Below are 56,123 nucleotides of genomic sequence, written 5' to 3' on the forward strand. Positions count from 1 at the left end.
GCCCCGGATTGTCGAAACCCTCCTCGAAACTGTCCCTCACCGTACTCGAGACCGACGCGTACGGGTCGATCACGTTCGACCCTGTCGAGGCGAACTATCCACGTCGCCGAATGAAACGCTGCCAAACGCGCTGTCGAGACGAAACGTAGGGCGGATGTGAACCGTCTTTTCTCGAATACCCTGAATTGAAGGGAAGAATTTATTATCCATGTGTTCCTCTGGTTCGTTTGCATCAACTGGATCCGAGCTCGGTCACCACTCTCGTAGATCGGCTGTGTTTCCCCGTCTACGCCCATCTAATCGCGACTTCGAGTTCGGATCTCCACACGAAACAAGGGGGTGCGTGTACGACGAATGTCAGACGACAATACGAACAATAGGTCGAACGAAATCGACGGGACGCGTGGATTTGCCACAGATCTCGGCGGAACGGAGGTCGACGACGAGGAGTCGAATCAGGGTCTGTTCGACGATCTCCTCAGCGGCGAGCCGATCTTCGAGAACAAGGAGGTGCTTCGCCCGTCCTACACTCCCCACGAACTCCCCCATCGAAGCGACCAGATCAACAAGATGGCGACGATCCTGGTGGCAGCACTCCGCGGCGAGACCCCGTCGAATATCCTCATCTACGGAAAGACGGGAACTGGAAAGACCGCAAGTGCGAAATTCGTCAGCAAGGAACTCGAGAGTACCTCCCAGAAGTACAGCGTTCCGTGTGACGTCGAGTACATCAACTGCGAGGTCACCGATACGCAGTATCGCGTACTCGCACAGCTGGCGAACAAGTTTATCGAGAAGAACGAACAACGTATCGACGACCGAATCGACGAATTGGAGTCGCTTCTCGCTGGCGTCGACGAGTACGATCGATCCCAGCCACCCGATTCACTCCCCAACTCGTCCGAGGGGGAGTCCGAACTGTTCGAGTTCCCGATCGAGGACGCGGAGGCGCGTCCAACCGAAGCCGACACTGGATCCGGAGATCCGACTGTCACCTCTTCCGGTGGTTCGACTGATTCACCTGGAGATACAAACCAGACTACTGATGGCGATTCTGCAGTGGAAATGGGGGGGTTGGGAACGGGTGAATCACCGACTCGAAACGAGGGGAATGATCGATCGACCGACGATCCCACCGGAACCGACGCATCCGACAGTAGCGAGCGATCGGACGAGACCGACGACGCCGACCGGTTCATCACCACGGTCGACGACGAGTCCGCCTCGAGCCACGAGGAACATGGAGCCGAGTTCCCGCCGGATCATCCACTCGAGTCGACGCCGTTCGACTCGAAATCAGCCGTCGAGGCTCGAATCGAGTCACTCGAGGAGGACCGGGAGTCGTTCGAGGAGGTGCCGATGACGGGGTGGCCGACTGACCGGGTGTACAGCGTCTTCTTCGATGCGGTCGACTACGACGAGCGGGTCGTCGTCATCATGTTAGACGAGATCGACAAACTCGTCGAGAAAAGCGGCGACGACACCCTCTACAATCTCTCGCGGATGAACTCCGAACTTGAGAACTCCAGGGTGTCGATCATCGGCATCTCGAACGATCTGAAGTTCACCGACTTCCTCGACCCGCGCGTCAAATCCTCGCTCGGTGAGGAGGAAATCGTCTTCCCGCCGTACGACGCGAACCAGTTGCGCGATATCCTCCAGCACCGATCCGAAGTGGCGTTCAAAGGCGGGGCGCTCTCGGACGACGTGATCCCACTCTGTGCGGCCTTTGCCGCCCAGGAACACGGTGACGCGCGACGCGCACTCGACTTGCTTCGAACTGCGGGCGAACTCGCCGAACGGGCCCAGTCCGAGACGATCGTCGAAGAACACGTTAGACAGGCTCAGGACAAGATCGAACTCGATCGCGTCGTCGAAGTCGTCCGTACCCTGCCGACCCAGAGCAAACTCGTCCTGTTCTCGATCATCCTGCTGGAGAAAAACGGCGTCCACAGCATCAACACCGGCGAGGTGTTCAACATTTACAAGCGCCTCTGCGAAGAAATCGACGCCGACGTGCTCACCCAGCGTCGGGTGACCGACCTCATCAGCGAACTCGACATGCTCGGCATCGTCAACGCGGTCGTCGTCTCGAAGGGACGGTACGGCCGGACCAAGGAGATCAGTCTCTCGGTTCCCCTCGAGGAGACCGAAGCCGTCTTGCTCTCTGACTCCCGGCTCTCCGATATCGACGACGTCCAGCCGTTCGTCCAGGCCCGGTTCGAGAACTGATCGCTCGGAACTGTCGTCTGACCGCGCCCCTCCTCGTTTCTCGTCGGTTTCGGTGTCGATTTCCCTGCGTGAGCGTCGCCACCGCCCGTTCCAGCGCTGCTGGAATCATCGACGGGCCGATACTGATGGAGTGAGTTCACTCGAGTATGAGACGACGGACGGTCATCGTCGGGGTCGCCGGTATCACTGGACTCTCCGGCTGTCTGTTCGCCGACGATCGACACGACGAGCCGCCGGAACTGCTCGGATTCGGCGAGATCGAGATCGTCATCGACGGATCGCCGGTCGATCTCTCCGAAGATCGGTTTCAGGCCGAACACGCAGACAACTACTCGTTGGCGTTTCACCTCCACGAAGGGGACGACTTCTGGTACATGGAGGGCGAGGAACGGGTAACGTTCGCCGAGGGAATCAACGCGCTCCCCTACTTCGCCTACGAACAGGTGGACGGCGATCACGTCGTCACCTACGACGGGACGGTTTACGACGGGCGTGATCCAGGGACCGAACTGACGTTTCTCGTCGACGACGAGGCGGTCGATCCGACGACGTACGTCCTCTCGGACGGCGACGATTTGCTCCTCGAGATCACTACCGGGGAGTGATTTCGAGATCACGATCGGACGCTGACCTCGAGTTATCGACGGCGAGCGAGTCCGTATCCGCTGGCGACGACAGCGCCGACGCCGACGTGTGCCGCGGTGGACCCGTCGAGGAGGCTCGAGACGAGTCCGGACCCTGCGCCGTGGGGGACGGGACCGACCATCGCGCCGAACAGCGAGTCGAAAAACAGCCGGACGTGACCGAGCCACGGGACGCGAATCATCGCCTTGCCGGTCACCCAGTCGGGGGAAACGACGTCCGTCTGGGCGCCGCCGCGGTACTGGTCGTAGCCGCTGTTGGCGTCGCCTTTCGTGACGAACCCGTCGTGTGGGGCGGGGCAGGTCGGTACCTCGGCACAGGTGGCGTCGCCGACGTACTCGTTTTCTGCTTTGGTGTCGACCCAGTTTTCGCCTTCGTCCACCCAGAAGTGAGCCCGGTGGATGATCGGCGTGCGATGGTCGCTTCCGTCGGGTTTGAAGACGACTACGTCTCCGGCCTGGCCGAACTTCTCGTGATCACCGTTCTCGCCGTTCTCGAGCGTGACGACGCCGGTTCCGTCGACGGCCTCGTCGCCGACGAACCGGTCGTCGTCGACGACGAACACGAGGTCACCACGTTCCATGTTCGGCTCCATACTTCCGCTCTCGACGGCGACCAGCGGTGGCCAGATACCGCTGATGCCGAACAGTATCAGCGCGATGACGGCGACGATAGCGACGCTACTCAGAATGTCCCGGACGAAGACGACCGTTCCGTCTTCGGTGCCGAGAAACCAGCGGACGATTCCGTCGTCTTCGATCGTCACGTCACTCGTGGCGTTTTCGGTCGACGCGTCGGCGACAGCGGATTCGTTCGCTACGGCGTCGTCGTCGGATTCTTCCGGACGATCGTCGTTCCGCGTCGAATCGCGGGAATTCCAACCGGAATCTCCGTCGTCCGAGTCACCGCCTGGATCGCCGGAGTGGGGACCGCTCATCGTCCCGCATTTTACCGGGGCATGCAATCAAGGTTCCCCTCGTCGAACAGTACTGAGAGTGGGTAGCGTTCCGGTCGGTTCGACACGCGTTGCAGTGAGCCACGAACTATCGCGTCGGCCGTCGTTTCGCTACCCTTTTTTCGTCCGGTCGCAGACGTGTGATCGTGCCACTCGAGGGTGCGGCCCGGATCGTCGACGAACTCACGAGCCGCGGCTACAACGCCGAACGTGAGGCCGTCACGCTGATCGCCTCCGCCGAGAATCCGGCGGCGGTCTTAGAGCGCGTCGTCGAGGACGTGGCCGAGGACGCGCTGGTGGTTCGAACCGACCACGTCGAGACGGCGCTTTCGACGGAATCGTCGTCGAACGATTCGGTCCCGCAGTCAGCTGATCCCGTTGGAGAACACCCCCCTGTTTCAACTGGAGATAACTCCCCCAGTGTGAACGAATCGGGTACCCAATCTCCAGGTGAAACGAAGGGGTCTCTGCCCCCCGACGACCGATCCCGGCCAGCCACCGATCAGGCGTCGACTACCGTCGATTCGCCGCGGTCGACGTCCGACGTCGACCGGTCGTCCACCGGAAACCGATCGGTCGATCCCGAGTTACGGTCGCTCGAGATCGACGGCGATATGACCGGCGAGAGCACGGGGACGGGGGAGTACGACGACTTCGTCGCGGTGTTTCGCGATCGACTCGAGCGACTCGGCTCGAAGCTGAAAGGGCGGGTCAACCACCGGCCGGCGACGGCGATCCAGAGTATGCCTGGGGGGAGCGAGGCGGGCATGGTCGGGCTGGTCAACGACGTTCGGTCGACGGCGAGCGGGCACTGGCTGATCGAACTCGAGGACGCCACGGGGACGTTTCCGTGGTTGGTGATGAAAGACCGGGAGTACGCCGACCTGGTCGAGGAACTGCTGTGTGACGAGGTGCTGGCGATGGAGGGGACGCTCTCGGACGATGCGGGGATCGCGTTCGTCGACTCGATGTACTTCCCCGACGTTCCTCGAACGCGCGAGCCGTCGACCGCGGATCGTCACGTGCAGGCGGCGCTGATCAGCGACGTCCACGTCGGGAGCGAGGAGTTCATGGAAGACGCCTGGAACGCCTTCGCGGACTGGCTCTACACCGAGGAGGCCGACCACGTCGAGTACCTGTTGATCGCCGGGGACATGGTCGAGGGCGTCGGCGTCTATCCGAACCAGGACGAGGAACTCGAGATCGTCGACATCTACGAACAGTACGAGACGTTCAACGAACACCTCAAATCGGTCCCCGGGGACATCGAGATCGTCATGATTCCGGGGAATCACGACGCGGTACGACTCGCGGAACCTCAGCCTGGCTTCGACGAAAATCTCCGCAACATTATGTCGGCTCACGACGCCCGGATCGTGAGCAACCCATCGACGGTGACACTCGAGGGGGTCTCCGTGTTGATGTACCATGGCGTTTCCCTCGACGAGGTGATCGCCGAACTCCCCGAGGAGAAAGCGAGCTACGACGACCCCCACAAGGCGATGTACCATCTCCTCAAGAAACGACACGTCGCGCCGCAGTTCGGCGGTCACACACGTCTCGCACCCGAGGAACGCGATTACCTCGTCATCGAGGACGTTCCCGATATCTTCCATACCGGACACGTCCACAAACTCGGCTTCGGCAAGTATCACAACGTGCTCGCGATCAACTCGGGCTGTTGGCAGGCCCAGACCGACTTCCAGAAGTCCGTCAACATCGATCCCGATGCGGGGTACGCGCCCATCGTCGATCTGGACACGCTCGACGTTACCGTCCAGAAGTTCAGCTGACCACGTCGGTCTCGAGTCGAAATCGAACGGGCACGAGACGTGGTGACGTGTCGTCGGTTCGGTCTGCTTCGATCTCGTGGGAGCCGAACACCAACCGGATCAGGCGACTCGACTCGAGGTACGCAGAGGTAATGGCATCGCGTTCGTCGTCGCCGACGACCTCCCCAGTGGCGGGGAGTTCCCTCCCGCGAAGGTGGAGCACACACTCGTGAGGGTCGCGGAAGTTCTTCCACCAGTTCGTCGCCGACCGCGGCGTGAGGACGGTCGGGTGGCCGTCGACCGAACGGTAGGAGACCGGGAACGTGTAACGTTTCCCGCTACGGGTGGCGACGTACGAGAGGACCAGGAGACGACGACTCACGAGCCAGTGACATCGCGATCGTAACAACCGACGAAAGACGGGGTTCGCGACACGTCGCTCGAGGGCGCGCCAGATCGACGAGATGGCCCGTCTCGACGATCCAACGGCGTCGAGTGTCGCCATTCACTCGGACTCCAGTCGAAACCGTTCCGTTCGAGCGCCGTCGAACCGTGGTCCCCGTCCCGTTCGTTCGAACCCGAGCGCGTCGGCAGCCTCTCGAACGGAATCGCGGTTTGGCGACATCAGCAGTTCGACGGCCATCGACTCGCGTTCGGCGAACCGGACCGGTTCGGCCAGCAGCCGCTTGCAGGCGTCAGTGGTTCCACCGATCTGGGTGACGTGAACGGTGTCTTCGCGCGCGTCGAAGCTGATGAACCCGAGCAGATCCTCCGGATCCGAGCCGCCGTACTGCGAACTCGAGACGTCCGCGTTCGGATCGTGCGTGCCGTCTTCGGCGACGCGGACCGTCCGATCGTGAACGAGATTTCGCATCACGTCGGTCGGCGAGTCGGCGATCGCCGCGAGTGCGTCGGCGTCGGCCTCGAGTGCGTCCCGTACGTTCATCGTCGTGTGTTAATGCCACGCGTGAATATAAATCCCGGCTGCGGTGTCGACGTGTCGTTTCCGACCGCGACAGAACGTGTCACTTTCGGCGATGGTCGTCTCGTCTGCCACCTTGAGGTGTCGATACGGAGGTCTTTGCCGGTCCAATGGGACACAGTTATCTGCTCGCTCTGGTAACGAACCGAGTATGAGTTCGGACATCGGTACACGATCACAGCCACGCTGTGAGGTGTCAGTATGCGCGTTGTAGCTAAGTTTGGCGGAACGAGTCTCGGGAGCGGTGACCGAATCGACCGTGCAGCCGACTCCGTCGCGGCGGCGGTCGAGGACGGCCACGAGATCGCGGTCGTCGCGAGTGCGATGGGGTCGACGACCGACGACTTGCTCGACGATATCACCTTCGAGACTGACGAGGCCGACCGCGCACAGATCGTCAGCATGGGCGAGCGAACGTCGGTTCGGATGCTCAAGGCTGCCCTCGCTTCCCGGGGCATCGACTCTCGATTCCTCGAACCGGGCAAAGACGGATGGCCGGTCATCACCGACGAGTACGGCGAGGTCGACGTTGAGGAAACCCAGAAACGCGCCATCGAGATCGCCGAGACGATGGACGAGGAGGTTCCAGTGCTCACCGGCTTCCTCGCGGAGGGGCCGGACGGTTCGATCACGACGCTCGGTCGTGGCGGCAGCGACACGACCGCAGTCATGATGGGCAAGTACATGGAGGCCGACGAGGTCGTCATCGTGACCGACGTCGAGGGCGTTATGACCGGTGATCCCCGAGTCGTCGAGGGAGCGCGAAACGTCGGCGAAATTTCCGTCGACGAACTCAGAAACCTCTCGTTCCGTGGCGCAGAGGTCGTCGCCCCATCGGCGCTTTCGTACAAAGACGGCAGGCTCAACGTCCGGGTCGTCCACTACCAACACGGCGACTTACTCTCGGGCGGAACGAGCATCGAAGGCGAGTTCAAGAACCTCGTCGACCTTCGCGAACGACCGCTGGCCTGTCTAACCGTCGCCGGTCGCGCGATTCGCAACCAACCCGGCGTCTTCTACGACCTCTCGAAGGCGCTGAGCGAGAGCGACGTTAACGTCGATGCAGTCGCGAGCGGAATGGATACGATCACGTTCTACATCGACGATGAGGAGGCCGAACGCGCCGAAAACATCCTCCATCGCGAGGTTATCGCCCACGACGCGCTCTCGAGTGTCACCGTCGACTCGCCGATCGCCGTGGTTCGGGTTACCGGCGGCGAACTCCCCAACCAACCGGGAATCGTCAACGAGATCATCAGCCCACTCGCGGCGGAACGAATCCACCTGCTAGATGTCGTCACGAGTGCGACCAGCGTGGCCCTGTTCGTCGAGTGGGACGACCGCGAGAAGACTCTCGAGTTGACACAGGACCTCTTCTAGTTACTTCGACAACCGTCGACCTCCCCGACCGACGTTCGCAGTCGCCGAGGGTCGCGTCGAGGCTGATCGCATTCGATATCGACTTTCCGTCACTAATTCGGTCCTTCGGATCGAAATCCCGTCGTTTGCTGACTGTTTCGGTCTTCCCCGAATCTGTAATTAATTCGGTGGTAACCGAACCCTTGTCCGACGGAAACGGGTTCGTAACGAAGGAGATCGACCTGGGACTCGAGGGCATGAGCCCGAACCCCGTGGTAACCGAAGTGTTCGAAGACGTCGAGCCGGATCCCGACGCAATCCTCGCGTCGTCTGGAGCCGAATCAGCCGACGAACTCCTCGAGGCCGGTGGTGACCACGATCCGACGACAGACGACGAGATCGATGCGACCGCCGACGACCTCGAAGGGCTGTTCGACGGTCTCGATCGACTCGATGCAGCGCCCGATCCCCTGGATGGGACAGCCGACAGCGAACCCGTCGAGTTCGGCAGGGAGACGGACGCCGTGCTCGTCGGCGAGCCGACGGTAACGGTTCGATCGAGCGACGACGCTGGGGATCTGTTCTCCGAATCGAACGCGAAGTCAGTATCGGAGTGCGACGACGACCGTTCGAGGTCGGGATTCGAACTGGTCGGGCCCGAGCCGACGGCCGAACGAATCGGCGACGAGGCGTTCGGTGACGGGCTGGCGAGTGAGTTTTGCTGGTTCGGTGCGGGACTCGAGTTGACGCTGTAGTATGACGATCAGCCGTCTCGTCTACCACGGGAAGCCTCGGGGTCGTTCGGAAGATCTTCGATCTTCCGTGATGACGAGACGCCTCGGCGTCTCGAACCACTTGACCCCAAGGCGGTTCACGTGCCTGATATCCCTCCTGTGGGACTCCACCAGCTGATGTCGGTACCGATGGACGCTCCACCCACGTAGCCGATCGCGACGGCGGCGTCCAGGCGGTTACAGGCTCGAGACGATTCCGCGGGCGCGATCCGTGATCGTGGGCTCGGACTCGGATCGTTGACCGAACTGTCGTTTCGCGAACGACTGGAGCGTCGGTTCGCTCGAGTCGGCTCTCGGTCCAGCGAGCCAGTCCGGTACCTGTGACTCGAGTTCGGCGCGTTTCTGGGCTTTGAGCTGGCTGTACTTTCGAAGGGCGATCCCGACGCCGATGAACAGTCCCGCGTCGAGTAGCTCACGTCTGAATCGCTCCCGGTCGTTGCGTACCGCGATTGCCTTTACGAGCGAGAGGAGGCCGATCGCGAGGTAGAGCTTCGAACTCCTCGATGGGTCGCCGCTGAGTAATCGTCCAAACTCCATGCGCCGCGACGTACCACGTTCCCTTCCTTAAATCTGCACTGCAATATCACCGCTGTCGCGAGCGAAAGGACGCATTTCTCCCGCAAAAGCGGGCCGTCCGTATCATACGGGCCGCAATCTCTGTCCCGGTCGATCACAGACCGTATCATACGGTCTGCTGTAAGTCATTTCCGGTGCGACCGTGACCCGTCCTGCGGTCGCACCGGTAAATCGTTACAGCAAACCGTATCAGTCGGTGTCCCTATCGGTCTCGTCGTCGGTCGTTTCGTTTTCCGCTGGGACGTCGTCCGATTCGCCACCGTTTTCTTCGACGCCCGATACGTCGTCGGTTTCTCCGATTGGAGTATCCTCCAACTGGTCGCCAAACTCGTTGTCCCAGGCCTTGAGCCAGCCATCCAGCCGTTCTCGAAGTTCGTCGTAGGTAAACCGGACCGATTCCGATGGCCGGCGTGTAAACGCCGTAAACTCGGTTCCGAGCGTGAGGTATTCGTCTTCGATTGCGGGAAACTGAGCGTTTCTGACTGCGATCTCGGCTTGCGCTTCGCTCGAGAGGACGAAGTCGACGAACTCGTAGGCGAGTTCACGCCGTTCCGTCTCGGCGAAGACGGCGACCCCCTCGACGGTCTCGTAGCCCGCGTCGTCGAGCGTTGCGACCTGGTGACGATCGAGGTTTCGGTCGGCCAGGTTCGCGCCGATTCGATCGGTCGTATAGGAGACGACCATCGGCCGGGCCTCCTCGAGGTAGCCGTCTACGTACGCGTCGGTCCAGCGAGGACGGACGTCGATGCCGTTTTCCCACAGTCGCTCCCAGTACGCGAGGTACTCGTCCCCGAACGTCGCGACCGTCCACAACAGAAACGCCCGCCCGGGTGCCGACCGTCGGGGGTTCTGTACCAGCAGGGTGTCCTCGTACTCGGGCTCGAGGAGGTCCTCGAACGTCTCCGGCGGTTCGAGCACTGTCTCGTCGTAGACGAGGCTCACGTACCCGACGTCGTACGGGAGCACCCGCCCGTCGGGATCCCCGAACTCGAGGTCGGCGCTGATCCGGTCGTCGTTCTCGAGACGACTACGTTCGAGCGGTTCGAACAGCGGCTCCGACAGGGACTCGTCGACGCGAACGAGTTCGGGGAGGGTCAACCCGAGGTAGACGTCCGCGTCCATCTCGGCCTCGAGTTGTGCTCGTTGGACGTAGTTCTCGATCCCCGCTTCGGGAACGACCCAGTCGATCTCGGCGTCGGGAAACTCGGCTTCGAACGCCTCGGCGAGCCAGCGACCGGCCGACGTCTCCTCGGCGACCATGGAACTGTACGTCGCCACGCGGAGGCTACCGTCGTCCTCGAGTTCGTCCTCTGGGAGTTCCGCTGCAGAGTCATCATCCTCGTCTTCGTCCCCGTTTTCGCGGGTCGCACACCCGGAGAGGGCGATCACCGATCCCGCGCCGACGCCGCGGACGAAGCTCCGTCGTCTCATCGTTCGAATGTCGCGACGAACCGGCTTAAGGATCGTGCCGTTTCGCCGCCGAGAGGTTCGGACGCTCGTTCGGACCGGGATGCGTCGGTCCCGTTCGATCACAGACCGTCCCCGTCGTGCCTGGTCGTTTGGAGTCCGATTCGTGGCTTCGTTCTGGAGGAAAGACTTTCCCCGTTCGGTGTGAGTCACGACCGTGGAATCGAACGGAACGCGGTCGCGTCGACACGTACTTGCAGCCATCGTTGCCGCCCTGGGGGTTCTAACGGCCGGAATACTGCTCGAGGTGCTCGGAACGATTCTTTTCGCGCTGACGGTCGCGTACGTGTTGATGCCGGTCCAGCGTTGGTTCGTCAGACGCGGATTCACCGAGTGGACAGGTGCCCTCGCGGCGACCGGCGTCGGTTTCGTCGTCGCCGTCGCCGTCTTCTCGCCGATTGTCCTGACGCTGTACGTCAACGTCGACGAGATCGTCGACATCGTGGAGGGTCTCCCACCGGAGATTCCGATCGCCGCCTTCGACGTCACGTACACGATCGACGTCGCGGAAGTACAGACGTTCGCAATCGACTTGCTTACGAGCACCGCCTTCTCGCTGGTCTCGGCGCTTCCCGTCCTCGCGATCAAGTTCGCACTGTTCGTCATCCTGCTGTTCGCGCTCGTCCTCAAGGGTGACGAGGCCGCTCGAGCCGCCATCGCACCGGTCCCTCACGACTACCGGGACATCGTCGACGCGCTGGCGACGCGGGCTCGGGAGACGCTGTACGCGATTTACGTGTTACAACTCGCCACGTCGGCCGCGACGCTGTTCATCGCCTACCCGCTGTTCTGGGGGCTCGGCTACGAGATTCCGTTTACGCTCGCGATCATCGCGGCGATCTTGCAGTTCGTCCCGATCATCGGTCCGAGTCTTCTCATCTTACCGATCGCAGGCTATCACGTCGTTGCGGGCGAACTGGCCGCCGCCGTTCTGGTGGGGGTTCTCGGTATCGCACTGGTCGCCTGGCTTCCGGATATCGCCGTTCGTCCGCGTCTAGCGCGTCGATCGGCAGGTCTTCCCGGAAGCCTCTACTTCGTCGGATTCACCGGCGGTCTGTTTACGCTCGGTGCGATCGGCATCGTCGTCGGCCCGCTGATCGTCGCGGTGTTCGTCGAGGCCGTCGATCTGCTCGCCGACGAGGTCAACGGCGACGCCGACGTCGCCGATCTGCTTGATGTGGACGCCACTGACGATTCCGGCGCACAGTCATCCGAACCCGAATCGGACACCGAAGCGACGTTCGACGAGTCCCGTTCGCGACCGGCGGACCACTGACCTCCTCTCGATCGAGGTTGACCCCCATCCGTCGTCGAGTTGCTGTCAACTCGCGTCGGTCTCGAGTCACCGTTCGCGCTCTGGTGATCCCAACCTCTCGGTGTTTCGGCACACAGACATTTTTCTCCCTGCTCGTCGTTCGTTCGGTATGGTCAGTAGTCGGACACTCATTCACGCGGTCATCGGTGCCATCGTCGGGATCGTCCTCTCGTTTATCCCGTTTTCGACCGTTCTCGGCGGCGCCGTCGCGGGATTTCTCGAGGGGCCGGACACGCGCGAGGGCGCGATCGTGGGGGCGCTGGCGGGTGCGATCACGTTTCTGCCCGTCGCCGCGTTCGCACTCCTCGCGTTCGTCCTCGTCGGCTTCGGGTTCGGGGTCTCGGGCGCGCCGGCCGGCGGGTTCGCGTTCGTCCTGTTTTTGATCCTCGTCGGAACGACGGCGTTGCTCCTCTACACCGTCGGCGTGGCGCTACTGGGTGGCTATCTTGGTGCCTATCTCGCAAACGAGTATCCAGAGAAGCGAACCAACGCCCGCCGAACGATCGGTATGAGCGAGGACGAGCGGATCGGTCGACGTCCGACTAGTCGGGGGGACCGAACCCGATCACGGGCTGGAACGGACCTCGAATCGAACGACACCGGCTGGTCAGCGCCTGGCGAACCGGGCGGATCGCCGTCGACCGATCCGACGGAGCCGACGCGGTGGCGCGAAGAGGGGGAGGACGACCGAGACGACCATCGGCGAGGCGAGTGAAGCGGTAACCAGTGACGACAGTGCGTCTCACTCGTATCGGAGCGCGTCGATCGGATCCGTGCGGGCCGCCCGCCAGGCTGGATACAGTCCCGAGAGGACGCCAACGAGAATTCCAACCAGGATGGCAAGGGCGACGTACTCGAGGGGGTAGACGAGCGGAAGGTCGACGTACAGCGCACCCAGATAACCCGCGAGCAGACCGAGTGCGGTCCCGAGGACGGCACCGGCGACGCCAAGGATCACTGCTTCGGCGAGGAACAGTCCGAGTACTTCCCGATTCTGCGCGCCGACGGCTTTCATGATCCCGATCTCACGGGTTCGCTCGGTGACGCTCACCAGCATGATGTTCGCGATGCCGATCGAGCCGACGAGCAGGGAGATCGCCGCGATGCCGACGATGAAGTTCTGTAAGAGTTCGAGGATATCCTGTAGCTGCTGGAGCAACTCGGTGCTGGTCTGGAACGTCACCTCGAGATCCTCGCCACCGCCGACGAACTCGCTCGCGTCGGCGTCCTCGCTCTCGAGGTACTCGACCGCCCGATCGCGAGCGGCGTCGACGTCTGCCTCGTCGGCGGACTGGGCCTCGACGACGACGGCGAGATACCGGAGATCGTCGGTCGGTTCGGCTTCGGAACCGCTGCCCGGATCGCCACCGAGTCCGTCCCCGAACCCGATGCCGGCCGCCCCTTCGGCGTAGTACGGATCGGTCGGGACGTAGATCCGCGGCGACGCCTCGAACCCTTCGAACGGACTCAACCCCTCGGAGGTCGCCGTGATCCCGACGACGTCGACGGTCGTCTGGCCGCCGCCGACGGTCGTGACTACCAGTTCGTCACCGACGGAGACGTTCTCCTCGAACTGTTCGGCGGCGGCCGAGTTGAGTACGGCTTCGCGCTCGCCCGCCTCGAAGCTTCGTCCCTCGGCGAGATCCCCCTCCCGGACGTACGACTCTCCCGTTGCGACGAGGCCGTCGCCCAGCGCGATCTGTTCGTCGCCGTCCGAGACAGCCTGCGTCGGAACCGTCGCGTAGCCGTAGGCTGCCGCGACGTCGTCGAACTCCTCGATTTCCTCGAGGTCGTCCTGGCTGACGACGGGTTGAGCGCCCGCCAGCGGCCCGCCTTCGGTCTCCGGTTCGGCGGCCCAGCCGTAGAGGTTTCGCTGATCGTCGGGGCTGATGTCGCCGACGATCCCTGCCTGCAAGCTCGCCCCGAGCGTGACGAACGCGATCACGGCGGCGATACCGATGATCACGCCGAGCGTCGTCAGCGCCGACCGGAGTTTGTGTCCACGGATCGACCGCCACGCGAGGCGGGCGTGCTCGAGCGGTCTCATTCGTGCTCGTCCCCGGCTCTCGTTTTGTCGTCGCTGTCCGCGCCTTTCGGTTCGACGGCCGAACCGGGCCGGGAACCCGACACGGGATCCGGCCTGGCTGGCTCGCCGACACCCTCGAGTTCCTCGATCCGCTCGATTCTCCCGTCCAACAGGTGGACGATCCGTTCGGCGCGCTCGGCGACGTGGCGCTCGTGGGTGACGACCACCATCGTCGTCCCGGCGTCGTGGAACTCGGCGAAGAGATCGAGGACGTCGGCTTCCGTCTCGGTGTCGAGGTTCCCGGAGGGTTCGTCGGCCAGGACGAGTGCGGGATCGTTCACCAGCGCCCGCGCGAGCGCGACTCGTTGGCGCTGACCGCCCGAGAGCTCGTTCGGCAGGTGGTCCGTCCGATCGCCGAGACCGACCCGCTCGAGGAGCTCCCGCGCTCGCTCCCGTCGTTCGGCCCGGCCGACGCCCAGGAACAACTGCGGAAGCGCGACGTTCTCGAGCGCCGACAGCCGTGGCATCAGGTTGAACGTCTGGAAGACGAACCCGACCTGCTCCCCCCGAAGGGCGGTCCGTTCGCTCCCGTCGAGGGCGGTCACGTCCCGTCCGTCGACGACGACCACACCTTCCGTCGGCGTGTCGAGACAGCCCACGAGGTTCATCAGGGTGGACTTCCCCGACCCGCTCGGGCCCATGATCGCGGTGTACGATCCCCGCGGAACCTTGAGGGAGACGCCGTCGAGGGCGTGGACGGGCTCCGCCAGCCGGTAAGTCTTGTGTACGTTCTCGAGGCTGACTGCGACGTCCGAACTCGCCATGGGAGGCAGACCACGGAGGCAGGGAAAAAGCTTCTAGGCGGCGGTCGTCTCGAGCGTTCGCGAGCGGCTTCCGTGACGGGTTCTCGAGCGCGCCGTCGTCAGTCGCGCTCCTCGAATACTCGATGGGAGACGACAGGACTCGTGGTTTCGTTTCATGCTCCTCCAGTAGTCGAGAGATGGGATTTACCGAACATACAACGCGAATGCCGCACAAGATTTTGATCGGGTCGTGAAAGCGTCAGCGTTCTACACTGGTCAAGCGGTTACCGAAGCGGCTACCGATCTATATGTTGTGTGTTAACAGTTGCTGCTGGATATAGCGGACTAGTACTTCGACAAGCGTCGACTGCAGGGTCGACTCGAACCACACCACCGAATTCGACCTTACAGTGCAGGCGTGCCAAAGCACTAGTGTAGCACGACGACTTCGTTTTTCACTCTGAACCCGGTGACCCGTCCGCTCGCCACATCTGCGTACTGCTCGCGAGGGGAACGTCGGCAGATAAATTGATTGCTCGCTGGAACTTCTTCTCAGGTTGTGGTTATATTTCGACAAAAATAGATAAGTAATCTACTGACGTACGTCATTTGGTGCTTGGTAGCATTGGACGCAATATCGGGTACCAGTCTCCGCGGCCAAACAGGAGTGAAAACCCATGGCAGACGCACACAAACTCGATTGTGAATCAGTATCGGATACATGCCGGTTCATTATTCAATCGGAAAACGAAGAAGAGACTGTTGAATTGGCTAAGAAACACATGAAAGAGGTTCACGGACAGGAGTTCTCAGATGACGAGCTCCGAGAAGAACATCTTCAAATCGTCTAACGCATAGTTCAGTCCGAATGGGGCGAAACGAACACCACGCGAGTCGTTCGATGACTCCCTCGCCGAGCCGGTAAATCGGTACAGCAATCGGTAAATACCGACGGCGATTTCGACGACGTCGAAGACCGAGTCGAGCGATTCCGGGACGAACCGGTCTCCCCTCTTCACTTCCACCTCGCTTTACGAATCCTTAACAGCGGCGACGGCAAACCACGGACAATGGCAACGACGGACGAGGGGACGGAGCCGCCGTCGATCGAGCACCCGCTGCTCGAGTCCGACTTCCTCGAGCGACGACTTTACCAGCTGAAACTCGCCGGGACGGCCGCAAACGACCACACGCTGGTCTGCCTGCCGACGGGGCTGGGGAAGACGACCGTGAGCCTGCTCGTAACCGCGCGTCGGCTCGAGGAGGTCGGCGGCACCTCGCTCATGCTCGCACCGACGAAACCGCTCGTCCAGCAACACGCGGAGTTCTACCGGGAGGCCCTCCAGATCCCCGACGAGGAGATCGTCGTCTTCACCGGCGACGTCAGCCCCGACGACCGCGCCGAGACCTGGCAGGAGGCGACAGTCGTGATGGCCACACCGCAGGTGATCGAAAACGACCTCGTCGGCTCGCGGATCTCGCTTGCCGACGTCACTCACTGTACGTTCGACGAGTGTCACCGCGCGACCGGCGACTACGCCTACAACTACATCGCCGAGCGCTACCACGCCGACGCCGACCGGCCGCTGGTCACCGGCATGTCGGCCTCACCGGGCGGCGACGAGGAGGCCATCCTCGAGGTCTGTGAGAACCTCGGTATCCACGAGGTGGAGGTGATGACCGAAGAGGACGCCGACGTCGGCGAGTTCACCCACGACACCGACGTCGAGTGGGAGCGCATCGACCTCCCCGAGGAGGTACTCGAGATCCGCGACGCGCTGAACGACGTCGTCAGGGACCGCCTCGAGAAGCTGAAGGAACTCGGCATCGCCTCCTCGACTCAGCCCGACCAGTCCCAGAAGGACCTGAACCGGATGCGCGCGGAACTCCAGCAGTTGATCGACAACGATCAGTCGGAGGGGTTCGAGGGGATGTCGATCCACGCGGAGGTGATGAAGCTCCGCCAGGCGGTCACCCTGGTCGAAACGCAAAGCGTCGAGGCCCTGGAGCGGTACTTCGAACGCCAGCGCAACCAGGCGCGTTCGTCGGGCGCCTCGAAGGCGAGCCAGCGACTCGTGAGCGATCCCCGTGTTCGGGAGGCGATGCGCCGGGCCGAGGACTTCGATCAACTCCATCCGAAGTACCGCAAAACCCGGATGTTGCTCGCCGAGACGCTGGGACTCGAGGCCGGCGAACGCGTCATCGTTTTCACCGAGTCCCGGGACACGGCGGAGGCGTTGACCGACTTTCTCTCGGAGAGTTTCGACGCGAAGCGGTTCGTCGGCCAGGGCGACCGCGAGGGGTCCGACGGGATGACCCAGAACCAACAACAGGAGGTGTTGAACGACTTCCGTGCGGGTGAGTTCGAGGTACTCGTCTCGACGTCCGTCGCCGAGGAGGGACTAGACGTCCCCGAAGTCGATCTCGTGCTCTTTTACGAACCCGTCCCGACGGCGATTCGGTCGATCCAGCGTAAGGGGCGGACTGGCCGCCAGTCGGAGGGGCGGGTCGTCGTGCTCATGGCCGAGGACACCCGCGACGAGGCCTACTTCTGGATCTCTCGTCGCCGCGAGAAGGAGATGGAGAACGAACTCCGCGAACTGAAGGGGATCGCCACCGATCTCGAGGAGGAACTCGACGACTCCCAGCAATCACTCGCTGATTTCGACGCGGATCAAAGCGAAGCGGAAGTAAACGGCGACGCCACTGAACCCGACGCAGGTGGCGACTCTTCCAGTGGAAGCGAGGGGGATCGAACACAGCCCGGATTACAGGAGTTTGCGGAAGTTGACTCGAACTCGAGTGCCAACGGCGAGTCCGCGGATTCGGCGGACACTGACGGCGACGTCGAAACCCACGAACCGTCCGCCGAGGGTGACGCGATCGAGATCGTCGCCGACCAGCGCGAGATGGACGCAAATATCGCCCGCGATCTCTCGAAGCGCGAGGGGGTTGAGGTTCGTCTCGAGACGCTCGACGTCGGCGACTACGTCCTCTCGGATCGCGTCGTCGTCGAACGCAAGTCGGTCGCCGACTTCGTCGACTCGCTCGTCGGCGGCGACCGGTCGGTCTTCGAACAGGTCGGTGCGATGGCGAGACACTACTCGCGGCCGATCGTCGTCGTCGAGGGCGACGGACTCTACGACCAGCGCGACGTCCACCCGAACGCGATCCGGGGGGCACTATCGAGTCTGGCCGTCGACTTCGGTGCCTCGGTTCTGCGGACCGAAAGCGAGGCGGAGACGACCGAACTGCTCGCCGTCATCGCCGGCCGCGAGCAGGACCTCAGCGACCGCAAGGTATCAGTTCACGGCGAGAAACAGGCGAAGACGCTGGGCGAACAACAGGAGTATGTCGTCTCCTCGATCGCCGAGATCGGTCCCGTCACCGCCCGATCGTTGCTCGAGGAGTTCGGCACGGTCGAAGCGGTGATGACCGCGAGCGAAGCCGAACTCCAGGAGGCCGACGGCGTCGGCGCGGTGACGGCAGAACGGATCCGCGAGGTCGTCGGCAGTCAGTACACAGGAGGAACGTAGCGGGCGAGGTCGTAGACGGAGATCCAGCGGGCGAGGCCGTGACAAAGGTACAGCGGACGAGGCCGTGACAAAGGTACAGCGGACGAGGCCGTAACAAAGGGACAGCGAGCGAGCTTCTGATGGGGCGTGGCGGACAAAACTGCTGACAGGCGACCGGCATCGACGGTCGCCGAGCGTCGCCGTCTGGGGCCACCGAAGCGGGAGCACGACCCGGTCGTGAATCCCGACGGGTGAGTGTCGAGGCGCGCACTCGAGTACCGGTGTGCGAACTGATTCACCGTTCCCGTCGATCGGCGGTGAACAGAAAATATATACGAGACGGCTCGCGATACTGGGAGAGATACCCGGTCACCCCTCCCGAACCGACGCCGTGAGTCCCCGACCCGGCGTTCGATCGATAGTTGGCCGAGAACCGGGCGAAACGGAACCCACGATGACGAGCCAGACAGAACGGACGGCGACGAACGGACGAGAGATGTGCGTTCACAGAGCACACCCGTTCGACCGTCAGGCGGTCGTGAACCGATGACTCCCGAGCTATCGCTTCGTCGATTGGATCTCGCCACTCGAGTCCGTGAGGGCGTTGCGGATCGCGTACGGATCGACACGCGGACCCTCGCCGTGTTTCGGGTGTTCGCTGGAATACTCGTCCTGGCCGATCTGGTCGCCCGAAGCCGGAACTTCTCGTACTTCTATACGAACGACGGTGTCGTTCCGCAGTCGCTCGCACACGACCTCTCCTCGAGCGGGGCGTTCTCCGTATTTCACTACACGACCGATCCGACGGTGATCGCCGCGCTGTTCGTCGTTCAGGCGCTGATCGCGGTCCAGTTGATCGTCGGCTACAAGACCCGGATCGCGACGGTCCTGACGTTCCTGTTCGTCGTCTCACTCGATCACCACAACCCGCTGGTCACGAGCTACGCCGACATTCTGTTCCGCCTGCTGTTGTTCTGGGCGATCTTCCTCCCGCTTGGCGAGCGGTGGTCGGTCGACGCCGTCCAGGCCGACCGCGAGCCACAAGCGAGCGTTGCGGGCCTCGCCTCGGCGTTGATCCTGTTTCAGATGATATACATGTACGTCCACAACGGCGTCCACAAGATGGAATCCGACCTGTGGACCAGCGGGGAGGCGACCCCGTTGATCATGGGGCTCGACGACATGACGTTTCTGCTCGCGGAGCCGATGCGGCAGTTCCCGACGCTGCTCCAGCTCGGCGGCCTGAAGTGGTACTACATGTTGCTGTTCTCGTGGGTGCTCCTCCTCGTCGTCGGCCGAAAGCGGATGGTACTCGTCTTGCCGTTCGTCATCGCCCACGCGTCGTTCGCCGTGACGGTCCGGATCGGCGCGTTCGCCTACGTCGCCATCGCCGGATTGCTCCTGTTCGTCCAGGGACAGGTGTGGGAGGACGGCAAGAGCCTGCTGCGGTACGCGAACGTCGACCCGTCGCGGATCGCCGACCGGCTCTCCCGACTCGAGCGCGTCGCCGACTACTTCCCGACGGTCGGGTTCGACGACGAGCGACTGTCGCAGGCGAGGGCCGCGGTGTACGACGTGAGCCTGACCGTCGTCGCCGCCTCGCTGATCGTCTTCCTGCTCTTTGCGCACGCACCGATGGGCGCGGTCGTGAGCGACGACGTCAATCCCGACGACGAGATCGATAGCATCGCCTCGATCGTCGCCGCCGACCAACCGAACTGGACCGTCTTCGCTCCCCATCCGCGAACGTCCGACCGGTACCACGTCTTCCCCGCGAAGACCGCCGATGGCGACCTGATCGACGTCTACAACGACCGGCCGCTCACGTACGACAGGCCCTACGACCAGCTACAGCAACAGTACGGCACGTATCGGGAGCGCTTCTACATGAACAGCGTCCGCCGCGGCGGCTCGAGTGCCGGAAACGACGCGCCGGACGTGATGGCCGAACACATCTGTGAGACGTGGGAAGAGGAGCATGGTATCGAGCTAACCCACGTGAACATGTACTACGTCACCGAGGACATCACGATGGAGACCATCGACGACCACGAGGAACGCGAACGCTACGCGACGCTCATCCAGAAAAATACCTGCGGTGACGAACACGAGCCAATGGAGATCGGACCGCCACCGGACGACCTGTGAGCGTCCGAACCGGTGACCGGAACCCTGAACTACCGACGGATCCAACTACGGACGACCGATGAGTGAAGAGGTTCCAGACGATCGGACGACCCCAGACGTGGTCCCTGAGGACGGCGCGGTCGTCCTCTTCGACGGCGTCTGTAACCTCTGTACCGGGTTCGTCCAGTTTCTCATCCCCCGCGACCCGGAGGGGATCTTCCACTTCGCATCCCTGCAGTCAGACGTCGGCCAGCAACTCGTCGACGACTACGGCCTCGAGAATCACGATCTCGACTCGATCGTCCTCATCGAGGGCGAGAAGGCGTACGTGAAATCGACGGCCGCGCTCCGGATCGGCACGCTTCTCGGCGGCGTCTACAGGCTCGCCGGACCACTTCGGTACCTCCCGCGTCGACTCCGGGATTTCGGATACGACGTCGTCGCGGCCAATCGGTACCGGCTGTTCGGCAAGAAAGACCAGTGTATGATGCCGAGCGAGGACGTACAGTCGCGGTTTCTCGACTGAGTTCGCGGAAACGTCGGGTAGTTAGCGGAGCACGTTCAGCGTCTCGCTCGCCTCCCGCGCGGCCTCGAGACACTCTCGCGCGTAGCGAGGGTCGTCGGTAGCCGCCGCTTCGTCGGCAAACTTCTCGAGTGCGCGGACGAGCGAGTCACGGCCAGCCTCGAGGTCGCCGTCGACTGCGGGCTGAGCGGGACGGCGACCGGCCGACGCCTCGGGAGCCGGCCGACTCGGGTCGTCCCGTGGTGGTGCGGAGTTGGTGGCCCCGTTCGCTGGCTCCCGTCGCGGATCGTCCGTCGGTCGCGACGTCTCCGATCCGCGCGCCCGAGACGGTGAATCGGTACGGTCGCCCGGCTCGGCTCGAGCCTGGTCCTGGCGACCGGTCTGATCCGGTCGGCCCGTCGCTGAGTCCCGTCGGTCGGCCGCCGTCGACGCTTCCTCGAGCGCCTCCGACGACGCGGAGTCCCCGGCCGTGGATCCGGCATCGGCCGCCTGGGTTGCCCCGTTTTCGCCAGCGGTCGAACCGTCGTCGGTCGGTACCTCCTCGGTCGACTGGGCCTCGAGGTCGGTACCCTCGACGGCATCGGGGGTGCCGTGACAGCTGGGACAGAACGTGGTTCCGTTTTGCTGGAAGAGCGGGTCGCCACAGGTTCCACAGTGGGAGTTCGTCATCGTCGCCCCCTTGAGCAGGAGGTCGCTCATCCGCTGGGTCGCCTCCCGCTCTTTCTTGTCGCGTTCGTACTTCTCTCGAAGCTTCTCGCGCTCGGCTTCCTTGTCGAAGTCGCTCATGTCCGTCTACAGGACCTCGGGCGTCGAAAAGGCTACGACACTGCCGGGGTGAATCGGCGAAACGCTGACGGGAGCGGCGGCGGTCACGCCGATCACCTCGGTCGGTGCGTCGGAACACCCCGCTTCGTACGGTTTGGCGTCCCGATCTTCCGGCACAACCCCGACCCGAACAGCGGATGTGCCGGAACTGACGAGAAACAGGCCGTATCAGTCTGTTCGGCGAAACATCCCCTTCGATTCGGGACGCGTCTCCTCGTAGCCGAATCGCTCGTAAAAGCCGTCGACGTCCGCCATCAAGTTGACGTAGGCGTTCGGCGGTGCCGTCTCCTCGAGATACGACTCGAGGGCGTCCACGATCCTGGTTCCAATCCCCTGACGCTGGTGATCCGGGTGGACGGCCATATCGGTAATCTGGAAGACGGTACCGCCGTCACCGACGATCCGGCCCATCCCGACGGTCTCGTCGGTCGGTTCGTGGACCGCGATCACGCCGTACAGCGAGTTCGGAAGGCCGCGTTCGACTCCCTCGAGCGAGCGTGGCGGCATCCCGGCGGCCTCCCGCAGCGCGAGGAAGGTCTCGGGATCCGGCAGTTCCTCGCGGACGGCGTACGGGTCCGTGGAGTCGACTGCGTCTGGCATTACTCGATGGTAGACGTGCCGTTCGAAATCGGCATCGATTCTCGCCCGACTCGCGGTGTGCGTTCGACGCGAGTTCACTCCGTCTCGAGGCGACCGAGGCGAACGCCGTCCGGATCCTGAAGGGTGATCGTCGCGGACCGGGGGACGAACTGGTTTGGCCGATCGAACTGCTGTGCAACGGTGTACTCGAGTCGCTCGGCATCGGCGAGCGAGCCGGGGGGGTCGCCAAACGGCTCGAGGTCGGCGACGGTCGACAGCCCGCGGAGGCCGGCACGCTCCGGCCCGCCCAGTTCGAACGAGAGCGACGCGGCGTCCGCAGCTGGACGGCTGATCTGGACGACCACGAGGCCGTACGACTCGAAGTCGGTCTCGTCGACGAACTCGGCCGCCGCTTCGGTTCCCACGATCCGGCCGGTTTCGTCCTCGTCCGTCAAAATCGCCGCGATACCGGCGTCGTTCGCCGGATCGCGGTCGTCGATACGGACGTCGCTGGGACGGTGGAGCGATCCGACGCCGGTGCTCCAGGTGATTCGGTCGACAGCGTCGAGACACCCGGCAGTCGTACCGACCACCCCGAGAGCGCCGGCGCGAAGGAGGGCTCTGCGGTTCACGAGCGGTAGTTGTCCGTAAGATACTATAAAGACATACTTTCCGTCGCTCGAGGGCGGGATACTACTCGGAGACGGCGGCCTCGAGTACCCGTACCGCTTCCGCGGGCGTCTCGACGGTCTCGATCTCGAGGTCGTCGATCTCGTGGGTGCCGAGGCCGACGACCGGTCGACCGTAGATCCCGGCGAAACCGATCTCCGAGAGCGTTCCGGCGCTGCCCGAAAGCGCGATCACGCCGTCGCCGTTCAGCGGAACGAGCGCGTTCCTGGCGTGGCCGAGCCCCGTCGCGATCGGGACGTCGACGTACTCGTTCGCCGCGTCCCGGCGGTCGCCAGGGAGGATCCCGATCGTGGTTCCGCCCGCCGCCGTGGCGCCCTGACAGACGGCGGCCATCGTCCCGCCGCGGCCGCCACAGACGACCGTGTGCCCGCGCGCACCGAGTTCCCGTCCGACGTCCTCGGCCACCGCTCGCTCCCGATCCGTGATCGTTCCGCCGCCGATAACGCTGACGCGCATACGGGCTCGTTGTCGGTACGAGCCCTTGACTCGATCGACCGGTTCGATCGCCCATTCACTCGAGCCGTCCACCTCACCCGATCACTCGACCGGACGCAGGGAGTTCTCGAGGATCCACTCGCCGATCCGCTCGCCCTGCTCGCGGCCGTCGACCATCGCCGAACGGAAGTGATTTCCGAGGTAGATGCGGCTGTCGATCGACTCCTCGAGCGCGTCGTCGAGGCTGTCGTAGGACCGGACCACGCCCTCGTCCTCCCCGGCGGTTCCGGTCCGGATGTCCGATCCGAACTCGAATTCGTACTCGCTGCTCCCGAGGACGCCCTCGAGGACGGCACAGCCGGCACCGCCGTAGGCGGCCAGCGTCGAGGTGTACTCCGGCGACCCCCCGACCGAAAGCGGCGCCCAAGTCCCGTCCGCGTGGGTCTCCGGGTTGCCGTCGCGGTCGGCCTCGTGGATCGCCGTCCGGGGCCGCCAGAAGCCGTACTCGTGCTTCGCCTCCGAGCCCGCGATGCCCGCGTCCGCAAGCGCCAGCGAAAGCAACGCGAACAGCCGACACTCCTCGAGGACGGACAGCGACTCGCCGACGACGATTTTCTGGGTGATAACGTTCCACATGTTCGGCGGCCGTGGAGAGCCCGCCGCGCCGCGCCAGAAGGCCGCGACGTCGACGTGTTCCTGGGGCCGGTCGTCGGCGTCGTTTCCGAGTTCGTACACCTCCCACCAGTCGTCGGCGTACGCCTCGCTCTCGAGGGCCGGCGGCCCGTCCGGCCGGAACTGGTCGCGTGAGTCCATCACCCACGGCTCGACGCGGGCGTGGACGGGGTTCCAGTCCCGGCGAAAACAGCCGGGCTGGGTCGGCTCCTCGCAGGGGATGTAGATGTCGGCCGCGTACTCGTCGTCGCGATGCTCGAGCAGCGCGGTCGCGACCTCGCGTCCCCACCGTTGGCCGGCGTCGACGTCGCCGCCCTCGGCCGCTGCGAGCGTCGCCTGGAGGTCGTCGCCGAACTCGCCGCCGTACAGTTCCGTCATCGTCTCGTGGGCCGCACCGACGGCCGCGGCGAGGATCGATCCGTCCCCGGGAGCCTCCGCCGGTTCCACGAGATACGGTTCGAAGTGATCGTCGCCGGCCGCCGCGACGACGCCGTTTGCGGCGTCGAACATCGCGACGTTCAACAGCGCACCGCGACGTGTCGGAGCGAAGTTCCCGCCCCGGAAATGCTGGATCTCCTGGATGAACCGTTCGTTCCACAGACACAGCGGTTCGTCGGCCGGCGTCACGCCGGTTCCGAGGACCTCGGTACAGCCGGCGAAGCCGACGACTGCGGCCGTACCGAGAGCCCCGAGCACCGAGCGACGGCACCGCGAGGGGCGTGCGTCGGTCGCCGTTCTCGAGGAGGGATCGTCGTCGCCAGCACTCGAGCAGGAACTGTCCTCGCCAGCACTCGAGCGGTCCGATCTGGAACGATCGACGTCAGTTCGATCCGTTTCAGGGCCGGTTCGATCCGTTTCGATTTCGTATCGCGTGCGTGGATCGATCATGTTCCTACGAGTACGATCGGCGGTCGTCGATTCCGTCGGGCGTCACGAGGATGCGCTGACCGGTCTCGACGTCCTCGAACGTCCGTTCGGTGCCGTCGGGCCACGTTACCCGGAGTTCGTCGACCGAGTCGGTTTCGCCGACCCCGACGTGAAGCGTCCGCGTATCCTGTGACTGGTAGTCCGCCCTGGCGTTTCGAACCCGAAGCTGCGTGTCGCCGTCGACGGTCGCCTCGACGGTCGTACCGAGCGTCGTGTGCTCGAGGCCCTCGCTCCCGCCGACGACGACCTGGAGACTGTCACCCTGGTTGCCCTCGTTGCTGTAGAGGCGGTACGGCGCTTCGTTGGCCGCGACGGCGACGTCCATCGATCCACTCACATCGTAATCCAGCGCGGCGACGCCTCGTTCGTCGAGTTCCTCGAAACCGACCTCACTCGTGTTGAGGCGGTGGAACTGGCCGTCCTGTTGGGCGAACAACATCGCGCGGACGAACGTGGGTTCGCGCTCGTCGAAGCGCACCTCGAACTGCGTCGCGTGGAAGACGTCGACCTGTCCGTCGCTGTCGAAGTCCTCGGCGGCAGAGCCCCATCCCCAGCCACCCTCGTTCAGCCCGCGTTCGGCTCCCTGATCCTCGAACCCGTCCTCGGTGCGCACGAGCAGGTTGTTGCCCTGGTTGCGGTCGCCGATCCGCGAGGTCATGAAGTCGACGAACAGCTGGCGCTGGGAGTCGGGAATCTCGGCCCAGCGGCTCTGTGGAAAGTAGATGTTGGTGACGAATATCTCGAGTTGGCCGTCGCCGGTGACGTCGACCGGCTGCGAGGACATCCCGTTTCGGTCCGTTGCCTCGCCGAGATACTCCCGGTCGAAGCTGCCGTCGCCCTGGTTGTAGTAGATTTCGTCCTCGAAGAAGTCGTTCGCCACGTGGATGTCAGGGTTGCCGTCGCCAGTCAGGTCGACGAAGCTGGTCGCCATGCTCCAGTGGTCGCCCTCGATGCCGGCGTCCTCGGTGCGCTCGAATCCACCGCAGTCGCCCTCGTAGAGGGCGTTGGGCTGGCCGTTGTCCTCCTCGGCGGTAAGGTTGAGGTAGTGTTGCCACCCCATCGGCTGCTCGTCGAGCCAGTCGTTGTAGTCGATGACGAAGACGTCGGGACAGCCGTTTCCGGTCGCGTCGGCCGCCGTCGCCGACACCGGAACGACGAACTCGTCGTCGAAGCCGACGTCGCGCTCCCGGAACGTTCCCTCGTCGTTCTCGAGGAACACCGGGGTGTCGCCGCGGCGCAAGAGAAGCAGATCCTCCCAGCCGTCGTTGTCGTGATCGACAAAGAGCGCCCCCTGAATGGTTCCCTCGACCGGCGGGAGGTCGTCGGATCGCTCGAACTCGCCGCCGGTGTTCTCGAACAGGACCGGCTGTCCGCCGCCGATCGCGAGCAGATCCGTCTCGAGGTCGTTCGTGTAGTCGACCGCGTAGATGCCGTCGTTGCCGTTTATCGCGCCGATCCCGATCGACTCGTACTCGAGGCCGCTCTCGTCGGCGACGTTCTCGAAGGCGTAGTCGTCCGTCGTCGGTTCGGCTGGCTCGTCGCCGAACGGGGACCCATCCTCGAGCGCACCGCCGACACAGCCCGAAAGCAGGATACAAACCGCGAGACAGCAGACACCCATTCGGTAACGCATACCACAGTATCTCCTCGTTTACATCATAAATTATCCGGTTACGAGTGGTATTTTCCAGCCGGTTCGAACCGCGATGGCAGGGGGGGTGGACCTCCCATTCCAATCGATTCCCGTTCCGGCGCGCCGGGGTTCGACAATCGTCGATTTGAATATCGTCAAATTGCTCGAGAGAGCCGGATTCGACGGATTTAACGCGGGGGCAGGCGGATCGTTACGTGGTATGACGAAAGTTAGCGTAGTCGGCGCGGCCGGGACGGTCGGGGCCGCCGCAGGCTACAACATCGCGCTTCGGGACGTCGCGGACGAACTCGTCTTCGTGGACATTCCGGACCAGGAAGATACGACGATCGGACAGGCCGCGGATACGAACCACGGTGCGGCGTACGACTCGAACACCGTGATCCGCCAGGGCGGCTACGAGGATACGGCGGGGTCGGACGTCGTCGTCATCACGGCCGGCATTCCGCGCCAGCCGGGTCAGACCCGAATCGACCTCGCAGGCGACAACGCGCCGATCATGGAGGACATCGGCTCCTCGCTCGCCGAGCACAACGACGACTTCGTCACCGTCACCACCTCGAACCCGGTCGACCTGCTCAACCGCCACCTCTACGAGGCCGGCGACCGCGCTCGCGAGCAAGTGATCGGCTTCGGCGGCCGACTCGACTCCGCGCGCTTCCGGTACGTCATCTCCCAGCGCTACGATGTCCCCGTTCAGAACGTCGAGGCGACGATCCTCGGCGAACACGGCGACGCGCAGGTCCCCGTCTTCTCCAAAGTGCGAGTGAACGGTCGGGATCTCGAGTTCGACGAGGACGAAAAGGAAGAACTCCTCGAAGAACTGCAGACCTCGGCGATGAACGTCATCGAGAAGAAAGGCGCGACCGAGTGGGGGCCGGCGACCGGCGTCGGCCACATGGTCGAGGCCATCCTCCGGGACACCGGCGAAGTGCTCCCCGCGAGCGTCACACTCGCGGGCGAGTTCGGCCACGAGGACACCGCCTTCGGCGTCCCCGTGAAACTCGGCTCCGACGGCGTCGAGGAGATCGTCGAGTGGGATCTCACGGAGTTCGAACGCAACCAGCTCGGCGAGGCCGCCGAGAAACTCTCCGATCAGTACGAGAAGATCGCGTAGTCGCGGATTCGACCGACCTCGTTTTTCGACCTATCACCCCCGAGACCGAGCGCTCCGACTGACAGCTATCGGCGTCGAACGCGCATCTCGACCGTCCCGGGCTCGAGGGTCACGCCGACGCCCGCGTCGATCGCGTCGCCGATCCGCTCGAGTTCGACGTGCCGGATCAGCGTCGCGAGCGTCAACTGCAGTTCGGTCATCGCAAAGCGCATCCCGATGCAGTGGCGCGGGCCGCCGCCGAACGGGAAGTAGGCGTACTCCGGCCGGTCGCCGTCGGCGAGCACCGCGTCCGTAACGGAGTCAGCACCCTCCTCGAGCCACCGCTCCGGCCGGAACGCGTCGGGGTCGTCCCACCACCGCTCGTCGCGGTGGATGGCGATCATCGGGAGCTGGACGACCGTTCCCGGCGTGAGTCGATAACCGCCGACGTCGACCGGCTCGAGCGGCTCGCGGTTGAGAAACGGTAGCGGCGGATACAGCCGCATGGCCTCACGGCCGACGGCCTCCGTCACCGCGAGGTCGGGAAGGTCTGCCATCGTCGGCTCGCGGTCACCACAGACGGCGTCGATCTCGCGCTCGAGGCGGTCCCAAACGCTCTCGTGGCCTGCGAGCAGCCAGCAGGCGTACGTAAGCGCCGTCGCAGTCGTCTCGTGGCCAGCGAGCAGGAACGTCTTCAGTTGGTCGCCGATCTCCTCGGCGGACGGACGGCTCCCGTCGGGGTACTCCGCGGTCGCGAGCAACGACAGTAGGTCGTCGCCGTCTGCGCCCGCCTCGCGACGCTCGGCGACGAGTTCGTCGACCAACGCACCGACGTCGGTCGCGGCGCGGTCGAACTCGCGTTCGGTCGCACTCGGGATCCACGACGGGAGTAACGCGCGAACCCCGAACATCTCGCGATCCGTGTACTCGTTCATGGCCTGTACCCATCGCCGCACGACGGCCCCGCGCTCGTCGGTCAGCTCCAGGTCGAACAGCGTCCGTGCGAGAACGCAGAGCGTCAGCGTCGACAGCGTCTCCTCGAGGTCGGTCACCTGTCCGTCGTCCCAGCCCCGGACCGTGTGGACGGTCTCCTCGACGATATCGTCGGCGTACGACCGGATTCGATCCGGGGTGAACGCCGACTGCAACAGGAGACGCTGGCGCTTCCAGCGGTCGCCCTCGGCGAAGAGAACCCCCTCGAGGTCGATGGCTTCGCCGAACTCGTGTTCGAACTCGCCGCGCCAGAACGCGTCGCTCTCGGAGACGAGCACCGTCTCGACGAGTTCCGGATCGCAGAACGCGACGAACTCGCGACCGTAGGCTTCGTAGCCGACGACGTCGCCGTACTCGCCGAGTGACTCGAGGAACCCGACCGGATCACGGGTGAACGAAACCGTGTTCCCGACGAGCGGAAACCCGCGCGGCCCGGGGAGCGACGCCGCCTCGACGCCGACATCCTCGTCCACCTCGATCTCGCCGGTCCGGTCCTCGAGCGGTCGGTCGCGGTCGTTTCCTCCCGTTCGTCCATCCGCCGGCGGTCCTGAACGACTCATACCACGAGAGTGGCGTTCCAGAAGTGTCGCCGTTGTGCCGAAGCACTGAACTTCTATAAGTGATAACGGGCGAGTATGCAGTCGGCCGACCTGACGCTTCGGCTGCCGCCGTCGATGCGGATGCCGGTGCCCGAGCTGGCGGTCGAATCCGCACTTCACCGAGAGGAGTTGCTCTCCTGGCACCTCGATCCGGAGTCAGAAACCGTTCGCTTTCTCTCGCTGTTCGTCGGCGATCTCGAGGGGATAGAGGAGGTCGTCACCGACCTCGAGTTCGTCCACCGGTACGACATCTCCCGGGTCGACGACGACACGTTCTACGGCTACGTCGAGATGGATCTGCGCGAATCCGACGCGATGTTGCTGGGTGCGTTCGACGTTTCGGGACTAGTGGTCGTCCCACCGGTCGTCTACACCGGCCGGGAGACCGTCCACGCGACCGTCCTCGGGGAATCCGACGCGCTCTCGTCGGTGCTCGAGGCGTTCCCCGACGACGTCCGCGTCGAGGTCGAGCGGGTGAGCGACCACCAGCGGAAAGCCGAGACGCTCGCCGGTCGATTGACGGCCCGTCAGTTCGAGGCGATGGAGACGGCACGGGCGGCCGGCTACTACGACGTCCCTCGAAGCGGGTCGCTCGCCGACGTAGCGGCGGCACTCGAGTGTTCGGAGAGCGCGGCCTCGACGCTCCTCCGGACGGCCGAGGCCGAACTCGTGGATGCGGCGTTGCGACGGTGAGCAGTCGGAAGAACTGCCGGGGGAGTACAAAGAGGAGAGAGCAGAGTGTCGAGAGAGACGCGTGCGTGCGTTCGTGCCCTCCGGGTCGATCGCTCATACGGTCTGCGATGACTGATTGCCGGTCGATCACCCGCCGGTCTGCGATCGACCGGGACAGACGCATCGCGGTCCGTATCAGTGGGTGGTCTCCCGGCGGTCGCCTATCGATGCCGACGGGAGACCGGTTGATCCTTCGGGAGTGAACCTCCTACGGATTGCCCATTCGGTTGCATGGGCGGTTTGTGGGGGGTGATACCGACGTGGAAATCGGCGATCTGGGCCAACACTGTTTGGCCACACGCTCTTTGTATCCACCGTGAAACTTCTGATCACACTCGCGGAAGGTCACCGGTGAGTACCCCTGGCATCATAACCATCCACCACGTCATTCGACCGGTGTCCCACGCGGTCTACTGTACAGCAGCGACACGGCTTCCGCGAGTGTCCGTCCACTTTCGAATCGTCCCACGACGGAAGCGGGGCGCAACTGGCGGTCCGCGACTGGGGACCAGTCGTCGAAGCGGTTCGCTCGTCGAGAGCATCGTACGGGTCGGAAGCCATTTTCAGTGTGACTGCGACCCGTCAGCACACCGGGACAGCAGTCCGTATCAGGGAATCAACTGCTCGCCGTCGTCGTCGTAGATCGTGATCGCGTCGACTGGACACGTCCGTGCGGCGAACTTCGCGTCCAGTTCCTCGTCTTCGGGCACCTCACGGACGAACACTCCGTCCTCGGTCTCGTCGCTTCCCTCGAGGACTGCCTTCCCCCTCGCTTTGTCCTCCTCGAAAGCGTCCCACTCGGCGACACACTGGTACATCCCGATGCACGTATCCTCGTCGAACTCGACTCGCATAGCCGACGGTTGGACCGATGCAGGTAAAGCACTGACGGGATTCCGCCTCGGATCAGCGTCCAGGCGGTGACCGAACGCGGACTCGAGGACGCGTGATGAGCAGTGTTCGACTCGGGTTCGACGCCGGCCGGTTTCGTCCGCTGTGTCGGCACGTGACCCGGCTCGCTCCCCGGAATCTGCGAACTGTTCACGGACGTTCCTCGCGAAATCGGAGCCAGTGGCGTCGCCGTCGTCGACAACGAGGAACCGACACGCCTGGACGAGTCGTTCTTCGAATACCGGCCGGACCGCCGCGAGCGAGGTGCGACGCACCTCGACGCGAAGCGGTGAAACCGTGAAGCGAGCCGAACCGCTGCTAGGATGGCCGGATCTCCGGAGGACCGGCAGACGAACGCTTATCCGATGCCTCGTTGAATATCGGGTGACGTGATGGTCGCGCTGTCGTTTGCAGTCCTCGTGGGGACCGCAATTGTGACGTGCCTGTTCATGGCGTGGGTACTGGGTGCGAACAGCAACTCACCGCCCTTTGCGCCAGCGATCGGCGCGAACGCAATCTCGACGATGCGTGCAGCGTTCGTGATCGGCCTGCTCGCGGCCGCGGGTGCGCTCATGCAAGGTGGCAGCATCTCCGAGACCGTCGGTGCGGATCTCATCGACGGCGTCGCGATTACGCCACTCGCGGCGACCGCCGGATTGCTGACGGCGGCGACGTTCATGGCCGTCGGGATCTACACGCGGTATCCGATCCCCGCTGCGTTCGCGACGACGGGCGCGATGGTCGGCGTCGGCCTCTCGCTCGGCGGCGACCCGGCGTTCGAAACCTACCAGCGCCTCGGCACGTTCTGGCTGCTCGTTCCGATCATGTCCGGCGGATTGGCCTACACGACGGCGATCGTCCTGCGTCGAGACGACGTTCCCGAGTCGGTCGGCGTCCCGCTGTTAGCTGGCGTCGTCGGCGCCATCGTCGCGAACGTCCGACTCGGCGTCATTCCGGACCCGACGGCCGACCAGGGAACGATCGCGAGGTTCCTCTCTCGGCAGTTCGGCGGCGGTCCGACGCTCGTCGCCGACGTCGACCTCGGAACCGTGCTCGTGACGATCGCCCTCGGCGTGCTCGCGTTCTACTGGGTTCGAACGCGCATTCTCGCCTCCGTCGAAGAGGGTATCCGGTCGTTCCTGCTCGTCCTCGGCGGCATCGTCGCCTTCTCCTCCGGTGGTTCGCAGGTCGGGCTCGCGACCGGTCCCCTCGAGAACCTCTTTCGGGTGGAACTCGGTCTACCTGCGATCACACTCCTCGCACTCGGTGCGGCGGGTATCCTCGCCGGCGCCTGGATGGGCGCCCCCAGATTGTTGCAGGCCACCTCGCGGGAGTACGCCCAGCTCGGCGTTCGGCGGTCGATCGCCGCGCTCGTCCCCGGCTTCGTCATCGCCCAGCTAGCGATCGCCCTCGGCATTCCGATCTCGCTCAACAACATCATCCTCTCGGGGGTCATCGGCGGCGGACTGGCCGCAGGCTCGGCGGGCGTCTCACGGCGAAAGATCGCGTTCACGATCACCTTCTGGCTGCTCACCCTCGGCAGTTCGATCGCCGTCGGCTACGGGCTCTATCGGTTGCTCGCGACGGCTCTCGGCGGCTGACACCGGTCGACTCGAGACGGCGATGGCGACGGATCGACGAGCTACCCGGCCGGGGAGAGCAGGTAGCTCCCACCGACTGCGAGGATCCCAACGAAAACGCCGAACAGGCCGACCGGCGGCGAGACGAGCGCCAGCGCCGTACCGAAGATGAGCGCGCCGACGCCGAACCGCCAGGCGATCGACTGGGGATTGTACTGACAGTGTGGACACTCCTCGGCGTGCCGTGAGATCTCCTCGCCACAGCGTCGACAGTAGTACACCGGCTTCATCGTTCGATCGATTCTCACTCGAGGATCATCTGATCACCGTCACGGGGCTGGCGGTTCGTTCGACGACCGTCGCCGCGACGCCGCGGCCGAGCAACCGGCGGGTCAACCCCGTCGAACGCCGCTCGTGGCCGTACATGACGACGTGGTCGACCCCCTCCTCGTCGGTGTACCGGGGAACGACGGTTCCAGGTCGTCCCGCCACGACCTCGACGCGAACTCGATCGATCGCCGCCCGGTCGTCGATCGACTCGGCGGTCGACTCGAGTACCGATTCCGCCCGCTCGCGCGCCACTTCCGTCCGTTGCTCGTCACGCTCGAGAACGCCACCCTCGCTGAGCGGGGCATCGAGTGGCGTGACGACGGCCAGCAGGGTGACGTCGGCGTCGGGAAACGTCTCGAGGGCGTACTCGAGTGCCTCGCTCTCCCGTGGGCGGGCGAGCGTCGGGACGAGAACCTGATCAGGCGGGGTCACGGGGCGACGTTCGACCGCCAGGTGCATCGGTCTATCGCCGAGAGACGGTAGAGAGGAGAACCCAAACCGTGTGCCAGTGAGAGACGACAGTTTAAACCACGGGACGCACCAACGACGGGTAATGAACGTCGAGGAGCTGTCGGGGCTCCCGCCCGGTGCCATCCAGCACGTTCGCCAGGAGGGCATCGAGGAGCTCTACCCGCCCCAGGCCGAGGCCGTCGAAGCTGGCGCGACCGACGGCGAGAACCTGGTCGCCGCGGTGCCGACCGCAAGCGGCAAGACGATGATCGCCGCCCTGGCGATGCTGTCGGCGATCGAACGCGGTGGGAAGGCACTTTACATCGTCCCGCTGCGGGCCCTGGCCAGCGAGAAGAAGGCCGAGTTCGACGCCTACGAGTCCTTCGGCGTCACGACGGGCGTCGCCACCGGTAACTACGAGTCGACCAGCGAGTGGCTCGCCACCAAGGATCTGATCGTCGCGACCAGCGAGAAGGTCGACTCGCTCGTGCGAAACGGCGCCGACTGGCTCTCGGATCTCACCTGCGTCGTCTCCGACGAAGTGCACCTCATCGACGACCGCAATCGCGGACCGACACTCGAGGTGACCCTGGCGAAGCTCCGCCAGTTGAATCCCGGCATCCAGGTCGTCGCGCTCTCGGCGACGGTCGGCAACGCAGACGAGATCGCCGACTGGCTTGACGCCGCGCTCGTCGACTCCGACTGGCGGCCGATCGACCTCCGGACGGGCGTCCACTACGGCAACGCGCTCAACTTCGACGACGGCTCGAGCCGCGAGGTGCCGATCGAGGGATCGGAGAAACAGGAGGCTGCACTCGTCCGCGACATCCTCGAGGAAGGTGGCTCGTCGCTCGTGTTCGTCAACTCCCGACGAAACGCCGAGGCCGCGGCCCGCAGACTGGGCGGCGTCTCGAGTCCCGAACTCACCGACGAGGAGCGAACGGAGTTGGCCGACCTCGCCGCAGAGATTCGCGACGACAGCGACACCGAGACCAGTCAGGATCTCGCCGACTGCGTCGAACGCGGCGCGGCGTTTCACCACGCCGGCCTCTCCTCGACCCAGCGGAGCCTGGTCGAGGACGCCTTTCGCGACCGCCTGCTGAAGGTCATCTCGGCGACGCCGACGCTCGCCGCCGGCGTCAACACGCCCGCCCGCCGCGTCGTGGTCCGCGACTGGCGGCGGTTCGACCCGAGCGCCGGCGGGATGGCCCCACTCGACGTACTCGAGGTCCACCAGATGATGGGGCGGGCGGGCCGACCCGGGCTCGACCCCTACGGCGAGGCCGTGTTGCTGGCGAAGAGCCACGACGAGAGCGAGGAGCTGTTCGACCGGTACGTCTGGGCCGAACCCGAGGACGTCCGCTCGAAGCTCGCCGCCGAACCCGCCCTGCGAACACACGTCCTCGCTACCATTGCTTCGGGCTTCGCACGCACCCGCTCGGGCTTGCTCGAGTTTCTCGAGGCAACCCTCTACGCGAGCCAGTCGAGCGAGGCGGGCCGGCTCGAGGGCGTCACCGACGACGTCCTCTCGTATCTCGAGCGAAACGAGTTCGTCGAACGCGACGGCGGAACGGCCGATTCGGACGCCGGCGCGGAGCCCGACGACGCGGCGAGTGCGTTCACCTCCGCGGCCGAACTCGCCACCGAGGACGACCACGAGGTCGAACTCGAGGCGACGAGCCTCGGCCACACCGTCTCCAGGCTCTATCTCGATCCGATGAGTGCCGCCGAGATCGTCCACGGGCTCGAGGGTGCCAAGGAGCGTCCGACCGCGTTGGGACTCTACCAGCTCGTCTCGCGCACTCCCGATATGTACGAACTCTACCTGCGCTCGGGCGAGGACGAGACATTCGGCGAACTCTACTACGAACGCGAGTGCGAGTTGCTCGGCGACGCCCCCAGCGAGTTCGAGGAGAACCGCTTCGAGGACTGGCTCGCCGCCCTCAAAACCGGTAAACTGCTCGAGGACTGGGCCGAAGAGGAAGACGAGGAGACGATCACCGAGCGGTACAAAATCGGTCCTGGCGACCTGCGGGGGAAAGTCGACACCGCCGAATGGTTGCTCGGGGCCGCCGAGTCACTCGCCCGCGAGGTCGACAGCGAGTGGACCGTCGCGGTGCGGGAGGCCCGTGCCCGCGTCGAACACGGCGTCGGCGAGGAGTTGCTCGAACACGTCTCGGTCGGCGGCGTCGGCCGCAAGCGCGCCCGACGGCTGTACGAGGCCGGCATCGAGGAGCCCGCCGACCTGCGGACCGCCGACAAGGGCGTCGTCCTCGCGGTCTTGAAGGGGAAAAAGACCGCCGAAACGATCCTCGAGAACGCGGGCCGAGAGGACCCCACGATGGACGGCGTCGAGCCGGCCGATCCCGGGAACGGTACGACACTGGACTCGAGTGGCGGCCGCGATACACCCACCGAATCCGGCGGGACGTCGACGGACGAGCGAGCCGACGCCGACGAGAGCCAATCGAGCCTGGGTGATTTCTAATGAACCGACTCACGGGAGGTGTACACCGGTGAAACTGCTCGAGTGTCGGCTCTCGATCGACGACCTCGATTCGTTCGTCGCCGACCTCGCCGACGTGGGCGACCGGTTCGACGTGACGATCCAGGCGTTCGACGCCCGCTACGTCGCGGATCGGCGTCACCTCGAGCGGGCGGTGGAACTGGCCGACAGGTCGATCGATCGCGGCGAAAACGTCGCCCGGGACCGCGCCGTCGAGATCCTGCTGTACGCCGCCGGTCGCCGACAGATCGACCGGGCCCTCGAGATGGGCGTCAGCGAGGGAGTGAATCCGGCGGTCGTGCTGATCGACGCGCTCCGGGTCGAACCCGAACCTGACGAACGCCACGGGGAAATTACCGACCGACCGAGCGCAGATCGAGCGGATGCCGAGGCCCGTGCGCTCGAGGCGGTCCGCGATCTCGAGGCAGTCGTCGCCACCGAGCGAACACTCGACGACCGCGACGAGAGTCGGCTGTGTACGTTCTTCGACGTCACCGATGCGGAGCGCGAGGCGACCGACGCCTCGCTCCCGATGCTGGTTCACGAACGGGTCACGTTGCTCGAGGTAGAAAAATAATTTAGTTGATAAACGAAACGAAACGGAACTCCTGTTTCACCCTCAACAGCACTGCTTGGTCGGAATTAGATAGTGTAGCGACACGTACTGAACCACTCATCTATATTGGAATTCGGTCCATGGATGGTGACGTATGCTGAAGAAGGTGGCGACAGTTGGCGGTGTAGTCGTCGTCTGTTTTGTCGTCGTCCTCGGCGGGCTGTTCGTCACGGGGGTGCTCGGAATTCCCGATGCCGGCCTTGAGGACAACGCCTGGGGCGAGGTCGACGACGAGCGCATCGAGGTGCTCACGACCGTCTGGGTCGACAACCCGAATCCCGGTCTCGAGATCGACGACATACACGTCGAGTACGCGCTCGCGATGAACGGCGTCTCACTCGCCGACGGGGAGGCGACCGACGTCACCGTGCCATCGGGGAACTCGACGACGGAGCTACGGACCGACCTCCGATACCACCAGCTTCCCGCGTGGTGGGCGACGCACATCGAGAGTGGCGAGGTGAGCGACGTAGGAGCCGACGTGACCGTCCACGCCGATGTCGGACCGCTCTCGGGGTCGCCATCACATGCCCACGAGGACGAGATCGAGACCGAACTCGAGTCGATGATCGCCGAGTCACTCGCGGAGATGGAGGGCGAACACTCGCTGTCGCCGGGCGCGTCCGATCTCTCGGAGGCGGCCCTCGAGCCCCGCGTCGAGATCGAAGATACCGACGCGGCGTGGGGTGACGTCGACGAGGAACGAACGGAGATCCACCTCACGTTCGACGTCCATAACCCGAACGCGTACCCGCTCGCGACGCCCGCGTTCACCGGCGAGATGGTGTTCAACGATCGGCCCGTCGCGGAGTGGGACGCCGACGACGTCGACGTCGTCGGCGGGACGTCGGATACGCACATCCCGCCCGGCGAGAGCCGCGAGATCACGTTCGTCGTGACACTCGACAACGACGACGTCGTCGAGTGGTTCGCGACTCACGTCGACAACGAGGAGGTCACGGACGCCGAGATGCGTGCCCAGCTCGCGATGCAGATCCACGACGAGACGGTGACTGTCCCACCCGAAGGCGATGCGATCGAGTGTGAGTACGAGATGACGACGGCAATCTTTGTCGACCAGGAGTCGGATCTCGAGTCGGAGGGCTGTACGTTCGCGCCGTGGGCAATGCCCGACGACAGCGAACTCGCGGGCCACGGTGTCGTCGTCGGTTCGAGTGAGGAAAACGGCCTCCTCGAGGAAACCGACGACGGCGCAGACGACAGCGACGGGGGCGTCGACGATGGTGCAGTCGACAGCGACGAGGTCCAGTCCGGAGACGGTGTCGAGCCCGACGACGAGACGTCGATATCGGTTCCGTGATCACCTACCGGAACCGATCTACCGATAGACCGATCTGACGCTGGCGAGACGCGCGAACGCTATCCGGGCAAGAGCACGTTGATTCCCGCCACGACGATTCCGGCGAGTCCCATTCTGATCGCCGCGACGTACCACCGCTGACGGGAAATCGAGGCGAGATAGATGCCGAAGACGGACAACACCAGAACGCCGACGACGATCGAGGCAAGCACCGCCTGAAACATCGTAAAGAGAGTACCCTCGAGTGCGAGCGGGACGAGCGTGAGTGTAAACGCCAGCAACGGCCCGGACGCGCTCGCGACGGCGTGGACGATCTGAGCGGCACGGTGTTCGCGCTGAACGCGCGTATCCTCGAGTTCGGTGAGCATCGCGCGCTCGATCCGCTGGCGCTGGGCGAGCGCCTCGGCGCGTTCGATCTCCCAGACGCTCCAGACGCCCGACGTGCCGAGGCCAACTGCTGCGCCGAGACCGATCGCGATGACGGTGAATCCGTCGCCGATACCCGAGAGATACGCGCCGACGACGACGCCGATGCTCGTGAGCGTGCCGTCGAACCCGTTGGCGATGAAGTACCGACGCGAGATCGATCGAACGTCCTCCTTTCCGAGAACGCGTCGAAGCCGGGCAACTCGAGACTCCATCGTCAGCCGAGCCAGGGATCGTCGACGGTTCGGGAACCACAGGCCACCTGATCGATCGAGTGGACCGACGCGCTCAGGTCCTCGATCTCGGCGCGGATCGCATCTACCTCGAGGTTTCCACCCTCGATCGTCACGCGGAGCGTCTTGACGTTCTCGTCGACCTCGATAACCGTCGCGGTAACGGCGTCGATCTCCTCCAGATCCCCCAGCTGCGAGACGAAGGGAACGACGCTGGGGTCGTGTGGTTTCAGGACGTCGAGGACGAGTCGCGTAATCGGAGCCATGATCGTTCGAACGATCGGCCGTCGGAAAGGTGTACGGGCACTACGACTGTCAGCCGACGCCGCAACTCTCCGACGGACGGCACGCTCTTGTGCGCTCCCGTGATAGCCCGAGTATGGCCACGCTCGAGGAGCCGATCGAGATCGGTGGCGTTCGGATACCCAACCGACTCTATCGAGCCCCGGTGCTCGAGTGTGCGGGCAACGGTCCCGACGCCGTCGAGGCGCTGATCGAGGACCTCGAGCCCGCCGCGGAGTCGGGCGTTGGACTCCTCTGTCAGGGGGCGACGATCGTCAGTGCCGAGGGCGGCTGTGCGGCGCCGGGAATGACCCGCGTCCACGACCCGTCGTTCGTCTCGCAACTATCACGGCTCACCGACCGAATTCACGACCACGGAAGCCGCATCTTCCTGCAACTCGAACACGGCGGCCTGCGGAGCATGGAAACCTGGCACGCCGAGTACCGCCGGGGGCATCCGGACCTCGAGCAACTCGCCGTCTCGGAACTACCGTGGCAGTTGCGGCTGTTCGACCGTCTGGGATTTCTCTCGTACGATCCTCACGTCCTCTCGACCCACGAGGTGTACGACCTCGCGGCGGAGTTCGGTCGATCGGCCGCGTACGCCGTTGACGCGGGCTACGACGGCATCCATCTCTCCGGGGCGAACATGGGGATCGTCCAGCAGTTTCTCTCGCCCTTTTACAACCGTCGAGACGACGAGTTCGGCGGCTCGCCCGAGGCCCGCCTCGAGTTTCTCGCGCTCGTCCACGACGAGATCAGAGGTCGGGCCGGCGACGTCCCCCTGATGACCAAGGTGCCGGCCGAAACGCCGTCACCGCCGTCGCCGATCGTTCGCCGGACGCTCTCGCTCGCCGACGGCGTCGAAATCGCCCGGCGACTCGAGCGGATCGGCTACGACGCGGTCGTTCCCGTCCGTACCTCGGTCGTCTGGGACATGAGCATCGTCCGCGGGGAGTACCCCGAGCGCGCCTGGACGAACGAAGCGCTCCGCGAGGAGTACGACGCGGCGTTCGGCGGCTCCGGTCGGCGCAGGCTCGTCGCGCTTGGCAACCGCCTCGAGTCGGTCGTCTACGACACCGAACCGGCGTGGAACGAGGGGTTCTGCCGGCGCGTCCGCGAGCGGGTGTCGATCCCCGTCCTCGCGGAAGGCGGGATCCGCGAGCGCGGCGAGATGGATCGACTGCTCGGTTCCGGCAGCGATACCACGGCAACAGCCGCCTGCGACATGGTCGGCATGGCTCGTCCGTTCTACGCCGAACCGCGACTCGGCGCACGCCTCCTCGAGCACAACGGACCCGACGCCGTCGAATCCGCCGAGCGAGCGCTCTGTGAGAGCTGTAACAACTGTACGGTTCCCCAGGTGACCGGCGCACCGGGAATCTGTCGGACGCCGTCGGTCCTTCGACAGCGCGGCGAACTCGAGCGCGAGGGCGTCTACGATCGACGCTGACCGACGCTACGGGAAAAACGACCGACTGCGTTAGGCCGTAATGACGTCGGTCGTCGCCTCCTCGAGGGTCAACTCACGGGTGTACCCCGGTGTCTCGACCTCGAGGAGGGAGCCGTCGTCGACGTCGGTGAAGTGAAGCGTCAGCTCGTAGCTCCCGTCGTCCTCGACGGCGCTGACCTCGCTCTGATCGCCGTCGACCGTCCGAACGGTGACGAACTCGCCGGCGTGTTGTGGGTCGGAGACACCGCGAACGTCGTACGAGGCGAGACTCTGGCTCGCCTCGGTTCCCTCGATCGGATACTGGTGTTCGACCCAGGCCTGGAGTCCGTCGTCGAGCGCGTAGACGTTCTCGTAGTCGTTGGCGATCAGCGTCGCTGCCCGCTGTCCCGCCAGGGTGTGCGGGCAGACGCAGTAGGTGACGATCCGATCCTCCTCGGGCCAGGTGGCGACCGGGTCGTTCGAGACGCCGTCCGGGGCACTGCTCAGGACCGAGCCGGTGATCCGAACCGCGTCGTGTTGGTCGCGCCCGCGAGTGTCGACTATACGCGCCTCCTGGCGCTGATACCAGTAGTGGACGTCCTCGAGCGGTGCGAGCGGAACGTCGATCCCGCCGAACGACTTCGTCTCGTAGGCGTCGGTGTCGATCGATCGTTTCTCGGGGGTGTCGTCCGGTTCCGGGCCGTAGCCGTCGGAACTCCCGTTCCCGCCGAGACAGCCGGCGACGGCCGTCACGGCGGCGGCCGTTCCCGCGGCGAGATACTGCCGTCGATTCATTGGGAACGAGTAGGAACGTCGTGCAAATAGGGGTTCTGGTGACGGCGATCGAAAACGTCGACCCCTTCGTTTCGGGTGGAGATCGATAGACGACGCTGGGACGTGTGCTCGAGTCGAAACGAGGAGAAGTAGTCCATGCTGGATTCGAACCAGCGTCGAAGCCCCCAGAAGGCTTCAGGATTGGCCGCTACCCTAATGGACTTGACATGTTCGCCGGGCTCCGTTCCGACGACGTATCGGTCAGTAGTTGGGGTTCGTATTAGAGTGTTACGAACTCGATCGAGTCACGGCGTCGGAGGATCGTCGTGTTCCAATCGGTGGCAATTCGCACAGCGATCGATTTCGATCGTCGTTGATGAGCGCGAACCGACACCCCTTTTCCCTTCTCACGCGCACCTGCGAGTATGTACGTCGGACGATTCGTCGTCGTCGGCCCGGACGTGGGCGCGTACCGCGTCTCCTCGCGGTCGTTCCCGAACCGAGAGATCACCGCTCGAGACGAGGCCCTCACGGTGGGGCCCACCGCGGACGCCCCGGAGACGGACAACCCCTACGTCTCCTACAACTGTCTGCGGACGGTCGAGACACCGACCGGCGAGACGGTCGCGTTCGGGAACGGCTCACACGTCGATCCGATCGCCGAGAAACTCGAACTCGGCTATCCCGCCCGGGATGCCCTCGCGGAGAGTCTGCTCGCGCTAGATTACGAGAAAGACGACTACGACACGCCACGGATCGCGGCGACGATCGGCGACGACGGCGACGCGCTGATCGCTACCGTCCGAAAGGACGCACTTCTCGTGGAGACGGTCGACGAGCCGACGATGGTCGCGACCTACGAGACGAACGCGCCTGAACCGATCGAGTTCGACGCGGAGAGCGCCCAGGAGGCCGCGAGCGACGCCTACGGCCTCGAGTTCGAACACGCGGTCTGTGCGACCGGCGTCGTTCGAACCGACGACGGCTTCGAGACGGCACTCGAGAACGGCGGATAATACATACCGCTGGCCGCTGTACCCTTCCCGTATGAAAGTCGGACTCATCTCCGACGTTCACGGCAACCGGGTCGCCCTCGAGACCGTCCTCTCTGCGATGCCGTCGGTCGACGAGGTGCTCTGTGCCGGCGACGTCGTCGGCTACAACCCCTGGCCGGCCGAGTGTGTCGACGAACTCCGGGAGCGCGACGTCCCGACGGTGATGGGAAACCACGACGCGGCCGTCGCCGCTGAGACACCGTTTCGGTTCAACGGGATGGCACGAGCGGGCGTCGAGTACGCGAAACGCCACCTCTCCGAGGACCACCTCGAGTGGCTCGCCGACCATCCAGCCGAACGCCTCGAGTGTGACGGCCGGATCAAACTCGTTCACGGGCATCCGGACGATCCAGACCGGTACAGCCGCTACACGTACCCGCGGGAGTCCTCGCCGCGGCTGCTCGGCGAGGAGGACGTGCTGGTGCTCGGTCACACCCACGTTCAAGGTGTCGAACGGTACGCCGAGGGGATCGTCGTCAACCCCGGCAGCGTCGGACAGCCCCGCGACGGCGATCCGCGGGCGGGGTATGCCGTCGTCGACCTTGAGACGATGACCGTCGAGAGCCACCGCGTCGAGTACGACGTCGAGGCGGTCCAGGAGGCCGTGGCGGCGACGGATCTCCCCGAGCAGATCGGGACGCGTCTCACGCGCGGGAAGTAACGTCGAGAGACCGCTGTAGAAACAACCGTTTTATGCGAACGCCGCCGCTACTGTCGACTATGGTAGTGCCAGGCTGCGTCGCGTGCACCGGAATCGAACGATCCCGCCGCGCCGTGGCCCGGTGTTGTCGGTCACCACCGTCAGCCTCGATCCGACCGCCTCGCCCGCCCACCGAACACGTCCTCGAGGTACCGACGAGCGATGTTCGGACAGCTGCGTGAGGACACCCGGGCGATGTGCGAGCGCGACCCGGCGGCGAAACGCTGTCTCGAGGTCGCACTGGCCTATCCCGGCGTTCACGCGGTCTGGGGACACCGGATTACCCACCGACTGTGGAACGCCGGCTTTCGGCTCGTCGCCAGGCTCGTGTCGCACCTCGTCCGCCTACTGACCGGCGTCGAAATCCACCCTGCCGCGACGATCGGCCGGCGGGTGACGATCGATCACGGGATGGGCGTCGTCATCGGCGAGACGGCCGTGGTCGGTGACGACGTTCACATGTACCACGGCGTCACGCTCGGCGGGGACACGAACGAGCCCGTGAAACGACATCCGACGGTCGAGGACGGGGTGAAGATCGGTGCGAACGCGACACTGCTCGGCGATATCACGATCGGCGAGAACGCCGCCGTCGGCGCGGGGTCGGTCGTCACCGGCGACGTCGACGCGGGGACGACCGTCGCTGGCGTACCGGCACAGCCGATCGGCGAGTGAGCCAGACCGATTCGACTCGAGCGAGTCCGCGAAACGTTCCCGACGGCGTCGCTCGTCGACCGACACCATCACTACTGTTGGTCGTCGCTGACCGCCCCGTCGGTTCCCGGCGGCGACCCCTCGGCGGAGACGCCATCCTCACTCTCGACGTCGCTCGCGGATTCGCCGACCGCGTCCTCGGTTCCCTCCTCGGGATCGGAGACGTAGCCGAGTTCGAACCAGAGCTTCGCCGTACAGTCGAACGCCTCCTCGTCGAGTTCGGTATCCCCTTCCTCCTGATCGAGATAGCCGTTACAGCGGTTGTGTTCGACGACGTTCATCAGCGACGCCGCGGAGCCACACGCCGGGCAGTCGATGTAGTAGTTTCCCTCCTCGTTCTGGTGCCACGAGTCCGGCGTCAGTTTGGTGTAGGCGGCCTTCTCGTTGCGTCCGCTCATACTGGATCGAACGGCCTCCGGGCGGGTAAACGCGGGCCCGGAGCACGCAACCAGCCGCGGGGACCAGACGATCCGAAAACGCGTACGACTCGAGCGTCACGTCACGGTCGGCGCACGCGGGGGAGCCACCGGGGAACGCGCTCGCGGTAGCGGTCGTACTTTTCGCCGTACGCCTCGGCCAGGTGTGGCTCCTCGTACTCGAGGACTCGATTGTGAAAGCCGATCCAGCAGCCGGCGGCCCACCAGCAGATCGAGACGGATCGAAAGCGAAGCGCCTGCCCGACGATCACCAGCAGGACGCCGACATACATCGGGTTTCGGACGTAGGCGTAGATCCCGCCGGTGACCAGTTCATCCGGATCGTCGGTCGGTGACGGCGTCCCCTCTCCTTCGGTGACGAACCGCCACGCGGTGTGGGCGTACAACAGCGATCCCACGAGGATCGATGCCGATCCCGCGGTTCGCGCGAACCGCGAATCGAGGGGAACTCGCGGATGGGGTCGCCAGCGCTGGAGTGCGCGAGGAATCGCGACTGCGACGGTAAACGGGACGAGAAGCGTGAACGCGGCCGTCTTCAGAACGATCCGTGGTGAGGCCATATCGGACTGACGACGGACGAGCCGAAATATCCTCGGGCGTCGCTCCCGACGCCGACGCACTGCTCACACCAGCGTCTCGAGCAACTCCTCACCGGCCGCAAGCAACTCGTCGACGCGGTCGCCGTCCGTCGCCTCGGCATAGACGCGCAAGACGGGTTCGGTACCGCTGGGACGGACGAGCAGCCACGAGCCGTCGACGAGCTGAAGTTTGAAGCCGTCGGCGGTGTTGACGTCCTCGACCGCGGTTCCGGCGACCGCGTCGGGAATTCGTTCCTCGAGGCTGTCGATAACCCGGGCTTTCTCGTGATCCGAGCAGGCAACGCTCGTCTTGTCCTGGACGACGGTTCCGTGTTCGGCGAGCAGGCGGTCGACGCGATCGTCGATCGGTTCCTCGGCGTGCATCGCGGCCGCGAGCAGTGCGATCAGGACGCCGTCTTTCTCGCGGACGTGGCCTCGAATCGTGAAGCCGCCCGACTCTTCGCCGCCGACTAAGGCGTCGCCGTCGGCCATCGCCTCGGCGACCCACTTGAAGCCGACCGGCACCTCGCGGACGCTCTCCCCGTGGGCCGCCGCGACGCGGTCGATCAGGAACGTGGTCGAAACCGACCGGACCGCTGGGCCCGAATCGTCCGCCAAGAGGTAGTCGTACAGCGCGGCGAAAAAGAGGTTCTCGTCGAGGAATCCGCGTTCGGGCGTGACGAGGGCGATCCGGTCGGCGTCGCCGTCGTTTGCGATCCCGAGATCGGGGCCGTCCTCGTCGGTGACGACGTCGGCGAGTTCCGTCAGGTTCTCCGCCGACGGCTCGGGCGCGCCGCCGCCGAAGGTTGGATCCTGCTCACAGCGCAGCCCCTCGAGAGATGCGCCGGCACTCGAGAGCAGGTCGTCGGTGGTTCCGCGGCCGCTGCCGTGCATGGCGTCGTAGGCGACGGTGAGCCCCGAGAGGTCGACGTCGCCGGTGATCGACTCGACGAGTTCGAGGGCGGCGTCCGCGTGCGGGGTGACGAGGTCGACCTCGCGGACGGTGCCGTGTTCGGCCTCGGGGAGCGGATCGGGGTCGGCGAGGCGGTCCGCGATCGCGTCGGTCACCTCGGGGAGCGCCGGCGCGCCGTCGTCGGGAATGAATTTGACGCCGTTGTACTCCGGCGGGTTGTGCGAGGCCGTGACGGCCAATCCCCCCGCGAGGTCGCGTTCGACGATGGCGTGTGCAATCAGCGGCGTCGGCCGATCCCGTTCGGGGAGCACGACGTCGAATCCGTTGGTACAGAGGACCCGTGCCAGTTCCTCCGCGAACCCACGGGAACTCTCCCGGGCGTCGTAGCCCACGACGACGGGACCCTCGAGCCCCTCGTCGGCGAGATACGTGGCGACCGCCTGCCCGACCCTCCGGACCCGTGGCGTCGTAAACTCCTCGAGCGTCGTCCGCCAGCCGTCCGTACCAAACGTAATGGCACCCATACGTGATTCTCGACACCAGTTGTAAAAAGGGCGACGCCGACGTGCACATCAGGAAAACGAAATCCAGTGGAGACGTCAGTTCCCAAGATTCGAACGCCGACTTCAGGGGTCACTCGAGGCCGACCAGTTGCTCTTTCTCCGCGCGACTCAGCTGCTTGATCTCGTACTCCCGGGACATTGCCCGCGAGCGCGAGTCGTAGCGCTCGTGGTACCTGAGTTCGACCGGCGTCCGCCCGCGCGTGTACTTCGCCCCCTCGCCGGCGTCGTGCTCGTCGACGCGTCGCTCGAGGTCAGTCGTGTAGCCGGTGTAGAAGGTGTTGTCGGCACACTCGAGGACGTAGACGACGTGATCGTCTCCGGACATCGACCGATCGTACGGAGGCGGTGTCGAAAAGTGACTCGACTACGCGTCGTTCGTCGTCGAAAGGGGTCCGCCGGTAGCTCGATACGTTTCTCGCTACGTGCCGCGTGCGCGTTCTTTCGCTACCTCCGCGATTCCGGCGTTCGCGGAGCAGCTGATACACGCGTGGATCTCGCCGGATTCGTCGGCGAATACACGCGCAAATCGTTCTGAGACGTGCGCATCACAATGGTTACATTTGGGCATTGGGCACACCGGCCGGAGCCGGTACCGAACAATACCCATCGAGAATTTAAAAATGCTTTCCCATACACTGTTTGGTGTTTGGATAACGGGATATTTGTTTTTGGTATCAGTATCATCGAACCGCTCGATCGTTCACCCCGGCCGAGTGCTATCCACTCCTCATACGGACTGTTGTAACTGTTTAGCGCCGTACTCGGACGACGGCTCCCTGGGATGGTGGTATTGACGACACCAGCTCGTATCAGTGACACGCGTACTCGGATCCACCACACATCAGGTGGATCGTTCGCGAGCGGACTCGAGGGCGCGCGCGAGCGCAATTTTACCGCTCGAGCGGGGAGCGGTTCCGGTCAGCGATTCATGAAACATATACTTTCCGGTGGTAGTGGTCGTCGAAACAGGCGAATCAACCGCTGTTTCACCGGTATCTCTTGGAATAACCAAAATGTTTATATGGGGTAAAAGGAAATCGGTATATCGTATGGCAGACCTTATCGTCAAAGCCGCCGTGAAGGAAGCGCTCGATGACAAGAACGTCGCCTCGGACTTCTACGATGCACTCGACGAGGAAGTCGACGAACTCCTCGAAGATGCTGCCCGTCGAGCGGAAGCGAACGACCGCAAGACCGTCCAGCCGCGCGACCTGTAAGGGACGCCACTCGAGTGCTTTTTTATCGGCCCAACGTCAGGTAGCGACGGCTACACGTTAGCGGCGATAACTGTGAAAACAGAACACGGATGATCGAGTCGACACCGATCAGTGTTCTCGTTGCTCGAGATACTTCTTCGTTCGGCCGACGACGACGTGATCGGCCGACCGAAGCTCGGAGATCGACGCCGAGCCGGTGACGAACATCGCGGTCCGAAGCTCGAGCGTGAGCGTCTCGATGAGGTCGACGACCGCGTCGGTCCCCCGACCGGCCGGCGAGAGAAACGGCTTCGCGAGCCCGCCCGCGCTCGCACCGAGGGCGATGGCCTTCGCGACGTCCAGCCCAGATCGGACGCCGCCACTCGCGATCACGGTCTCGTGTTGGCTCGCCGCCTCGAGCGTGCTCACCACCGTCGGCACACCCCAGGCGCGAAACAGCCGGCCGATCGCCTCCTGGCGCTCGGCGCCGACGGCGGCGGCCCGGTAGGACTCGATACCCGACCACGTCGTTCCGCCCTGTCCGGCGACGTCGATCGCATCGACGCCGGCGTCGGCGAGTCGTCGTGCGGTCGTCCGCGAGATACCGTTGCCCGTCTCCTTGACGACGACCGGAACCGACAGCTCCTTGGCGACGCGTTCGATCTCGGCGAGACAGCCACGAGCGTCGACGTCCCCTTCCGGCTGGACGGCTTCCTGTAAGAAGTTGAGGTGGATCGCCATCGCGTCCGCGTCGATCATCTCGACGGCCCGCTCGACGTCAGAAACGTCGTACTCGAGTAACTGCGCCGCGCCAACGTTTCCGTAGAGAAAGGCATCGGGAGCGACCTCACGCGCGACGGTGTAGGACTCGAGTACGCCCTCGTCGTCGAGTTCCAGGCCAGCGCGCTGGCTACCGACACCCATCGCGACGTTCGTCTCTTGGGCGGCCTCGGCGAGTGCACGGTTGATCTTCGTCGTGTTCGGGTGGCCGCCGGTCATACTCTCGATGACGATCGGAGCCGCCAGTTCGTGCCCGAGTAGCGTCGTCGTCGTGTCGATCTCGTCCCGGTGGATCTCGGGAAGTGCCTCGTGGACGAGTTCGACGTCCGCGAACCCCGAACCGGACGTCTCGACGTCTTCTTCTTCGATGATTCGAATGTGGTCGTCTTTCCTGTCGGATGTCTCGGGCATCGATCGTCTCGAGGAAGGGTTGTCCCGACGGGGTAGAAAACCTGTCCATTCCGACCGCTCGACCAGCCCGTACTCCGAGTCGAGGGTTTCCGAAAGCGATAGGATGTCAACACGGGATGGTACGGAGCCTCCTGATCGGATTCGCGACGCTCGAGACCATCGCACTGCGACGGGTCTGCCCCGGTCGATCGGTCGGCCATCGTCCGGGAATCAGCCGTCGGGAACCGTCTCAGTACTCCCGTATCTCGACCCCCTCGTCGGTCCCGACGTAGGCCGCGTCGGCCATCCCGACGAATAGGCCGTGTTCGACCACACCCGGGACGCTCGAGAGTCGCGTCGCCAGTTCGTCGGGTGCGTCGATCTCGCCGAACGCACAGTCTAAAAGCAGGTTTCCGTTGTCGGTGACGACCGGCCCGTCTTTGTGCGTGGCGTCGCGAAGCGTCGGTTCGCCGCCGATCCTCCGGATCTCGTCGGCGACGAGCGCGTGGGCGTCGGGGAGTACCTCGAGTGGCACCGACTGTTCGAGTGTGTCCGAGAGTTTCGACGGGTCGGCGACGACGACGAACCGGTCCGCCGCGGAGTCGACGAGCTTCTCGCGCGTCTGCGCGCCGCCGCCGCCCTTGACGAGCGCACCGAATCCCGACGCGTCGGGGTCGTCTGCGATCTGGTCTGCGCCGTCGATGGCGATATCGATCCCGTCGACGGCGTCGAGACACGAAAGCGGGATACCGACCTCGAGTGCGAGTTGACGCGACTGGAACGACGTCGGGATTCCCCGAACCGTGAGCCCGTCGTCGACGGCTCGTCCGATCGCCCGGATCGCGTGGGCGGCCGTCGAGCCGGTCCCGAGCCCGACCACGTCGCCGTCGTCGACCTCCTCGGCCGCCCGTTCACCGGCGCGACGTTTCGCTTCCCTGGAGCCACCCTCCGTCTTCATACGTCCTCACGCGAGCGGCGGCGGGAAAAACGTTACCGAACGCGCTACTCGAACGCTGGCTCCCGATCCTCGAGGAACGCCGCAACCCCCTCCTGTTGATCGTGGGTTCCAAAGAGGCCGGTGAACGCCCGTTTCTCGTAGTCGAGCCCGCTGGTCTGGGACCCCTCGTACCCCTGGTTGATCGACTCCTTCGCTGCTCGAATCGCGACGGCCGGCTTCGCCGCGAGCCGTTCCGCGAGTTCCGTCGTGACGGCCTCGAGTTCCTCGTCGGGGACGACCTCGCCGACGAGTCCGGCCTCGGCCGCACTCTCGGCGTCGAGTCGCTCGCCGAGGAAGATCATCCGGCGCGCGGTCTCGTCGCCGACGATCCGCGGAAGTCGCTGGGTCGCCCCCCAGCCGGGGATGATCCCCAGATCGATCTCCGTGTTACCGATGACCGCCGATTCGGCCGCGATCCGGAGATCACAGGCCAGCGCCATCTCACATCCCCCGCCGAACGCGTAGCCGTTTATCGCGGCGATCGTCGGCGCTGGAAACGACTCGAGCGCGTCGGCGACCTCGTGGCCGAGGTCGACCCACTCGCGGGCCTCCTCGGTTGGGAGATCCTGCATGTGCGCGATGTCGGCACCCGCGATGAACGCGTCGTCTCCCGAACCGGTGAGGACGAGCGCTCGAGCGTCCTCCTCGGCCGCCTCGGCGAGGGCGTCGGTCATTCCCTCGAGCGTCTCTACGTTCAACGCGTTCATCGCGTCCGGCCGGTCGATCGAAAGCGTCGCGACGTCGTCGTCGATCTCGAGTCGAACTGTCTCCCAGGACATACCGCACGGTCTGTGGGCAGGGCACAAATGGATTTGGTCGATCGACCCGTCGGGTTCGGATGTCGGAGGTGTACGCCGGAACGCGTGATACGGATTGCTGTAACGGTTTACCGGCGAAACCACAGACGGCTCGTGGTTTCGCCGGTAACGATTTACAGCAGACCGTATGACAGGAACCCGTCTGAAACGACAGACAGCGGACCGTCTCACGATGTGAGCGGCGGGCAACGGGTATTTGGGGAGGGGCGTTGGACGGTCGACATGGACGACCGTGACGCCCGTCCTCGGCGAGCGGTTCTCGCTTTCATTGCCACCGGTACGGCGGCCGTCGCGGCGGCCGGAATCGCAGGCGGCGACACCGGCGATACAGAACGGCGAACCGAAACGGAAGCCAGCGAGACGGCGGACGACTCGAGCGAGACCATGACAGTCAGAGACGCCATCGCGGTTCGATTCGACCACTGCAAGCGAGTCCACATCGAGGGAACGCATCGGTCGTTCAGCCACGCGACCGTGCTCTCGTGGGAAGCGGACGTCCTAACGCAGGGGGTGGTAGCCGAGGAGCAGTGGACGACGGTCACCGACCTCCCCGCGACGGTGGCGCTGCCGGGAGGGCCGAACGAACCCGCCCCCGCGGCCCTGCGCGGGGTTCGGATCGCGACGCGAACGGGCGAGGAGTTCACGGAAACCGCTCCCGGAAACTGCCGGGCGCTCGTCGAGCGGTATATCGAGGATCGCGACCGAGACAGCTAGTGCTTTGGCAAGCCTCCACTGCAGTAACGTCCAGCAAACCGTAATTGACGTTCGAGACGGATCCGTCGAGTGGAGGCCGTAACTCCAAGGCAGTTCGACGCGTACCCAACGTATGGCGACTCGAACGAGCGAATCACGGCTCCCCGACCCCGGATCGGTACTCCGAGCGATCGGTTTCGTCGTCTTAGTGAACGTCGTCGGGGGCGTCCCCGGAATTCTCTCGAGTCCCGACTCGGCCTGGTTCCGGAGCCTCGAGAAGCCGGCGTTTTACCCGCCGGAGCTCGCCTTCCCGGTGGCGTGGACGCTGTTGTTCGTCCTCATGGGTCTCGCGCTCTGGCTCGTCTGGCGATCCGACGCCGACGGCCGGCGGCTCGCCATCGGGTTGTTCGCCCTCCAGATGGTCTTCAACGTCGCCTGGACGCCGGCCTTTTTCTCGCTCGAGGCGCCACTGGTGGGTCTGGCCGTCATCCTGATCCTCTGGGTGTTGGTCGCCGCGACGATCGGCTCGTTCCGCCGGGTCGACCGCCGTGCGGCGGCGTTGCTCGTCCCGTACATCGCGTGGGTGACGTTCGCGGCTGTGCTCAACTTCGAAATCTGGCGGCTGAACGCGTGACTCCACACCGGCGGTAGACTCGGCCGACCGGCCGTGGCCGTCACAGCTCCGGAAGCCACCACGTGAGTCCGATCGCGACGACCGCGAGGACGGCGAGCACCAGATACCCCTCGTCGAAGAAGCCCCGTTCGGCGAACGCGCCGAACAACACCGGGCTCGCGGCCCCGATCGTCATGTAGAACGTCCGCAGGACGCCGAGCCCGGTCCCCTTCATGTCCTGGGGGAAGGCGGCGGTCATGTACGGCAGCGTGATCGTCCCGTAGCCGAGGATGCTCGAGAGCAGTACCGTCCCCGCCACGAGGGGCCAGAACCCCTCGAGAAACGGAAGAGCGGCGAGTGCGACCGCCACGATCCCGAGGACGACCGGGAGCGAACGCCGCGCACCGATTCGGTCGTACACGCCGCCAGTGAGGGGCTGAACGACGATTCCGAGCGCGAAAAAGGCGCTGAACAGCCCCGTCGCGACCGGCGCTGAGAGTTCTTTGACCTCAATCAGGTAGGTCGGGTAGAAGCCCGTAAACGCCTGCCAGACGGAGTAGGTGAGGATCTGGACCGCCGTCACGACGACGATCGGTCGTCGCCGTAGCTGTGAGGCGACGTACTGGAGGGTGTCTCTCGAGATGGCGTCGACGGCGCTCGTCTCGCCCGACGTTCGTCCGGGGACGGCGTACCACAGCAGAAGTGCCGTGAGGCCGAACGCGGGGACGGACAGCCAGAAGCCGTACTGCCAGGCGAGCGTCGTCGCGATTGCGCCGGCTGCAAGCGGGAGGACGGCGTTGCCGACTTCACCCGCCGCCAGTGTGATACCGATCGCGGCCCCCTCGTGTTCGGGGAAGACGTCCGAGAGGATGGTGAACCTGGCGACGCCGTACAGCGCGGTCCCGAACCCAAACGCGGCTGTCGCGACGAAGACGAGGGTGCCGGAGTCGACGGCCGCGACGGCCCCGAGCGCAACCGCCGAGACGAGCGTGCTCGCGACGAGGACGTTCCCCTCACCGATTCGGTCCGAGAGGACGCCACCGGGAAGCTGTCCGAGCGCGTACGCGAGCCAGAGCACCGACAACAGGACGCCGGCCCCCGTCAGTCCCAGCCCGAGATCCGATTGGAGAAACGGCAACAACACGGGGTAGGCGAGTCGAACGCCGATCGAGAGGAACCAGCCGGCTGCAACGGCGAACAGGATCTTCCCGCGCCCCTCCGACAGGATCTCCCTCACCGTCGACGCTCGCTCGAGGCCCACTAGTCTGGACACGGTGGTAGTGGCGCTTGGGTGGCGACCGCTATGAGGGCTGCACAACGGTACGGCCTTGCCGATATCGGGGGTACTCTTTCGTTGCAGTAGTCTTTGACGTCGCTCGCCGACCGACTATCCGTTCGTCGAAACACGGTTAGACGGGGACGAACTCGAGGGCGAGCCAGGCGAGTACGGCGGCGTAGATGGGGATCGTCAGGTTGTCGTCGACGATGAAGTCGCCGATCCGTACCGTGATTCCGTCGGCGACGGTCGCACCCAGCGCTGCGGCCACGATAGCGGCCGGGTTCGCGAGAAACGGCGCGGCGATCGCTCCCGAGACGACGAACATCGTGGCGAGCACTTTCGGACTCTTGACTCGTCTGAGCGAGTCGTCGGAGACCGCGCCGCTGATCGGATCACCCAGCGCCAGCATCAACATCGCCGGCAGCGCGATCGCCGGTGGAAAGACCACCACGACGATCGTCATGCTCACCATGTAGTAGCCGTAGCCGGCGAACTGATCCTGCTCGTACTCCCGCGTGAGTTTGTCGTAGAGCCACCACTCGAGGCCGACGCGAAGCCGGAGGAACTCGAGACCGATGGCACCGACCGCGAGGACGACCATCAGGACGCGGAAGTACTGCCAGGTGAGGCCGACCTCGAGATAGTTCGCGAGCAGATAGAGTGCGACGAGTCCGGAGCCGCTCGCGTGGACGAGTCGCCGCTTGAGTTCGTCAGCCATCGCTGTCCGTGTCTTCCGTCGAAGGACGTGACCTTCAGTCCGTCGGTTATCTCCGCCCGCTGGGTCGTTTTCGAGTGGGGCCCGGCTATCCCATCGGGGTTTTCACTGTTGTCCGTCGGCGCCGTGGGCCGGAGACGGCCGCGATCTTCCGAGATGGCAGGACGGTAATCCGTCCCAGCGACTACGACCGCTCGACCCAACGGATTTTACCGCTTTCAGAACAACAGTTCAATATGACTGAGGGGAATGGATCCGAGTACGGGGGGGATCGCTCCCGACCACCCGATCGATCGGCCGAGTCGGGCCGCCGATCGTCGGCAATCGAAACCGAGTACGAAACCATCTTCGATACCGTCGACGACGCGGTGTTTCTCGTCGACGTCGGTCACGATGGGTCTGCATACACCTTCACGTTTCGCCGCAACAACCGTGCCCACGAAGCGCTCACCGGTCTGTCAACCGAAGCGATTCAGGGGAGGCGGCCACACGAAATCCTCGGTGAGGAAGACGCTGCGACCGTCGTCACCACTTATCGCGACTGTGTCGAAAGACGGGAGACGATCGAGTACGAGGAAACGCTCGAGTACCCGACCGGGACCGTCGAGTGGCACACGAAACTCACGCCCATCGTCGAAGACGGGTCGGTAACGCAACTTGTTGGCGTTGCTCGAGACGTCACCGATCGCAACATCCACAAACGCGCACGCCAGCGTATCGAACGGCGGTTATCGCTCGCACTCGACGCCGCCGACGCCGGCGCCTGGGAGTGGGACGTCCAGTCGGGAACCGTAATCTGGAACGATTCCATGGCGGAGTTACTCGGGATCGAACCCAGTGCGTTCGAGGGGAGCTACCAGGCGTTTCTCGATCGGGTCCATCCCGAGGACCGAGACGAACTCGAACGCGTCGTCGAAACTGCCCTCGAGCGGGCGGAAGGGTTCGAACACGAGTTCAGAATCCGCCACGAATCGGGCGAGTATATCTGGAATATCACGCGGGCAGAGCTGATCACCGACGCCAGCGGGGAGCCCGATCGAATGATCGGTGTCGGTATCGACATCACTGATCGCAAAGAACGGGAGCAAGAGTTAGATCGAAACAGAGAACGACTCCGAGTACTGTTCGAAAAAGCGCCGGACGGAATCGTCGTCCACGACGCCGACGGGACCGTCTACGACGTCAACGAGACGCTCGCCGACATGCTCGGATACGACCGAGACGAACTGCGCTCGATGACGGTTCCCGACTTCGAAGTCGGCGCTGACGTCGCGAAACTGCAGGACCGATGGAAGTCGATGAAACCCGGCTTGATACACAACATCGAGGTAAGCGGGGTTCATCGGCGACGAGACGGGTCGACTTACCCCGTCGACGTCTGGGTGAGCAAAGTCACGCCCGACGCGGAAGCCGAGCCGCTGTTCATCGCAATCTGTCGGGACGTAACCGAGACCGTCGAGTACGAGCGGGAGCTAGAACGGTACAAGGAACTCGTCGACAACGTCCCCGTGGGAATCTACCGGAACACGCCGGGAAAAGCGGGTGAGTTCCTCGAGGTCAACCCGGCGATGGTCGAGCTGTTCGACGCAGACTCGGCCGAGCAGTTGCTCGACCACGACGTGCGAGAACTCTACGCTGACTCGACGGAACGGCAAGCGTTCGCCGACCGTCTCGAAGCGGAGGGCCGCATTACTGAATCCGAACTGGAACTCGAGACACTTTCCGGCGAGCGGTTCTGGGGATCGGTGACGGCGATCGCTACGACCGTCGATGGAGAGACGTACTTCGACGGCGTTATCCAGGACATCACCGAGCGCACGGAGATGGAAGCAGCGCTGCGACGACGTGAGGCGCGGTTCCGGCGGATGTTCGAGCGACATAGCGCGCCAATGCTGTTGATCGATCCGGAGTCGGGTTCGATCCGGGATGCAAACGAAGCCGCTGCCGAGTTCTACGGCTACTCGACCGAAGCGCTCGCCTCGAGGAATATCGAGTCGATCAACTGTCTTTCGCCCGAGGAAGTGGCCCGGGAACGCACGCGTGCCGAACGGGAGGATCGCAACTACTTCGTCTTCGACCACGAACTGGCAAGCGGCGAGGTCCGAACGGTCGAGGTCCACTCCTCTCCCATTACGATAGACGACGACGATTTCCTCTTCTCGATCGTCCACGACATCACAGAACGGGTCGATTACGAGACACAACTCGAAGAGCAGCGGGACAACCTCAAGATTCTCAACGAGGTTGTTCGCCACGACATCCGGAACGATCTCCAGCTCGTCCACGCGTACGCCGAGATGCTCGAGGGGAACGTCACCGAGGGGATGCAAGACGAACTCGACACGGTCAGACAGAGCGCCGAAAACGCGATCGAACTCACGATGACTGCGCGCGACCTGGCCGAGGTGATGTTACAAACCGACATCGAGGACAAACGGATCTCGCTCCAGCGAACGATCGAGGAGGAGATCGCAGAGGTCAGATCGACACATCCGGAAGCGAACGTGACCGTCGAGGGAACGCTTCCCCGAACGGACGCCGTCGCCGACGACAT

The 56,123-nt window shown here is 64.5% G+C and carries 54 protein-coding genes and 1 tRNA gene (1 of these 55 cut by a window edge); 25 read left to right on the forward strand and 30 right to left on the reverse strand.

What is annotated here, in order from left to right; translation table 11 throughout:
• Positions 1–354: 354 nt before the first annotated feature.
• Entirely contained in the window at positions 355–2,232 is a 1,878-nt protein-coding gene (locus GRS80_RS19330) for a cell division control protein Ccd6 (protein WP_160048959.1), read from the forward strand.
• Between the two features lie 146 nt (positions 2,233–2,378).
• On the forward strand, positions 2,379–2,837 hold the full coding sequence (locus GRS80_RS19335) for a hypothetical protein (protein ID WP_160048960.1): 459 nt from the start codon (positions 2,379–2,381) through the stop codon (positions 2,835–2,837).
• Positions 2,838–2,869: 32 nt separating this feature from the next.
• Here the strand turns inward: GRS80_RS19335 and GRS80_RS19340 are convergent, their stop codons facing one another.
• Entirely contained in the window at positions 2,870–3,811 is a 942-nt protein-coding gene (locus GRS80_RS19340; RefSeq protein ID WP_160048961.1) for a S26 family signal peptidase, read from the reverse strand.
• Positions 3,812–3,975: 164 nt separating this feature from the next.
• On the opposite strand from GRS80_RS19340, the gene GRS80_RS19345 reads away from it, so the two are divergent.
• A complete protein-coding gene (locus tag GRS80_RS19345; RefSeq protein WP_343161661.1) occupies positions 3,976–5,622 on the forward strand; it encodes a DNA-directed DNA polymerase II small subunit in 1,647 nt (548 codons plus the stop codon).
• On the opposite strand, the gene GRS80_RS19350 is transcribed toward GRS80_RS19345, so the two are convergent.
• On the reverse strand, positions 5,615–6,106 hold the full coding sequence (locus tag GRS80_RS19350; RefSeq protein ID WP_160048962.1) for a hypothetical protein: 492 nt from the start codon (positions 6,104–6,106) through the stop codon (positions 5,615–5,617). The two genes, GRS80_RS19345 and GRS80_RS19350, sit on opposite strands and share 8 nt — an antisense overlap.
• A complete protein-coding gene (locus tag GRS80_RS19355; RefSeq protein ID WP_160048963.1) occupies positions 6,107–6,547 on the reverse strand; it encodes a hypothetical protein in 441 nt (146 codons plus the stop codon). It lies immediately after the preceding gene.
• 237 nt (positions 6,548–6,784) lie between these two features.
• Here GRS80_RS19355 and GRS80_RS19360 point away from each other — a divergent pair, with 237 nt between their 5' ends.
• Together GRS80_RS19360 and GRS80_RS19365 are read left to right on the forward strand one after the other, a co-directional pair.
• Positions 6,785–7,963, forward strand: coding sequence for an aspartate kinase (locus tag GRS80_RS19360; RefSeq protein WP_160048964.1), 1,179 nt, complete (start codon positions 6,785–6,787; stop codon positions 7,961–7,963).
• 167 nt (positions 7,964–8,130) lie between these two features.
• A complete protein-coding gene (locus GRS80_RS19365; protein ID WP_343161662.1) occupies positions 8,131–8,697 on the forward strand; it encodes a hypothetical protein in 567 nt (188 codons plus the stop codon).
• Between the two features lie 216 nt (positions 8,698–8,913).
• Here GRS80_RS19365 and GRS80_RS19370 read toward each other — a convergent pair whose 3' ends face one another.
• Together GRS80_RS19370 and GRS80_RS19375 are read right to left on the reverse strand one after the other, a co-directional pair.
• Positions 8,914–9,273 carry a hypothetical protein gene (locus tag GRS80_RS19370; protein WP_160048965.1) on the reverse strand — a complete coding sequence of 120 codons (360 nt, stop codon included), beginning with the start codon at positions 9,271–9,273 and terminating at the stop codon, positions 8,914–8,916.
• Between the two features lie 228 nt (positions 9,274–9,501).
• Positions 9,502–10,743, reverse strand: coding sequence for a thiamine ABC transporter substrate-binding protein (locus GRS80_RS19375; RefSeq protein ID WP_160048966.1), 1,242 nt, complete (start codon positions 10,741–10,743; stop codon positions 9,502–9,504).
• Between the two features lie 193 nt (positions 10,744–10,936).
• Between GRS80_RS19375 and GRS80_RS19380 the strand changes: the two genes are divergently transcribed.
• A complete protein-coding gene (locus GRS80_RS19380; RefSeq protein ID WP_343161663.1) occupies positions 10,937–12,055 on the forward strand; it encodes an AI-2E family transporter in 1,119 nt (372 codons plus the stop codon).
• A gap of 148 nt (positions 12,056–12,203) precedes the next feature.
• On the forward strand, positions 12,204–12,809 hold the full coding sequence (locus GRS80_RS19385) for a DUF5518 domain-containing protein (RefSeq protein WP_160048967.1): 606 nt from the start codon (positions 12,204–12,206) through the stop codon (positions 12,807–12,809).
• 27 nt (positions 12,810–12,836) lie between these two features.
• Here the strand turns inward: GRS80_RS19385 and GRS80_RS19390 are convergent, their stop codons facing one another.
• Both GRS80_RS19390 and GRS80_RS19395 read right to left on the reverse strand, forming a co-directional pair.
• Positions 12,837–14,141, reverse strand: coding sequence for an ABC transporter permease (locus GRS80_RS19390; protein WP_160048968.1), 1,305 nt, complete (start codon positions 14,139–14,141; stop codon positions 12,837–12,839).
• Complete coding sequence (locus tag GRS80_RS19395) at positions 14,138–14,944, reverse strand: ABC transporter ATP-binding protein (protein WP_160048969.1); 807 nt, start codon at positions 14,942–14,944, stop codon at positions 14,138–14,140. The genes GRS80_RS19390 and GRS80_RS19395 overlap by 4 nt, the downstream gene beginning before the upstream one ends.
• A 656-nt stretch (positions 14,945–15,600) precedes the next feature.
• Between GRS80_RS19395 and GRS80_RS19400 the strand changes: the two genes are divergently transcribed.
• The 4 genes from GRS80_RS19400 to GRS80_RS19415 all read left to right on the forward strand — a co-directional run bounded on the left by GRS80_RS19400 (position 15,601) and on the right by GRS80_RS19415 (position 21,091).
• A complete protein-coding gene (locus tag GRS80_RS19400; RefSeq protein WP_149079511.1) occupies positions 15,601–15,774 on the forward strand; it encodes a DUF1059 domain-containing protein in 174 nt (57 codons plus the stop codon).
• Positions 15,775–15,993: 219 nt separating this feature from the next.
• Positions 15,994–18,459: a DEAD/DEAH box helicase gene (locus GRS80_RS19405; RefSeq protein ID WP_160048970.1), complete on the forward strand. Its 2,466-nt coding sequence runs from the start codon at positions 15,994–15,996 to the stop codon at positions 18,457–18,459.
• Between the two features lie 525 nt (positions 18,460–18,984).
• Positions 18,985–20,586: an HTTM domain-containing protein gene (locus GRS80_RS19410; protein WP_160048971.1), complete on the forward strand. Its 1,602-nt coding sequence runs from the start codon at positions 18,985–18,987 to the stop codon at positions 20,584–20,586.
• A 58-nt stretch (positions 20,587–20,644) separates the two neighbouring features.
• On the forward strand, positions 20,645–21,091 hold the full coding sequence (locus tag GRS80_RS19415; protein ID WP_160048972.1) for a thiol-disulfide oxidoreductase DCC family protein: 447 nt from the start codon (positions 20,645–20,647) through the stop codon (positions 21,089–21,091).
• 21 nt (positions 21,092–21,112) lie between these two features.
• Here GRS80_RS19415 and GRS80_RS19420 read toward each other — a convergent pair whose 3' ends face one another.
• From GRS80_RS19420 to GRS80_RS19445, 6 genes are all read right to left on the reverse strand, one after another.
• Complete coding sequence (locus GRS80_RS19420; RefSeq protein WP_160048973.1) at positions 21,113–21,874, reverse strand: Sjogren's syndrome/scleroderma autoantigen 1 family protein; 762 nt, start codon at positions 21,872–21,874, stop codon at positions 21,113–21,115.
• A 207-nt stretch (positions 21,875–22,081) separates the two neighbouring features.
• A complete protein-coding gene (locus GRS80_RS19425; RefSeq protein WP_160048974.1) occupies positions 22,082–22,513 on the reverse strand; it encodes a GNAT family N-acetyltransferase in 432 nt (143 codons plus the stop codon).
• 74 nt (positions 22,514–22,587) lie between these two features.
• Entirely contained in the window at positions 22,588–23,124 is a 537-nt protein-coding gene (locus GRS80_RS19430; RefSeq protein ID WP_160048975.1) for a hypothetical protein, read from the reverse strand.
• Positions 23,125–23,185: 61 nt separating this feature from the next.
• Entirely contained in the window at positions 23,186–23,638 is a 453-nt protein-coding gene (locus GRS80_RS19435; RefSeq protein ID WP_160048976.1) for a TIGR00725 family protein, read from the reverse strand.
• A gap of 81 nt (positions 23,639–23,719) precedes the next feature.
• On the reverse strand, positions 23,720–25,177 hold the full coding sequence (locus GRS80_RS19440; protein WP_160048977.1) for a vanadium-dependent haloperoxidase: 1,458 nt from the start codon (positions 25,175–25,177) through the stop codon (positions 23,720–23,722).
• A 4-nt stretch (positions 25,178–25,181) separates the two neighbouring features.
• The gene (locus GRS80_RS19445; RefSeq protein ID WP_160048978.1) at positions 25,182–26,849 is read right to left on the reverse strand and encodes a CRTAC1 family protein; all 1,668 of its coding nucleotides are present in this window, start codon (positions 26,847–26,849) and stop codon (positions 25,182–25,184) included.
• Positions 26,850–27,069: 220 nt separating this feature from the next.
• Here GRS80_RS19445 and mdh point away from each other — a divergent pair, with 220 nt between their 5' ends.
• Positions 27,070–27,984, forward strand: a complete 915-nt coding sequence (gene mdh, locus GRS80_RS19450) for a malate dehydrogenase (protein WP_160048979.1) — start codon at positions 27,070–27,072, stop codon at positions 27,982–27,984.
• Positions 27,985–28,049: 65 nt separating this feature from the next.
• Here mdh and GRS80_RS19455 read toward each other — a convergent pair whose 3' ends face one another.
• Positions 28,050–29,516 (reverse strand): cytochrome P450, encoded by a 1,467-nt coding sequence (locus GRS80_RS19455; RefSeq protein WP_160048980.1) that lies wholly within the window; start codon positions 29,514–29,516, stop codon positions 28,050–28,052.
• A 75-nt stretch (positions 29,517–29,591) separates the two neighbouring features.
• Here GRS80_RS19455 and GRS80_RS19460 point away from each other — a divergent pair, with 75 nt between their 5' ends.
• Positions 29,592–30,248 carry a helix-turn-helix domain-containing protein gene (locus tag GRS80_RS19460; protein ID WP_160048981.1) on the forward strand — a complete coding sequence of 219 codons (657 nt, stop codon included), beginning with the start codon at positions 29,592–29,594 and terminating at the stop codon, positions 30,246–30,248.
• A gap of 647 nt (positions 30,249–30,895) precedes the next feature.
• Here the strand turns inward: GRS80_RS19460 and GRS80_RS19465 are convergent.
• Positions 30,896–31,141: a ferredoxin gene (locus GRS80_RS19465; protein WP_149079499.1), complete on the reverse strand. Its 246-nt coding sequence runs from the start codon at positions 31,139–31,141 to the stop codon at positions 30,896–30,898.
• Positions 31,142–31,570: 429 nt separating this feature from the next.
• On the opposite strand from GRS80_RS19465, the gene GRS80_RS19470 reads away from it, so the two are divergent.
• Positions 31,571–32,779, forward strand: a complete 1,209-nt coding sequence (locus GRS80_RS19470) for an inorganic phosphate transporter (protein ID WP_160048982.1) — start codon at positions 31,571–31,573, stop codon at positions 32,777–32,779.
• A gap of 41 nt (positions 32,780–32,820) precedes the next feature.
• On the opposite strand, the gene GRS80_RS19475 is transcribed toward GRS80_RS19470, so the two are convergent.
• Positions 32,821–33,066 carry a hypothetical protein gene (locus tag GRS80_RS19475; RefSeq protein ID WP_343161664.1) on the reverse strand — a complete coding sequence of 82 codons (246 nt, stop codon included), beginning with the start codon at positions 33,064–33,066 and terminating at the stop codon, positions 32,821–32,823.
• 7 nt (positions 33,067–33,073) lie between these two features.
• Positions 33,074–33,547 (reverse strand): universal stress protein, encoded by a 474-nt coding sequence (locus tag GRS80_RS19480; RefSeq protein WP_160048983.1) that lies wholly within the window; start codon positions 33,545–33,547, stop codon positions 33,074–33,076.
• Positions 33,548–33,641: 94 nt separating this feature from the next.
• Here GRS80_RS19480 and GRS80_RS19485 point away from each other — a divergent pair, with 94 nt between their 5' ends.
• The 3 genes from GRS80_RS19485 to GRS80_RS19495 all read left to right on the forward strand — a co-directional run bounded on the left by GRS80_RS19485 (position 33,642) and on the right by GRS80_RS19495 (position 37,981).
• Positions 33,642–36,026, forward strand: a complete 2,385-nt coding sequence (locus tag GRS80_RS19485; protein WP_160048984.1) for an ATP-dependent DNA helicase — start codon at positions 33,642–33,644, stop codon at positions 36,024–36,026.
• 28 nt (positions 36,027–36,054) lie between these two features.
• Positions 36,055–36,621: a KEOPS complex subunit Cgi121 gene (cgi121, locus tag GRS80_RS19490; RefSeq protein ID WP_343161665.1), complete on the forward strand. Its 567-nt coding sequence runs from the start codon at positions 36,055–36,057 to the stop codon at positions 36,619–36,621.
• Between the two features lie 133 nt (positions 36,622–36,754).
• A complete protein-coding gene (locus GRS80_RS19495; protein WP_160048985.1) occupies positions 36,755–37,981 on the forward strand; it encodes an LEA type 2 family protein in 1,227 nt (408 codons plus the stop codon).
• A gap of 59 nt (positions 37,982–38,040) precedes the next feature.
• Here GRS80_RS19495 and GRS80_RS19500 read toward each other — a convergent pair whose 3' ends face one another.
• On the reverse strand, positions 38,041–38,622 hold the full coding sequence (locus tag GRS80_RS19500) for a VIT1/CCC1 transporter family protein (RefSeq protein ID WP_200840429.1): 582 nt from the start codon (positions 38,620–38,622) through the stop codon (positions 38,041–38,043).
• A 2-nt stretch (positions 38,623–38,624) separates the two neighbouring features.
• On the reverse strand, positions 38,625–38,906 hold the full coding sequence (locus GRS80_RS19505) for a DUF211 domain-containing protein (protein ID WP_160048986.1): 282 nt from the start codon (positions 38,904–38,906) through the stop codon (positions 38,625–38,627).
• Positions 38,907–39,019: 113 nt separating this feature from the next.
• Between GRS80_RS19505 and GRS80_RS19510 the strand changes: the two genes are divergently transcribed.
• Positions 39,020–40,375, forward strand: a complete 1,356-nt coding sequence (locus GRS80_RS19510; RefSeq protein WP_160048987.1) for an NADH:flavin oxidoreductase — start codon at positions 39,020–39,022, stop codon at positions 40,373–40,375.
• A 30-nt stretch (positions 40,376–40,405) separates the two neighbouring features.
• Here GRS80_RS19510 and GRS80_RS19515 read toward each other — a convergent pair whose 3' ends face one another.
• Both GRS80_RS19515 and GRS80_RS19520 read right to left on the reverse strand, forming a co-directional pair.
• Positions 40,406–41,149 (reverse strand): rhodanese-like domain-containing protein, encoded by a 744-nt coding sequence (locus GRS80_RS19515; protein WP_160048988.1) that lies wholly within the window; start codon positions 41,147–41,149, stop codon positions 40,406–40,408.
• A 129-nt stretch (positions 41,150–41,278) separates the two neighbouring features.
• Positions 41,279–41,351 (reverse strand) — tRNA-Gln (locus tag GRS80_RS19520).
• A gap of 202 nt (positions 41,352–41,553) precedes the next feature.
• Here GRS80_RS19520 and GRS80_RS19525 point away from each other — a divergent pair.
• The 3 genes from GRS80_RS19525 to cysE all read left to right on the forward strand — a co-directional run bounded on the left by GRS80_RS19525 (position 41,554) and on the right by cysE (position 43,558).
• Positions 41,554–42,144: an IMP cyclohydrolase gene (locus GRS80_RS19525; protein WP_160048989.1), complete on the forward strand. Its 591-nt coding sequence runs from the start codon at positions 41,554–41,556 to the stop codon at positions 42,142–42,144.
• 31 nt (positions 42,145–42,175) lie between these two features.
• Positions 42,176–42,844 (forward strand): metallophosphoesterase family protein, encoded by a 669-nt coding sequence (locus GRS80_RS19530; protein ID WP_160048990.1) that lies wholly within the window; start codon positions 42,176–42,178, stop codon positions 42,842–42,844.
• Between the two features lie 201 nt (positions 42,845–43,045).
• A complete protein-coding gene (cysE, locus tag GRS80_RS19535; protein WP_160048991.1) occupies positions 43,046–43,558 on the forward strand; it encodes a serine O-acetyltransferase in 513 nt (170 codons plus the stop codon).
• A 71-nt stretch (positions 43,559–43,629) separates the two neighbouring features.
• On the opposite strand, the gene GRS80_RS19540 is transcribed toward cysE, so the two are convergent.
• From GRS80_RS19540 to GRS80_RS19555, 4 genes are all read right to left on the reverse strand, one after another.
• The gene (locus GRS80_RS19540) at positions 43,630–43,995 is read right to left on the reverse strand and encodes a hypothetical protein (RefSeq protein ID WP_160048992.1); all 366 of its coding nucleotides are present in this window, start codon (positions 43,993–43,995) and stop codon (positions 43,630–43,632) included.
• A 101-nt stretch (positions 43,996–44,096) separates the two neighbouring features.
• Positions 44,097–44,594 carry an isoprenylcysteine carboxylmethyltransferase family protein gene (locus GRS80_RS19545; protein WP_160048993.1) on the reverse strand — a complete coding sequence of 166 codons (498 nt, stop codon included), beginning with the start codon at positions 44,592–44,594 and terminating at the stop codon, positions 44,097–44,099.
• A 63-nt stretch (positions 44,595–44,657) separates the two neighbouring features.
• Entirely contained in the window at positions 44,658–46,049 is a 1,392-nt protein-coding gene (locus GRS80_RS19550; protein ID WP_160048994.1) for a phosphoglucomutase/phosphomannomutase family protein, read from the reverse strand.
• 109 nt (positions 46,050–46,158) lie between these two features.
• On the reverse strand, positions 46,159–46,413 hold the full coding sequence (locus GRS80_RS19555; RefSeq protein WP_160048995.1) for a GIY-YIG nuclease family protein: 255 nt from the start codon (positions 46,411–46,413) through the stop codon (positions 46,159–46,161).
• A 724-nt stretch (positions 46,414–47,137) separates the two neighbouring features.
• Between GRS80_RS19555 and GRS80_RS19560 the strand changes: the two genes are divergently transcribed.
• Positions 47,138–47,305 (forward strand): DUF1931 family protein, encoded by a 168-nt coding sequence (locus tag GRS80_RS19560; RefSeq protein WP_004267503.1) that lies wholly within the window; start codon positions 47,138–47,140, stop codon positions 47,303–47,305.
• A gap of 108 nt (positions 47,306–47,413) precedes the next feature.
• Here the strand turns inward: GRS80_RS19560 and fni are convergent, their stop codons facing one another.
• The 3 genes from fni to GRS80_RS19575 all read right to left on the reverse strand — a co-directional run bounded on the left by fni (position 47,414) and on the right by GRS80_RS19575 (position 50,230).
• Positions 47,414–48,475, reverse strand: a complete 1,062-nt coding sequence (fni, locus tag GRS80_RS19565) for a type 2 isopentenyl-diphosphate Delta-isomerase (protein ID WP_160048996.1) — start codon at positions 48,473–48,475, stop codon at positions 47,414–47,416.
• A gap of 229 nt (positions 48,476–48,704) precedes the next feature.
• Complete coding sequence (gene rpiA / locus GRS80_RS19570) at positions 48,705–49,412, reverse strand: ribose-5-phosphate isomerase RpiA (RefSeq protein ID WP_160048997.1); 708 nt, start codon at positions 49,410–49,412, stop codon at positions 48,705–48,707.
• Positions 49,413–49,456: 44 nt separating this feature from the next.
• Entirely contained in the window at positions 49,457–50,230 is a 774-nt protein-coding gene (locus GRS80_RS19575) for an enoyl-CoA hydratase-related protein (protein ID WP_160048998.1), read from the reverse strand.
• Positions 50,231–50,491: 261 nt separating this feature from the next.
• On the opposite strand from GRS80_RS19575, the gene GRS80_RS19580 reads away from it, so the two are divergent.
• Positions 50,492–50,983 carry a hypothetical protein gene (locus tag GRS80_RS19580; protein WP_160048999.1) on the forward strand — a complete coding sequence of 164 codons (492 nt, stop codon included), beginning with the start codon at positions 50,492–50,494 and terminating at the stop codon, positions 50,981–50,983.
• A gap of 112 nt (positions 50,984–51,095) precedes the next feature.
• Entirely contained in the window at positions 51,096–51,596 is a 501-nt protein-coding gene (locus GRS80_RS19585; protein ID WP_160049000.1) for a TspO/MBR family protein, read from the forward strand.
• Positions 51,597–51,636: 40 nt separating this feature from the next.
• On the opposite strand, the gene GRS80_RS19590 is transcribed toward GRS80_RS19585, so the two are convergent.
• Entirely contained in the window at positions 51,637–52,848 is a 1,212-nt protein-coding gene (locus GRS80_RS19590; RefSeq protein ID WP_343161666.1) for an MFS transporter, read from the reverse strand.
• A gap of 136 nt (positions 52,849–52,984) precedes the next feature.
• Positions 52,985–53,572 (reverse strand): dolichol kinase, encoded by a 588-nt coding sequence (locus GRS80_RS19595; protein ID WP_160049002.1) that lies wholly within the window; start codon positions 53,570–53,572, stop codon positions 52,985–52,987.
• 233 nt (positions 53,573–53,805) lie between these two features.
• On the opposite strand from GRS80_RS19595, the gene GRS80_RS19600 reads away from it, so the two are divergent.
• On the forward strand, positions 53,806–56,123 hold the 5' portion of the coding sequence (locus tag GRS80_RS19600) for a PAS domain S-box protein (RefSeq protein WP_160049003.1). 316 nt of this gene lie beyond the right edge of the window; 2,318 of the gene's 2,634 nt are visible here — the first part of the coding sequence; the start codon lies at positions 53,806–53,808; the stop codon falls past the right edge of the window.

This window comes from Natrialba sp. INN-245 (genome assembly GCF_009807105.1).
GTDB classification, from domain to species: Archaea; Halobacteriota; Halobacteria; order Halobacteriales; family Natrialbaceae; genus Natrarchaeobius; species Natrarchaeobius swarupiae.

What these genes read in the sequence shown, in the direction of transcription:
- GRS80_RS19395 (WP_160048969.1), bottom strand. Translation starts at nt 14,944, where the DNA reads ATGGCGAGTTCGGACGTCGCAGTCAGCCTCGAGAACGTACACAAGACT.
- GRS80_RS19405 (WP_160048970.1), top strand. Translation starts at nt 15,994, where the DNA reads ATGGCAACGACGGACGAGGGGACGGAGCCGCCGTCGATCGAGCACCCG.
- GRS80_RS19500 (WP_200840429.1), bottom strand. Translation starts at nt 38,622, where the DNA reads ATGGAGTCTCGAGTTGCCCGGCTTCGACGCGTTCTCGGAAAGGAGGAC.
- GRS80_RS19385 (WP_160048967.1), top strand. Translation starts at nt 12,204, where the DNA reads ATGGTCAGTAGTCGGACACTCATTCACGCGGTCATCGGTGCCATCGTC.
- fni (WP_160048996.1), bottom strand. Translation starts at nt 48,475, where the DNA reads ATGCCCGAGACATCCGACAGGAAAGACGACCACATTCGAATCATCGAA.
- GRS80_RS19575 (WP_160048998.1), bottom strand. Translation starts at nt 50,230, where the DNA reads ATGTCCTGGGAGACAGTTCGACTCGAGATCGACGACGACGTCGCGACG.
- GRS80_RS19425 (WP_160048974.1), bottom strand. Translation starts at nt 22,513, where the DNA reads ATGCCAGACGCAGTCGACTCCACGGACCCGTACGCCGTCCGCGAGGAA.
- GRS80_RS19545 (WP_160048993.1), bottom strand. Translation starts at nt 44,594, where the DNA reads ATGGCCTCACCACGGATCGTTCTGAAGACGGCCGCGTTCACGCTTCTC.
- GRS80_RS19330 (WP_160048959.1), top strand. Translation starts at nt 355, where the DNA reads ATGTCAGACGACAATACGAACAATAGGTCGAACGAAATCGACGGGACG.
- GRS80_RS19370 (WP_160048965.1), bottom strand. Translation starts at nt 9,273, where the DNA reads ATGGAGTTTGGACGATTACTCAGCGGCGACCCATCGAGGAGTTCGAAG.
- GRS80_RS19530 (WP_160048990.1), top strand. Translation starts at nt 42,176, where the DNA reads ATGAAAGTCGGACTCATCTCCGACGTTCACGGCAACCGGGTCGCCCTC.
- GRS80_RS19505 (WP_160048986.1), bottom strand. Translation starts at nt 38,906, where the DNA reads ATGGCTCCGATTACGCGACTCGTCCTCGACGTCCTGAAACCACACGAC.
- GRS80_RS19400 (WP_149079511.1), top strand. Translation starts at nt 15,601, where the DNA reads ATGGCAGACGCACACAAACTCGATTGTGAATCAGTATCGGATACATGC.
- GRS80_RS19560 (WP_004267503.1), top strand. Translation starts at nt 47,138, where the DNA reads ATGGCAGACCTTATCGTCAAAGCCGCCGTGAAGGAAGCGCTCGATGAC.
- GRS80_RS19515 (WP_160048988.1), bottom strand. Translation starts at nt 41,149, where the DNA reads ATGAATCGACGGCAGTATCTCGCCGCGGGAACGGCCGCCGCCGTGACG.
- GRS80_RS19420 (WP_160048973.1), bottom strand. Translation starts at nt 21,874, where the DNA reads ATGAGCGACTTCGACAAGGAAGCCGAGCGCGAGAAGCTTCGAGAGAAG.
- GRS80_RS19525 (WP_160048989.1), top strand. Translation starts at nt 41,554, where the DNA reads ATGTACGTCGGACGATTCGTCGTCGTCGGCCCGGACGTGGGCGCGTAC.
- GRS80_RS19460 (WP_160048981.1), top strand. Translation starts at nt 29,592, where the DNA reads ATGCAGTCGGCCGACCTGACGCTTCGGCTGCCGCCGTCGATGCGGATG.
- GRS80_RS19435 (WP_160048976.1), bottom strand. Translation starts at nt 23,638, where the DNA reads ATGCGCGTCAGCGTTATCGGCGGCGGAACGATCACGGATCGGGAGCGA.
- GRS80_RS19410 (WP_160048971.1), top strand. Translation starts at nt 18,985, where the DNA reads ATGACTCCCGAGCTATCGCTTCGTCGATTGGATCTCGCCACTCGAGTC.
- GRS80_RS19595 (WP_160049002.1), bottom strand. Translation starts at nt 53,572, where the DNA reads ATGGCTGACGAACTCAAGCGGCGACTCGTCCACGCGAGCGGCTCCGGA.
- mdh (WP_160048979.1), top strand. Translation starts at nt 27,070, where the DNA reads ATGACGAAAGTTAGCGTAGTCGGCGCGGCCGGGACGGTCGGGGCCGCC.
- GRS80_RS19495 (WP_160048985.1), top strand. Translation starts at nt 36,755, where the DNA reads ATGCTGAAGAAGGTGGCGACAGTTGGCGGTGTAGTCGTCGTCTGTTTT.
- GRS80_RS19585 (WP_160049000.1), top strand. Translation starts at nt 51,096, where the DNA reads ATGGCGACTCGAACGAGCGAATCACGGCTCCCCGACCCCGGATCGGTA.
- GRS80_RS19340 (WP_160048961.1), bottom strand. Translation starts at nt 3,811, where the DNA reads ATGAGCGGTCCCCACTCCGGCGATCCAGGCGGTGACTCGGACGACGGA.
- GRS80_RS19485 (WP_160048984.1), top strand. Translation starts at nt 33,642, where the DNA reads ATGAACGTCGAGGAGCTGTCGGGGCTCCCGCCCGGTGCCATCCAGCAC.
- GRS80_RS19470 (WP_160048982.1), top strand. Translation starts at nt 31,571, where the DNA reads ATGGTCGCGCTGTCGTTTGCAGTCCTCGTGGGGACCGCAATTGTGACG.
- GRS80_RS19445 (WP_160048978.1), bottom strand. Translation starts at nt 26,849, where the DNA reads ATGCGTTACCGAATGGGTGTCTGCTGTCTCGCGGTTTGTATCCTGCTT.
- GRS80_RS19360 (WP_160048964.1), top strand. Translation starts at nt 6,785, where the DNA reads ATGCGCGTTGTAGCTAAGTTTGGCGGAACGAGTCTCGGGAGCGGTGAC.
- GRS80_RS19580 (WP_160048999.1), top strand. Translation starts at nt 50,492, where the DNA reads ATGGACGACCGTGACGCCCGTCCTCGGCGAGCGGTTCTCGCTTTCATT.
- GRS80_RS19335 (WP_160048960.1), top strand. Translation starts at nt 2,379, where the DNA reads ATGAGACGACGGACGGTCATCGTCGGGGTCGCCGGTATCACTGGACTC.
- GRS80_RS19415 (WP_160048972.1), top strand. Translation starts at nt 20,645, where the DNA reads ATGAGTGAAGAGGTTCCAGACGATCGGACGACCCCAGACGTGGTCCCT.
- GRS80_RS19550 (WP_160048994.1), bottom strand. Translation starts at nt 46,049, where the DNA reads ATGGGTGCCATTACGTTTGGTACGGACGGCTGGCGGACGACGCTCGAG.
- GRS80_RS19465 (WP_149079499.1), bottom strand. Translation starts at nt 31,141, where the DNA reads ATGCGAGTCGAGTTCGACGAGGATACGTGCATCGGGATGTACCAGTGT.
- GRS80_RS19350 (WP_160048962.1), bottom strand. Translation starts at nt 6,106, where the DNA reads ATGGCGACACTCGACGCCGTTGGATCGTCGAGACGGGCCATCTCGTCG.
- GRS80_RS19555 (WP_160048995.1), bottom strand. Translation starts at nt 46,413, where the DNA reads ATGTCCGGAGACGATCACGTCGTCTACGTCCTCGAGTGTGCCGACAAC.
- GRS80_RS19375 (WP_160048966.1), bottom strand. Translation starts at nt 10,743, where the DNA reads ATGAGACGACGGAGCTTCGTCCGCGGCGTCGGCGCGGGATCGGTGATC.
- GRS80_RS19390 (WP_160048968.1), bottom strand. Translation starts at nt 14,141, where the DNA reads ATGAGACCGCTCGAGCACGCCCGCCTCGCGTGGCGGTCGATCCGTGGA.
- GRS80_RS19480 (WP_160048983.1), bottom strand. Translation starts at nt 33,547, where the DNA reads ATGCACCTGGCGGTCGAACGTCGCCCCGTGACCCCGCCTGATCAGGTT.
- rpiA (WP_160048997.1), bottom strand. Translation starts at nt 49,412, where the DNA reads ATGAAGACGGAGGGTGGCTCCAGGGAAGCGAAACGTCGCGCCGGTGAA.
- GRS80_RS19440 (WP_160048977.1), bottom strand. Translation starts at nt 25,177, where the DNA reads ATGATCGATCCACGCACGCGATACGAAATCGAAACGGATCGAACCGGC.
- GRS80_RS19540 (WP_160048992.1), bottom strand. Translation starts at nt 43,995, where the DNA reads ATGAGCGGACGCAACGAGAAGGCCGCCTACACCAAACTGACGCCGGAC.
- GRS80_RS19455 (WP_160048980.1), bottom strand. Translation starts at nt 29,516, where the DNA reads ATGAGTCGTTCAGGACCGCCGGCGGATGGACGAACGGGAGGAAACGAC.
- cysE (WP_160048991.1), top strand. Translation starts at nt 43,046, where the DNA reads ATGTTCGGACAGCTGCGTGAGGACACCCGGGCGATGTGCGAGCGCGAC.
- GRS80_RS19355 (WP_160048963.1), bottom strand. Translation starts at nt 6,547, where the DNA reads ATGAACGTACGGGACGCACTCGAGGCCGACGCCGACGCACTCGCGGCG.
- GRS80_RS19510 (WP_160048987.1), top strand. Translation starts at nt 39,020, where the DNA reads ATGGCCACGCTCGAGGAGCCGATCGAGATCGGTGGCGTTCGGATACCC.